The organism is Nocardia cyriacigeorgica, from assembly GCF_029868385.1.
GTDB classification, from domain to species: Bacteria; Actinomycetota; Actinomycetes; order Mycobacteriales; family Mycobacteriaceae; genus Nocardia; species Nocardia cyriacigeorgica_F.
Map to the genome: position 1 here is coordinate 56,612 of NZ_JARWNX010000048.1, position 47,031 is coordinate 103,642.

Annotated in this window: 45 protein-coding genes (1 of these 45 running past the window's edge); 18 read left to right on the top strand and 27 right to left on the bottom strand. The window is 67.8% G+C overall.

Going from position 1 to position 47,031, the window contains the following annotated elements; genetic code table 11:
* From QH168_RS14995 to QH168_RS15010, 4 genes are all read right to left on the bottom strand, one after another.
* On the bottom strand, window positions 1–386 hold the 5' portion of the coding sequence (locus QH168_RS14995; RefSeq protein WP_280235261.1) for an alpha/beta hydrolase. The gene continues 385 nt to the left of window position 1, outside the view; 386 of the gene's 771 nt are visible here — the first part of the coding sequence; the start codon lies at window positions 384–386; its stop codon lies off the left edge, out of view.
* 152 nt (window positions 387–538) lie between these two features.
* Window positions 539–3,040, bottom strand: a complete 2,502-nt coding sequence (gene pheT, locus QH168_RS15000; protein WP_280235262.1) for a phenylalanine--tRNA ligase subunit beta — start codon at window positions 3,038–3,040, stop codon at window positions 539–541.
* 30 nt (window positions 3,041–3,070) lie between these two features.
* On the bottom strand, window positions 3,071–4,132 hold the full coding sequence (gene pheS / locus QH168_RS15005) for a phenylalanine--tRNA ligase subunit alpha (protein WP_280235263.1): 1,062 nt from the start codon (window positions 4,130–4,132) through the stop codon (window positions 3,071–3,073).
* Window positions 4,133–4,436: 304 nt separating this feature from the next.
* Window positions 4,437–5,867: an MFS transporter gene (locus QH168_RS15010; protein WP_280235264.1), complete on the bottom strand. Its 1,431-nt coding sequence runs from the start codon at window positions 5,865–5,867 to the stop codon at window positions 4,437–4,439.
* Between the two features lie 135 nt (window positions 5,868–6,002).
* On the opposite strand from QH168_RS15010, the gene QH168_RS15015 reads away from it, so the two are divergent.
* The gene (locus tag QH168_RS15015; RefSeq protein ID WP_280235265.1) at window positions 6,003–6,542 is read left to right on the top strand and encodes a TetR/AcrR family transcriptional regulator; all 540 of its coding nucleotides are present in this window, start codon (window positions 6,003–6,005) and stop codon (window positions 6,540–6,542) included.
* Between the two features lie 108 nt (window positions 6,543–6,650).
* Here QH168_RS15015 and QH168_RS15020 read toward each other — a convergent pair whose 3' ends face one another.
* The 4 genes from QH168_RS15020 to infC form a co-directional block, all read right to left on the bottom strand.
* Window positions 6,651–7,448, bottom strand: coding sequence for a TrmH family RNA methyltransferase (locus QH168_RS15020; protein ID WP_280235266.1), 798 nt, complete (start codon window positions 7,446–7,448; stop codon window positions 6,651–6,653).
* A 40-nt stretch (window positions 7,449–7,488) separates the two neighbouring features.
* Entirely contained in the window at window positions 7,489–7,869 is a 381-nt protein-coding gene (gene rplT, locus QH168_RS15025) for a 50S ribosomal protein L20 (RefSeq protein ID WP_011208447.1), read from the bottom strand.
* A gap of 99 nt (window positions 7,870–7,968) precedes the next feature.
* Complete coding sequence (rpmI, locus tag QH168_RS15030; protein WP_163825742.1) at window positions 7,969–8,163, bottom strand: 50S ribosomal protein L35; 195 nt, start codon at window positions 8,161–8,163, stop codon at window positions 7,969–7,971.
* Window positions 8,164–8,225: 62 nt separating this feature from the next.
* Window positions 8,226–8,900, bottom strand: coding sequence for a translation initiation factor IF-3 (gene infC / locus QH168_RS15035; protein WP_280235300.1), 675 nt, complete (start codon window positions 8,898–8,900; stop codon window positions 8,226–8,228).
* A 374-nt stretch (window positions 8,901–9,274) separates the two neighbouring features.
* Between infC and QH168_RS15040 the strand changes: the two genes are divergently transcribed.
* The 3 genes from QH168_RS15040 to QH168_RS15050 are packed head-to-tail and all read left to right on the top strand — an operon-like array spanning window position 9,275 to window position 10,926.
* Window positions 9,275–9,787, top strand: a complete 513-nt coding sequence (locus QH168_RS15040) for a DinB family protein (RefSeq protein WP_280235267.1) — start codon at window positions 9,275–9,277, stop codon at window positions 9,785–9,787.
* A gap of 33 nt (window positions 9,788–9,820) precedes the next feature.
* On the top strand, window positions 9,821–10,162 hold the full coding sequence (locus tag QH168_RS15045; protein WP_280235268.1) for a DUF1844 domain-containing protein: 342 nt from the start codon (window positions 9,821–9,823) through the stop codon (window positions 10,160–10,162).
* Between the two features lie 56 nt (window positions 10,163–10,218).
* Entirely contained in the window at window positions 10,219–10,926 is a 708-nt protein-coding gene (locus QH168_RS15050) for an alpha/beta fold hydrolase (RefSeq protein WP_280235269.1), read from the top strand.
* A 254-nt stretch (window positions 10,927–11,180) separates the two neighbouring features.
* Here QH168_RS15050 and uvrA read toward each other — a convergent pair whose 3' ends face one another.
* On the bottom strand, window positions 11,181–14,114 hold the full coding sequence (uvrA, locus tag QH168_RS15055; protein WP_280235270.1) for an excinuclease ABC subunit UvrA: 2,934 nt from the start codon (window positions 14,112–14,114) through the stop codon (window positions 11,181–11,183).
* Window positions 14,115–14,312: 198 nt separating this feature from the next.
* Between uvrA and QH168_RS15060 the strand changes: the two genes are divergently transcribed.
* A complete protein-coding gene (locus QH168_RS15060; protein ID WP_280235271.1) occupies window positions 14,313–14,945 on the top strand; it encodes a response regulator transcription factor in 633 nt (210 codons plus the stop codon).
* Window positions 14,946–14,952: 7 nt separating this feature from the next.
* Here the strand turns inward: QH168_RS15060 and QH168_RS15065 are convergent, their stop codons facing one another.
* Window positions 14,953–15,708: a sigma 54 modulation/S30EA ribosomal C-terminal domain-containing protein gene (locus QH168_RS15065; RefSeq protein WP_280235272.1), complete on the bottom strand. Its 756-nt coding sequence runs from the start codon at window positions 15,706–15,708 to the stop codon at window positions 14,953–14,955.
* A gap of 164 nt (window positions 15,709–15,872) precedes the next feature.
* Between QH168_RS15065 and QH168_RS15070 the strand changes: the two genes are divergently transcribed.
* Window positions 15,873–17,693, top strand: coding sequence for a sensor histidine kinase (locus tag QH168_RS15070; protein ID WP_280235273.1), 1,821 nt, complete (start codon window positions 15,873–15,875; stop codon window positions 17,691–17,693).
* A gap of 144 nt (window positions 17,694–17,837) precedes the next feature.
* On the opposite strand, the gene QH168_RS15075 is transcribed toward QH168_RS15070, so the two are convergent.
* Entirely contained in the window at window positions 17,838–19,004 is a 1,167-nt protein-coding gene (locus tag QH168_RS15075; protein ID WP_280235274.1) for a beta-ketoacyl synthase N-terminal-like domain-containing protein, read from the bottom strand.
* Window positions 19,005–19,185: 181 nt separating this feature from the next.
* On the opposite strand from QH168_RS15075, the gene QH168_RS15080 reads away from it, so the two are divergent.
* Both QH168_RS15080 and QH168_RS15085 read left to right on the top strand, forming a co-directional pair.
* A complete protein-coding gene (locus QH168_RS15080) occupies window positions 19,186–20,517 on the top strand; it encodes a diguanylate cyclase domain-containing protein (protein ID WP_280235275.1) in 1,332 nt (443 codons plus the stop codon).
* A 227-nt stretch (window positions 20,518–20,744) separates the two neighbouring features.
* Complete coding sequence (locus QH168_RS15085; protein ID WP_432421100.1) at window positions 20,745–23,006, top strand: HelD family protein; 2,262 nt, start codon at window positions 20,745–20,747, stop codon at window positions 23,004–23,006.
* A 74-nt stretch (window positions 23,007–23,080) separates the two neighbouring features.
* Here the strand turns inward: QH168_RS15085 and QH168_RS15090 are convergent, their stop codons facing one another.
* The 3 genes from QH168_RS15090 to QH168_RS15100 all read right to left on the bottom strand — a co-directional run bounded on the left by QH168_RS15090 (window position 23,081) and on the right by QH168_RS15100 (window position 25,380).
* Window positions 23,081–23,533 (bottom strand): universal stress protein, encoded by a 453-nt coding sequence (locus tag QH168_RS15090; protein ID WP_280235276.1) that lies wholly within the window; start codon window positions 23,531–23,533, stop codon window positions 23,081–23,083.
* A 461-nt stretch (window positions 23,534–23,994) separates the two neighbouring features.
* Window positions 23,995–24,408, bottom strand: a complete 414-nt coding sequence (locus QH168_RS15095) for a DoxX family protein (protein ID WP_280235277.1) — start codon at window positions 24,406–24,408, stop codon at window positions 23,995–23,997.
* A gap of 78 nt (window positions 24,409–24,486) precedes the next feature.
* On the bottom strand, window positions 24,487–25,380 hold the full coding sequence (locus QH168_RS15100) for a helix-turn-helix domain-containing protein (protein ID WP_280235278.1): 894 nt from the start codon (window positions 25,378–25,380) through the stop codon (window positions 24,487–24,489).
* Between the two features lie 52 nt (window positions 25,381–25,432).
* Between QH168_RS15100 and QH168_RS15105 the strand changes: the two genes are divergently transcribed.
* Entirely contained in the window at window positions 25,433–25,903 is a 471-nt protein-coding gene (locus tag QH168_RS15105; protein ID WP_280235279.1) for a VOC family protein, read from the top strand.
* 59 nt (window positions 25,904–25,962) lie between these two features.
* Here the strand turns inward: QH168_RS15105 and uvrB are convergent, their stop codons facing one another.
* Window positions 25,963–28,137, bottom strand: coding sequence for an excinuclease ABC subunit UvrB (uvrB, locus tag QH168_RS15110; protein WP_280235302.1), 2,175 nt, complete (start codon window positions 28,135–28,137; stop codon window positions 25,963–25,965).
* Between the two features lie 100 nt (window positions 28,138–28,237).
* Here uvrB and QH168_RS15115 point away from each other — a divergent pair, with 100 nt between their 5' ends.
* A complete protein-coding gene (locus QH168_RS15115) occupies window positions 28,238–28,762 on the top strand; it encodes a DUF402 domain-containing protein (RefSeq protein WP_280235280.1) in 525 nt (174 codons plus the stop codon).
* Between the two features lie 6 nt (window positions 28,763–28,768).
* Here QH168_RS15115 and coaE read toward each other — a convergent pair whose 3' ends face one another.
* Window positions 28,769–29,983: a dephospho-CoA kinase gene (coaE, locus tag QH168_RS15120; protein WP_280235281.1), complete on the bottom strand. Its 1,215-nt coding sequence runs from the start codon at window positions 29,981–29,983 to the stop codon at window positions 28,769–28,771.
* 401 nt (window positions 29,984–30,384) lie between these two features.
* Between coaE and QH168_RS15125 the strand changes: the two genes are divergently transcribed.
* Window positions 30,385–30,597 (top strand): hypothetical protein, encoded by a 213-nt coding sequence (locus QH168_RS15125; RefSeq protein WP_280235282.1) that lies wholly within the window; start codon window positions 30,385–30,387, stop codon window positions 30,595–30,597.
* Between the two features lie 354 nt (window positions 30,598–30,951).
* Here the strand turns inward: QH168_RS15125 and rpsA are convergent, their stop codons facing one another.
* The gene (gene rpsA, locus QH168_RS15130; protein WP_280235283.1) at window positions 30,952–32,418 is read right to left on the bottom strand and encodes a 30S ribosomal protein S1; all 1,467 of its coding nucleotides are present in this window, start codon (window positions 32,416–32,418) and stop codon (window positions 30,952–30,954) included.
* Between the two features lie 167 nt (window positions 32,419–32,585).
* On the opposite strand from rpsA, the gene QH168_RS15135 reads away from it, so the two are divergent.
* The gene (locus QH168_RS15135; RefSeq protein WP_280235284.1) at window positions 32,586–33,434 is read left to right on the top strand and encodes a class I SAM-dependent methyltransferase; all 849 of its coding nucleotides are present in this window, start codon (window positions 32,586–32,588) and stop codon (window positions 33,432–33,434) included.
* A 55-nt stretch (window positions 33,435–33,489) separates the two neighbouring features.
* Here the strand turns inward: QH168_RS15135 and QH168_RS15140 are convergent, their stop codons facing one another.
* Window positions 33,490–34,509, bottom strand: a complete 1,020-nt coding sequence (locus QH168_RS15140; RefSeq protein ID WP_280235285.1) for a hypothetical protein — start codon at window positions 34,507–34,509, stop codon at window positions 33,490–33,492.
* Between the two features lie 131 nt (window positions 34,510–34,640).
* Here QH168_RS15140 and QH168_RS15145 point away from each other — a divergent pair, with 131 nt between their 5' ends.
* From QH168_RS15145 to QH168_RS15155, 3 genes are all read left to right on the top strand, one after another.
* Window positions 34,641–35,798 carry a sensor histidine kinase gene (locus QH168_RS15145; protein WP_280235286.1) on the top strand — a complete coding sequence of 386 codons (1,158 nt, stop codon included), beginning with the start codon at window positions 34,641–34,643 and terminating at the stop codon, window positions 35,796–35,798.
* Window positions 35,795–36,445, top strand: coding sequence for a response regulator transcription factor (locus QH168_RS15150; RefSeq protein WP_280235287.1), 651 nt, complete (start codon window positions 35,795–35,797; stop codon window positions 36,443–36,445). The genes QH168_RS15145 and QH168_RS15150 overlap by 4 nt, the downstream gene beginning before the upstream one ends.
* Before the next feature lie 99 nt (window positions 36,446–36,544).
* Window positions 36,545–37,435: a LysR family transcriptional regulator gene (locus tag QH168_RS15155; protein ID WP_280235303.1), complete on the top strand. Its 891-nt coding sequence runs from the start codon at window positions 36,545–36,547 to the stop codon at window positions 37,433–37,435.
* Between the two features lie 79 nt (window positions 37,436–37,514).
* Here QH168_RS15155 and QH168_RS15160 read toward each other — a convergent pair whose 3' ends face one another.
* From QH168_RS15160 to QH168_RS15170, 3 genes are all read right to left on the bottom strand, one after another.
* Window positions 37,515–37,697: a hypothetical protein gene (locus QH168_RS15160; protein ID WP_280235288.1), complete on the bottom strand. Its 183-nt coding sequence runs from the start codon at window positions 37,695–37,697 to the stop codon at window positions 37,515–37,517.
* Between the two features lie 11 nt (window positions 37,698–37,708).
* Window positions 37,709–38,593, bottom strand: a complete 885-nt coding sequence (locus QH168_RS15165; RefSeq protein WP_280235289.1) for an SPFH domain-containing protein — start codon at window positions 38,591–38,593, stop codon at window positions 37,709–37,711.
* Window positions 38,594–38,658: 65 nt separating this feature from the next.
* The gene (locus tag QH168_RS15170; RefSeq protein ID WP_280235290.1) at window positions 38,659–40,062 is read right to left on the bottom strand and encodes an FAD-binding oxidoreductase; all 1,404 of its coding nucleotides are present in this window, start codon (window positions 40,060–40,062) and stop codon (window positions 38,659–38,661) included.
* 71 nt (window positions 40,063–40,133) lie between these two features.
* On the opposite strand from QH168_RS15170, the gene QH168_RS15175 reads away from it, so the two are divergent.
* Window positions 40,134–41,045 carry a LysR family transcriptional regulator gene (locus tag QH168_RS15175; RefSeq protein ID WP_280235291.1) on the top strand — a complete coding sequence of 304 codons (912 nt, stop codon included), beginning with the start codon at window positions 40,134–40,136 and terminating at the stop codon, window positions 41,043–41,045.
* A 40-nt stretch (window positions 41,046–41,085) separates the two neighbouring features.
* Here the strand turns inward: QH168_RS15175 and QH168_RS15180 are convergent, their stop codons facing one another.
* The 4 genes from QH168_RS15180 to QH168_RS15195 all read right to left on the bottom strand — a co-directional run bounded on the left by QH168_RS15180 (window position 41,086) and on the right by QH168_RS15195 (window position 44,955).
* A complete protein-coding gene (locus QH168_RS15180; RefSeq protein WP_280235304.1) occupies window positions 41,086–41,838 on the bottom strand; it encodes an amino acid ABC transporter ATP-binding protein in 753 nt (250 codons plus the stop codon).
* A gap of 44 nt (window positions 41,839–41,882) precedes the next feature.
* Complete coding sequence (locus tag QH168_RS15185; protein ID WP_280235292.1) at window positions 41,883–42,815, bottom strand: amino acid ABC transporter permease; 933 nt, start codon at window positions 42,813–42,815, stop codon at window positions 41,883–41,885.
* Window position 42,816: 1 nt separating this feature from the next.
* A complete protein-coding gene (locus QH168_RS15190) occupies window positions 42,817–43,662 on the bottom strand; it encodes an ABC transporter substrate-binding protein (protein ID WP_280235305.1) in 846 nt (281 codons plus the stop codon).
* Window positions 43,663–43,863: 201 nt separating this feature from the next.
* Entirely contained in the window at window positions 43,864–44,955 is a 1,092-nt protein-coding gene (locus QH168_RS15195; protein ID WP_280235293.1) for an isocitrate/isopropylmalate dehydrogenase family protein, read from the bottom strand.
* A gap of 20 nt (window positions 44,956–44,975) precedes the next feature.
* Between QH168_RS15195 and QH168_RS15200 the strand changes: the two genes are divergently transcribed.
* The gene (locus QH168_RS15200) at window positions 44,976–45,554 is read left to right on the top strand and encodes a 2'-5' RNA ligase family protein (RefSeq protein ID WP_280235294.1); all 579 of its coding nucleotides are present in this window, start codon (window positions 44,976–44,978) and stop codon (window positions 45,552–45,554) included.
* A 48-nt stretch (window positions 45,555–45,602) separates the two neighbouring features.
* Window positions 45,603–45,974 (top strand): thioredoxin, encoded by a 372-nt coding sequence (gene trxA, locus QH168_RS15205; RefSeq protein WP_280235295.1) that lies wholly within the window; start codon window positions 45,603–45,605, stop codon window positions 45,972–45,974.
* Window positions 45,975–46,032: 58 nt separating this feature from the next.
* Here trxA and QH168_RS15210 read toward each other — a convergent pair whose 3' ends face one another.
* Window positions 46,033–46,467, bottom strand: a complete 435-nt coding sequence (locus tag QH168_RS15210; RefSeq protein WP_280235296.1) for an alpha-isopropylmalate synthase regulatory domain-containing protein — start codon at window positions 46,465–46,467, stop codon at window positions 46,033–46,035.
* A 91-nt stretch (window positions 46,468–46,558) separates the two neighbouring features.
* Window positions 46,559–46,690, bottom strand: coding sequence for a hypothetical protein (locus tag QH168_RS15215; protein WP_280235297.1), 132 nt, complete (start codon window positions 46,688–46,690; stop codon window positions 46,559–46,561).
* Between the last annotated feature and the right edge of the window lie 341 nt (window positions 46,691–47,031).

Below are 47,031 nucleotides of genomic sequence, written 5' to 3' on the forward strand. Positions count from 1 at the left end.
AGCACCCGTTCGGGGTCGACGCCCGGCTGGTCGAGCAATATCGTGCGCGCGGCACGCACATCGAGCGCGGTGCCGCGTTCGCTCGGGCGTCCGGTGCTGCGGCCGTATCCGCGGTAGTCGAAGGCCAGCACATCGAATCCCGCCTCGGCCAGCAGCGCGAAGATCGGCACCCGATCTCCGATATTGCCGCCGTTACCGTGCGCGAACAGCACGTGCCCGATCGAGCGCGGCGCCCGCACCCACCAGCCGTGCAGGGTCTCACCGTCGGCGGTCGGGATGGACAACTCCGCGTAGTCGAGCCCGAGCCGCGCGGGTGTCTGCTCGATGCGTCGCGATTGCGGCTGGAAAGCGAGCACGTTGAACACGGCTGTCGCAGGGTGTCGCATGCACTAATTCCTACCGCATCCGGCACCGAACCCGACTCGGCGCCATCAAAGGCATGCCGCGTGGTCCGCGATCAGCGATCCTCGGCAGACCGCAAGCCTGCCGAGGATCGGGACTTCCCGCCTTCGGCACGACGGGCTGTCCGATTGCTGATCTATCCGCGCAGCACCGCGCCGACCGCTTCGGTGGCCGCGGCGACGGCCGCGTCACGGGCGGCGCTGGCCTCGTCCTCGGTGAGCGTCCGGTCGGGTGCGCGGAACCGCAGGGCGTAGGTGAGCGATTTGCGACCCGCACCGGCCTGCGCGCCCTCGTACACGTCGAACAGCGCGATGTCCTCGAGCAGCTCACCGCCGCCCGCACGCAGCGCCGACTCCACTCGCGCCGCGGCAACAGACTTCTCGACGCTGATCGAAACGTCCTGCAATACCGCGGGGAACGGCGAGACCTGCGGCACCGGCCGGTCCTCACGCAACGGCAGCGCGTCCAGGCTCAGCTCGACCGCGCAGGTGCGCGGCGGCAGCCCGGACCGTTCCAGCACCGCCGGATGCAGTTCACCGGCATGGCCGACCACCACACCCTCGACCACCAGTTCGGCGCAGCGACCCGGATGCCACGGCAGATAGGCGGCCGCTCGGCGTTCGATGGTCACACCGGCCGCGGCGGCGACGGCATCGGCCACGGCGAACGCGTCGGCGGCCTCGACCGCGCGACCCGCACCCCACGGCCCGCGCGGTTCACGGCGGCCGCTCAGCACGGCGGCGACGTGGACCGGCTGTTCGGGCAGCGAGGCCAGCAGTTCGGCCACCTCGTCGTCGGTGGGGCGCCGGTCGACGGGCAGCGGGTCGACCGCGCGGGTGTCCGGCCCCGGCAGCACGACCTGCGCGATGCCGTAGATGGCCAGATCCTTCGCGCCACGCGAGATATTGCGCGCGGCCACCTCCAGCAGCCCCGGCAGCAGCGTGGTCGCCAGCTCGGGCCGCTCGACATCGAGCGGGTTGAGGACCCTGGTGGTGGTGCGGCGCGGATCGTCGACGTCCAGACCCCAGGTATCGAAGACGCCGGCGGGCAGAAACACCGGCGGCGGCACCTCGGCACAACCCGCGTAGGCCAGGGCTCGGCTCACCGCGCGGCGACGCCGCTGGGTAGGGGTGAGGCCGCGTCCGGCGGGTGCGGCGGGCAGGATCGACGGGATCTGCTCGAGCCCCTCCAGCCGCAGCACCTCCTCCACCAGGTCGGCGGGCTGGGTGAGGTCGGGCCGCCAGCTCGGCGGGGTGACCACGAGCTGTCCGTGACCGGTCTCGGGGACGTCGACCTCGACGGTGCAGCCGATCTGCGCCAGCCTGCGCGCGGAGGTGCCGGTCGGGTAGGTCACACCGGCCACCCGGTCGGCCAGGTCGATGTCCATGTGGATCGGCTCGGTCGGCGGCAGCGGCACCCGCACGTCGGTGAGCGCGGATTCGATGGTGCCACCGGCGATTTCGGCGAGCAGCGTGGCGGCACGGTCGAGAGCGGCGACGTTGATCTCCGGATCGACGACCCGCTCGTACCGTTTACTCGCCTCCGACACCAGTTTGTGCCTGCGCGCGGTCCGGTAGACCAGCAGCGGATTCCAGGTGGCGGCCTCGAGCACGATATCGGTGCTCTCGGCGGAGACCTCGGTGCTTGCCCCACCCATCACACCGGCCAGCGAGATGACGCCGGAATCGTCGGCGATCACCACATCCTCGGCGTCGAGGACGCGTTCGGTGTCATCGAGGGTGCGCAGCGTCTCCCCCGCGTTCGCCGGACGCACCACCAGGCCGCCGCTCAGCGCGGCGGCGTCGAAGGCGTGCAGCGGCTGACCGAGTTCGAGCATCACATAGTTGGTGACGTCGACCGCGGGCGAGATCGGCCGCACACCCGACAGCAGCAGTCTGCGCTGCAACCACCACGGGCTCACGGCATTCGGATCGATACCGGTCACCCGGCGCACCGCGAAACGGGTGCACTGCGAGGCGGGCTCGAGCCGCACCGGCCAGGCATCGGCCTCGTCGTCGGGCAGGGTGCGCACCGCGGGATCGGCGTATTCCAGGTCGAAGCCGCAGGCCAGTTCACGCGCCAGACCGCGCACCGAGAAGCAGTAGCCGCGGTCGGGGGTGATATTGAGTTCGATGACGGTGTCGTCGAGGCCGAGCAGTTCGTTGGCGTCGGCGCCGGGCTCGGCGGTGCCCGGCTCGAGCACCAGGATGCCGGAATGATCTTTGCCGATCCCGAGTTCGGCGACCGAACAGATCATGCCGTGGGAGACGTGACCGTAGGTCTTGCGTGCGGCGATCGCGAAACCACCGGGCAGCACACCACCGGGCAGGACGACGACCACCAGGTCGCCGACCGCGAAGTTGCGTGCACCGCAGACGATTTCCTGCGGTTCGGGATTGCCGACGTCGACCTTGCAGAAGCGGATCGGCTTCTTGAATTCGGTCAGCTCGGTGATCTCCAGTACGCGGCCGACCACCAGCGGCTTGTCGATGTCACCGCCGACCCGCTCCAGCGTGTCGACCTCCTCGACCTCGAGCCCGACCCGGACGAATCCGGCATCGAGTTCCTCGGGCGTCACCGACCACTCAGGGGCGGTGCGCGCGATGATATCGGTCAGCCAGGACTGCGCTACTCGCACTTGACGTTTCGCTCTCTCGATCGAAGGTGGTCAGGACCGGATACCGAAGGGCAGCGTGAACCGCACATCGCCCTCGACGATGTCGCGCATATCCGGAATGCCGTTGCGGAACTGGAGGGTTCGCTCCAGGCCCATGCCGAACGCGAAACCGCTGTACACCTCGGGGTCGATACCGCTGGCAATGAGCACCTTGGGGTTGACCATGCCGCAGCCGCCCCATTCGACCCAGCCGGCGCCGCCCTTCTTGTCCGGGAACCACACGTCGACCTCGGCGGAGGGTTCGGTGAAGGGGAAGTAGTTGGGGCGCATACGGGTTCGCGTCTGCGGCCCGAACAGTGCGCGCGCGAACGCGTCGAGTGTGCCGCGCAGATGCGCCATGGTCAGGCCCTTGTCCACTGCCAGGCCCTCGACCTGGGAGAACACCGGGGTGTGGGTGGCGTCGAGTTCATCGGTGCGGAAGGTGCGGCCCGGACAGACGACGTAGATCGGCAGTTCGCGTTCCAGCATCGAGCGCACCTGCACCGGCGAGGTGTGGGTGCGCAGCACCTGACGCGAACCCTCGGGCGCGATATGGAAGGTGTCCTGCATGGTGCGCGCCGGATGGTCGGGCAGGAAGTTGAGCGCGTCGAAGTTGAAGTGCTCGGTCTCCACCTCGGGGCCCTCGGCGACCTCCCAGCCCATCGCGACGAACACATCGGCGACCTGCTCGGAGATGACGGTGATCGGATGCCGTGCGCCGACCGGCCGGCGACCGGCGGGCAGGGTCACATCGATGCTCTCGGCCACCAGCACCGCGGCATCGCGTTCGGCCAGCAGCGCCGCCCGCCGCGACTCGAAGGCCTCCGACACGCGGGTACGCGCCACATTGACCCGCTTACCGGCGTCGGCCTTCTCGGCCTTCGGCAACGTCCCGAGGCCACGCTGGGCCAGCGCGATCGGCGATTTACCGCCGATGTGCTCGGTCTTGGCGACCGCGAGCGCATCCAGATCGGCGGCGGCCGCGAACGCCTTCTCGGCCGCCGCCGCGGCCGCGGCCAATGCCTCCTCGGTCAGCGAGGCGTTCTGCTCGACTGCGCTCTTGTCGTCGCCCACGATCGTTCGTCTCTCCCCTGGGGATCGGTTCTCCGGGTGCGGACCATTCCTTACCCACATTGCTGCTGGTCGAATCGTATGCGATGCGCCTCGGCCGATTCATCCGGATTACCCTGTTCCCGCCGCGTGTCCTGTGCTAGCGCAGCTCGACCGCTGGTCGACGTGCCCGATGCGCGCGTACGGGAAACCGGGCCGACGCTCCGTGGTCTCGACATCGGGCTCATCTCGACATCCACGAACGAGACGCGGACATCCGCTGGCCCGGTGGCCGTCGTCGACCACCGGGCCAGCGCGCACCTGCGGATCAGGCGGCACCCACCGGCACGATCCGCCGCGGCAGGCACAGCGAGACCAGCGCACCGACCGCAACGACGGCGGCGCCGACCCAGACGGCGGGGACCACACCGTCGACGAAGGTCTGCGGACTCGTGTACGAGCCGTGGGCGGCGAATACCGAGGCGAGCACCGCGATCCCCATGGCCACGCCCACCTCGCGCACGGTGTTGTTGGTGCCGGAGGCCATGGCATGGTCGGCCGGGGCGGTACTGGCCATCACGACCGTCGCCGACGGCGCGAAGGTGAGTCCCATACCGATGCCCGCGAGGACGAACGGCAGTACGTAGGAGCTGTAGCCGACATCGACGGTGGTGATCGCCGCCATCCAGGCCAGCGCCGCGGCGAGCAATGCCTGACCGGTCGCCAGCAGGGTCCGGGCGCCCACGCGATCGACGACCAGACCCGCGAGCGGGGCCACCACCATCGGCACCAGCGTCCACGGCATCGTCCGCACACCCGCTTCGAAGGGGCTGTAGCCCTGCACCACCTGGAAGAACTGGGCCAGCAGGAAGATCGCGCCGAATACGCCGACCGCGAAGGTGAAGGCGAGGACGTTGACCGCGCTGAACGCACGGGAACCGAACAGCCGCAGTGGCAGCATCGGTGCCGGTGTGCGCAGTTCCCAGGCGACGAACGCGGCGAGCAGCGCACCGCCGCCGATCAGCGCGATCAGCACACCGCCCGAGGTCCAGCCGTCCTCACCACCGTGGATGACACCCCACACCACCGCGAGCACACCTCCGGCGCAGGCCAGCAGTCCGAGCGGATCGAGGCGTCGGCCGTCACCGTAGGACTCGGCGAGGACCCGTGCCGCGAACGGCAGCGCGACCAGACCGATGGGGACATTGATCCAGAAGATCCACTGCCAACTCAACCCGTCCACGACCGCGCCGCCGATCAGCGGGCCCAACGCGACACCGAGGCCGGATATACCGCCCCAGATGCCGATGGCGGCGCTGCGCATCCGTTCGGGTACCGCCGCCGAGAGCAGCGTCAGCGACAACGGCATCACCGCAGCCGCACCGAATCCCTGCACGGCCCGCGCGGCGATCAACATCCACGGTTCGCTCGCCAGCGCACAGGCGGCCGACGCCACCGTGAACACCACGATGCCCACCAGGAAGATCCGCCGCCGCCCGAGCCGGTCGCCGATGGCCGACGCCGTGAGCAGCAAGGAGGCGAACGCGAGGGTGTAGGCGTTGACGAACCATTGCAGATCGGCCAGCGACGCGCCCAGTTCGGTACGGATCACCGGAAGAGCGCTGGTGACCACCAGATTGTCCAGGGTCACCATGAACATCGGGATGCCGACCGCGGCGAGGACCGCGGCCAGTGGCACCGCCTTCGGCCGCACCGGATCGGGCGCCGCGTGCACCGTCGGTTCGAGAATCTCGGTCATAATCCAACCCTTTGTTGTAATTGACTGATAACAACTGTCGATAGAGTATGCATCGGCTGATAACATGTCAATGGACGGTGCGGGATATCTCGGCAAACGGAACGGAGCGCAATGGCGAGCTCGGCAAGAACGCGGATGACGGCCTCCGAGCGCGGAGAGCAGGTGCTACGGGCGGCAGTCACCGCATTCGCCGAATCCGGTTACGCGGCGACGAAAACCGATGAGATCGCCCGGCTGGCCGGGGTATCGCAGCCCTATGTGATCCGATTGTTCGGCAGCAAGCAGCAGCTGTTCCTCGCTGCGCTGAACCAGGTGTGCGACCGCATCGAAGCTGTGTTCCGCTCCGCCGCGGCCACCGATTCCGACGATCCGCTACGGGCCCTCGGTCAGGAGTACGAGGTCTTCCTCGCCGAACGGGAGCTGCTGCTGGTGCTGTTGCACGGTTTCGCGGCGGGTTCGGATCCGGTGATCGGCGATCGGGTCCGCGACCGCTACGGGCGCATCTACGACCTCGTCGGCGAACTCACCGGCGCCTCGGTGACCGACGTCCGTCGTTTCCTGTCCACCGGCATGCTGTTGACGGTGATGGCGGCGATGAAGGTGGTCGGACCCGACGCGGTCCCGGCCCCGTGGGCGGCGGCGGTCGTCGCGGATCTGGACGACCACGGCATGTGACGCCTCGCGCCGAGGCGGCCGCGGGTCGGTGCGCCGGTTCGCGTGGACCGGCCGCACCCGCGCCGATCGACGTCTCGCACTGGGGCACCGTCCTGATGACGCCGTATGTCAAGCGCGGTAACGCACGCGAGAGTTGGCGTAGAGACAGATCGAGGCGGCTGTCGCGAGGTTGAGGCTTTCGGCGCGGCCGCGGATGGGGATGCGCACACGGTGGTGGGCACGGGCGGCGACGGCCCGGCCGAGGCCGTGGGCCTCATTGCCGAAGAGCCAGGCGACGGGTCGGGTGAACAGCTCGTCGGCATCGTCGAGGTCCACCTCGCCGTCAGCCGCCGTGGCCAGCACGGTGATGCCCGCGGCGGCGATCTCGTCCAGGGTGGCGGCGATATCGCGGCCACGAGCGATCGGCACATGGAACAGGCTGCCCGCGGCGGCGCGTACACATTTGCCGTTGTGCGGGTCGACCGAATCCCCGGCCAGGACCACCCCGTCGCCGCCGACCGCGTCGACGACGCGGATGAGGGTTCCGGCATTGCCCGGGTCGGCCATTTCGACCGGAACGGCGAGGATGCGTGGGGCTGCGGCCAGGATCGCGGCCGGTGCGATATCGAGCAGATCGCAGACCGCGACCAGACCGGGCGGGGTGACCGTCTCCCCCAACGCCTGCGCCGCCCGATCGCTCACCAGGGTGGTGCGCACCCCCTGCGCGGCGGCTCCGGCCACGAGTTCGTGCTCACGGGTCGCACCCGCAGCCGAATAGAACAGCTCGCGCACACGTCCGGTGTCCAGAGCCGCGGCCACCGAATTGGCGCCTTCGGCCAGGAACTGCCCGGTTTTGCGGCGCTGCGCCGCGCGATGCAGCTTGATAGCGGAAACGACCCGCGGATTGCGCTCGTTGAGCGCGTCCACGGGTCGTTCCGAAAGATGTCCGCGAGTCACGGCACCCGGCTCAGGCGGCCGGTGCGTTGACGTCCTGCGGCAGCGCGGCCTTGGCGATCGCGACGAGACCGGCAAAGGCTTCGGCGTCGGAGACGGCGAGCTCGGCGAGGTTCTTGCGGTCGACCTCGACACCGGCGGCCTTCAGGCCCTGGATGAAGCGGTTGTAGGTGATGTCGTTGAGGCGCGCCGCGGCGTTGATGCGGGCGATCCACAGCTTACGGAAATCGCCCTTGCGCGCCCGGCGGTCCCGGTAGGCGTAGGTGAGCGAGTGCAGCTGCTGTTCCTTGGCCTTGCGGTACAGCCGCGAGCGCTGGCCGCGGTAGCCCTTGGAGGCCTCGAGGATGGAACGGCGCTTCTTCTGAGCGTTGACGGCCCTTTTGACGCGTGCCACTGGTCAGTCCTGTTCGATCGGGGGGCGCGCGCGGCGCCCGAGTGGGTCAGGTTGTCGGCGTCCGTATGCGGAGCGCGAGCGTGCCTGCTGCGGCGGGTATCAGATACCGAGCAGCTTCTTCACGCGACGGACGTCGGCGGGCGCGACGACCTCGGTGCCGTCCAGACGACGAGTGCGGCGGGTGGGCTTGTGCTCGAGCAAGTGACGACGGTTCGCCTGCTGACGCAGCAGCTTGCCCTTGCCGGACACCTTGAATCGCTTCGAGGCGCCGCTGTGGCTCTTCATCTTCGGCATGGATTCCTCAATCTGTCTCGTGCCCGCGGTCGCGCGATGGACCGCCGACGTTCTGATCGGTGTTACTGCGGGGCCTGCTCGGCCTGCTCCGCTTGTGCCGGTGCGCTCGGCTGTGCCGGTGCACTCGGCTGTGGCCGTGCGGGGGCGGCCGAGTCCTGCTGCGCCTTGGCGCGCGTCTTCGCGCCCTTGTGCGGCGCGAGGACCATGGTCATGTTCCGGCCGTCCTGCTTGGCCGAGGTCTCGACGAAACCCAACTCCGCGACGTCGGAGGCCAGTCGCTGCAACAACCGGAAACCGAGTTCGGGCCTGGACTGTTCGCGACCCCGGAACATGATCGTCACCTTGACCTTGGACCCGGCCTCGAGGAAGCGAACCACGTTGCGCTTCTTGGTCTCGTAGTCGTGGTCGTCGATCTTGGGCCGGAGCTTCTGCTCCTTGATGACGGTCTGGACCTGGTTCTTACGGGACTCGCGCGCTTTCTGCGCGGTCTCGTATTTGAACTTGCCGTAGTCCATGATCTTGCAGACCGGCGGTCTGGCATCCGGGGCCACCTCGACCAGGTCGAGGTCGGCTTCGAGAGCGACGCGTAGTGCATCTTCAACACGCACGATCCCAACCTGTTCTCCGCCGGGTCCGATGAGTCGGACTTCGGGAACACGGATGCGATCGTTGATGCGGGTCTCAGTGCTGATGGGGCCTCCTAGGTCAAGCGGTGTCGTCGGACGACCGCGTGCAATAACTGCAACCCCTTGTTCAACACAAAGGCCCCGTCGCGGTATTTCACCGCTCCAGGGCCCGAGGTCGACCGATCACCGCAGGTCGTGAGACCTGCGACCGCGCAGTCGATCGACTCGATGCGCGAACCCACCTCGAAAGGCGGGCGACCGGACCGTTGTACCGGACGAAACTCGTCGGCAACGGTGGGAGTCGGGCTCCACTTATCTGCCCCGGCATGTTGTTCGTGCACCACTTCCAGCACATGAACCACCCAGGGCGGTCGTCGCAGAACAGCGTAGCAGCTACGCCGCCCCGAACCGAATCGGGTCGACGAGCCCGCCCACGAGCACGAAAACCGATTGCTCGCGTGCGGGCGCAATGCCATCGTCCACCGGTGCCCGATTCTCATCGCGACCTACTGACCTGGCAATTCGAGCTGACCTGGGCTCTTGCCGACTATCACCTCGATGCCCTGATCGAGGACGACTTCCTCGCCGAACCCGGCCCGCTGTGCTGGACGGTGCGACCGGACGCCGACGGTATCTGGCGACCCGATTTCGCCGATGTCGAGCCCGATCCGGTCCCCGTGCCGACCATCGCGTGGCTGACCTGGCATATCGACTGGTGGTGGAGTACCGCGACGGATCAGCTGACCGGCCGCGACCCGCGCTCGCGCGAGAACGTGCACTGGCCGGGGACGGGCGCGGCCGCCGTGGACCGGATCCGGCAGCTGCGCGGCGAATGGCTGACCGCGTTTGCCGACGCCGACCCTGCCGCACCGGTCGCGTACCCGTGGCCCGCGGAGGCCGGGCTGACGGTCGCCCACCTGGCGGCGTGGGTGAATGCCGAGCTGATGAAGAACATCACCGAGATCGGCCAGCTACGACTGATCCTGGCGGCGGGGTGAGGGCACCGCCGCGCGGGTTCTAGCCTGAGGGGCATGACTGAACAGCCCGACAGCTCTGTGCGTGAACTGGCCGATATCCCCGCGGTGGAGGTGATCAGCCGGGCCGCGGTGATGTTGATGAGTTCGGCGGCGGAGAAGCTGGGGCTGGCCGATGAGGACCCGGAGACCAGCACCAGGCGTGATCTGGACGAGGCGCGGCGGGTCATCACCGCGCTGGCGGGCCTGGTGACGGCCTCGGTGGAGTATCTCGGCCCGCATGCCGGACCGATCCGCGAGGGCTTGCAGTCGTTGCAGAAGGCGTTCCGGGAATCGTCGGCGCATCCGGACGAGCCGGGCAAGGGTCCAGGCGAGAAATACACCGGACCCGTGTACTGAGTCGTCACCCGGTCGCCAGCACCGGAAATCCCGCGGAGACGTGCCATGCTCTCGGGATGGCACGGATACTTCTGGTTCCCGGATTCTGGTTGGGTGCGTGGGCGTGGGACGAGGTCGCCGACGAGCTGCGCCGACATGGCGACGATGTGCTGGCGATGACGCTGCCCGGGCTCGACCCGGACGACGACGACCGCCTCGACGCGACCTTGGAGCGGCAGGCGCAGGCCATCGTCGATACGGTCGCGCCCGACGAGAGCATGGTGCTCGTCGCCCATTCCGGTGGCGGCGCGGCCGCCTACCTCGCCACCGACCTGGCGCCCGAGCGGTTCGCCCGCGTCATCTATGTCGACAGCGCCCCGCTGCCCAATGGTTTCGTGCTCAACTCCGAACTCGATCTCACCGCCCGCGAGTACCCGTTGCCCGCATGGTCGGAGCTGGAGGGCGAGGGCAACAGCCTGGCCGGGCTCGACCAGGCCGCGCTGGACAACTTCCGCGCCCGCGCGGTATCCGAACCGACCGCGGTGGCCGCTGCCCCGCTGCGGCTCAGCGAGGAGCCCGCGGGGCGGCGCATCCCGACGACGGTGATCTGCAACACCTTCACCGCCGAGGTGGTCAGGAAGCTGCGCGACGAGGGCGAGATCCCGATGTTCGCCGAGTTGTCGCGCCTGGACGCCGACTACGTCGATCTGCCGACCGGCCACTGGCCCATGTGGTCCAAACCGCTCGAACTCGCCGAGCTGATCCACACGATCGCCGAGGGCTGACAGCCTTCCGCGATCGCCGGGGCTCAACGGCGACGCAAGTAACCCCATGGCAGTGCCCGCACGCCCCGCGGTCCCGGCGTGACGGCCGATATCCGCGCCGAACACGTCGAGACGAGATCGGACCAGCCGTTGATCACCGTGGTGGTGTCGGGATAGCCGGGACCGACGAAGAACGGGACGGCTCCGCAGCGAGACCGTAAGAGATGACGGTCCTCGCTGCGGAGCCGGTGTCAACGCCCGCTGCTGCCAGCCGGTCAGCCGACGGCGGCGGCCTTCTTGGCGACCCGTTTGGTCGCGCGTTTCGGTTTCGCCTTCGCCGGGGCGGAGGAGGCGGGCTTGTCGAGCGCCTCGCGCAGGAAGTGACCGGTATAGCTGTCGGCCACCGCGGCGACCTCCTCCGGGGTGCCCTGGGCGACGACGGTACCGCCGCCGGAACCGCCTTCCGGGCCCATATCGATCACCCAGTCCGAGGTCTTGATGACATCGAGGTTGTGTTCGATGACGATCACCGTGTTGCCCTTGTCGACCAGTCCGTTGATGACGACGAGCAGTTTGCGGATGTCCTCGAAATGCAGGCCGGTGGTCGGTTCGTCGAGGATGTAGACCGTCCGCCCGGTGGATCGTTTCTGGAGTTCGGCGGCCAGCTTCACCCGCTGGGCCTCACCACCGGACAGGGTGGGCGCGCTCTGCCCGAGCCGCACATACCCCAAGCCGACGTCGACGAGGGTCTTGAGATAACGGTGGATCGAGGTGACCGGCTCGAAGAATTCGGCGGCCTCCTCGATCGGCATATCGAGCACCTCGGCGATGGTCTTGCCCTTGTAGTGCACCTCGAGGGTTTCCCGGTTGTAGCGCGCGCCATGGCACACCTCGCACGGGACGTACACGTCGGGCAGGAAGTTCATCTCGATCTTGAGGGTGCCGTCGCCGGAGCAGGCCTCGCAGCGGCCGCCCTTGACGTTGAACGAGAACCGGCCCGGCTGGTAGCCGCGCACCTTCGCCTCGGTGGTCGCGGCGAACAGGGTGCGGATCTTGTCGAACACACCGGTGTAGGTGGCCGGATTGGAGCGCGGGGTGCGCCCGATCGGTGACTGGTCCACCTGCACCAGTTTGTCCAGATGGTCGAGCCCGTTGACCCTGGTGTGCCTGCCGGGCACCTGCCGCGCACCGTTGAGCCGGTTGGCCAGCACCGTCGCCAGGATGTCGTTGACCAGGGTGGATTTACCCGATCCCGAAACGCCGGTGACGGCGGTGAGCACACCGAGCGGGAACGCGACGTCGATGCCCTTCAGATTGTGCTCGGTCGCGCCGACCACGGTGACCTGACGCTTCTTGCTGACCGGACGCCGCACCATCGGCACCTCGATCTGCTCACGACCCGACAGGTACGCACCGGTCAGCGAGTTCGGGTCGGTGAGCAGCTCCTGATACGGACCGCTGTGCACCACCCGGCCGCCGTGTTCACCGGCCAGCGGGCCGATATCGACCACCCAGTCCGAGGCGCGGATGGTGTCCTCGTCGTGTTCGACCACGATCAGGGTGTTGCCGAGCTTCTTGAGCCTGGTCAGGGTCTCGATGAGCCTGCGGTTGTCGCGCTGATGCAGACCGATGGACGGTTCGTCGAGCACGTACAGCACGCCCACCAGCCCGGACCCGATCTGGGTCGCCAGCCGGATACGTTGCGCCTCACCACCGGACAGGGTGGCCGCGGCCCGCGACAGCGTCAGATATTCCAGGCCGACATCGAGCAGGAAGCCGAGCCGCGCCTGCACCTCCTTGAGCACCTGACCGGCGATGGCGGCCTCGCGGTCGCCGAGGGTGAGGCTGTTGAGGAAGGCCGAGCAATCGCCGATGGACAGATCACACACCTCCGCGATGGATCGGCGTTCACCGGCGGCGGCGATGGTGACCGCGAGGATTTCCGGCCGCAGCCGGGCGCCGTTGCAGACCGGGCACGGCACATCGCGCATGTACCCGTCGTAATGCTCCTTCATCTGCTCGGACTCGGTGTTCTCCATCCGCCGCTGCAAGAACGGCATCACGCCCTCGAAATCGGCGTAATAGGAGCGTTTGCGCCCGTACCGGTTGGTGTAGGACACGTGCACCTGATCGGAGCTGCCCTCCAGCACCGCCTTACGCGCCTTCACCGGCAGCTGCCGCCACGGTGTGTCCATGGAGAAACCGATGGCCTCGGCCAGACCCGACAGCAGCCGGGTGAAGTACTCGGCGGTCTGCCCGCGCGACCACGGCGCGATGGCGCCCTCGGCCAGACTCAGATCCGGGTCCGGCACCACGAGTTCGGGATCGACCTCCTTGCGGATGCCGAGACCGACACAGTCCGGGCACGCGCCGTAGGGCGAGTTGAACGAGAACGAGCGGGGCTCGAGATCCTCGATATCGAGCGGATGACCGTTCGGGCAGGCGAGCCGTTCGGAGAAGCGGCGTTCCCGGTCGTGGGCGTGTTCGTCGCGGTCGACGAAATCCAGCACGACGATGCCGTCGGCCAGGCGCAACGCCGTCTCGATGGAATCGGTGAGCCGCTGTTTGGAACCGGGTTTGACGGCCAAGCGGTCGACGACCACTTCGACGTCGTGCTTCTCCTGCTTCTTCAGCTTCGGCGGATCGGTGAGCGGATACACCACGCCGTCGACCCGTACGCGGGCGTAGCCCTGGGTGTTGAGCTGGTCGAACAGGTCGACGAATTCGCCCTTGCGGGTGCGCACCACCGGGGCGAGCACCTGGAACTTGATCCCCGGCTCCATGGCGAGCACCTGGTCGACGATCTGCTGCGGGGTCTGCTTGGCGATGAGTTCACCGCAGACCGGGCAGTGCGGGGTTCCCGCGCGGGCGTAGAGCAGACGCAGATAGTCGTAGACCTCGGTGATGGTGCCGACGGTGGAGCGGGGATTGCGGTTGGTCGATTTCTGGTCGATCGACACCGCGGGCGAGAGGCCCTCGATGAAGTCGACGTCGGGCTTGTCCATCTGCCCGAGGAACTGACGCGCGTACGCCGACAGCGACTCCACATAGCGCCGCTGACCTTCGGCGAAGATGGTGTCGAACGCCAGGCTGGACTTGCCCGAACCGGACAGTCCGGTGAACACGATCAGGCTGTCGCGGGGCAGATCGAGATCGACCCCTTTGAGGTTGTGCTCCCGAGCTCCGCGCACGGTGAGGCGTTCCGCCACCAGGTCGGTCCCTTCTCTTCGATATCCCGCGTTTCCGGGTTCCGGCATGCCGATATGTCCCCGGCGGCCATGCTAGGCCGGACCACCGACAAGTTTTCCCGGGCGCGGGCCGCCACCCGCCAGATGACTTTCGGCCATCCCCCACGGCCGTTGAGCGAGCTACCTTGACCAGGGTAGACAAACGAACAGGAGTCGGCTGTGCTCGAGGTGTTCCTGGTCGACGATCACGAGATCGTCCGCCGCGGTCTGATCGACCTGCTCGAGAGCGATCCGGACCTCACCGTCGTCGGCCAGGCCGGTGACGTCGCGAGCGCCATGACCGGTATCCGGGCACTGCGCCCGCGAGTCGCGGTGCTGGACGTGCGGTTACCCGACGGGAACGGCATCGAGCTGTGCCGCGATCTGCTCGCCGAGTTCGACGAGCTGCGCTGTCTGATCCTCACCTCCTACACCGACGATCAGGCCATGCTCGATGCGATCCTCGCCGGTGCGAGCGGTTATGTGGTGAAGAACATCAAAGGGATGGAGCTGGCCGACGCCGTGAAGGATGTCGGTGCGGGCCGTTCGCTGCTCGACACCAAGGCCGCGGCCGTCCTGCGGGCCCGGCTGCGCCGCAGCACCGAGGCCGACGGCCCGCTGGCCGGTCTCACCGAACAGGAACACAAGTTGCTGACGCTGCTCGGCGAGGGCCTGACCAACCGCCAGATCGCCGCGCGCATGTTCCTCGCCGAGAAGACGGTGAAGAACTATGTCTCCCGCCTGCTCGCCAAGCTCGGGGTGGAGCGGCGCACCCAGGCCGCGGTGCTGGCCACCAAGCTCGGCGAGCGGTGAACGCGGGCTAGCGGACCGGACGCACCACGGCGAGATCGCCGTCGTAGCGGCGATAGAGCAGATGGCCGCGTCCGGTGGTGGCATCGGTGAAGAACAGGAACGGCAGCCCGCGCCAGCACAACCGGGTGGCGGCGTCGCCCTCGTCGAGGATCGGCGCGGGCGCCGGATCGACGGTCAGCGCCATCGGCGACGGTGCGGAATCGGTGGGCTCGGTGGTGCGCTGGCGGATCATGTGCACGCCGTCCGGGTCGATCCAGTGCACCACCGCCTCCTCACCGGTCTCGGCGTCGGTGAACAGGTGCACGTCGTAGTCCATCGCGTCGAGCACCTCGATCGCCTGTGCGGGGGTGCCCACCAGCAGACGGTGATCCTTGCGCCGGGTGATCGGCCGCTGTTCGGTGACCCGCGCCAGCGGCGGCCGGGCCGGATCGGGCCAGATCCGCGGCGTCGGGTCGGCGGCGAGGCGGGCGATCTGGCGGTCGAGTCGTTCGGCGGCGAAGGTCACCGCGAAACCGCGTGGGCCGGGGACCTGCACGCGGGTCCGGGTGTCGCGCGAGTGGATATTGGCCTGCACGACCGTGGGTTGATCGGCGTCGTCGGGTGCGGTGACGCGCACGTGCGCGGCCGCGTCGAGATGGTGGCGGCGCAGTACCCGCCCGATGGCCCGCACCGCACGGGTCACGTCGGCGGGTGGTACCGCGCCATGGGTGGTGACCGCGAGGTCGGGCTCGGTCGCGGTGGCCCACAGCTCCAGCGAATTCATAGGAAACCCCTGCTTTCTATTCTCGCCGTGCGGATATGCCACCATCACGCAGAGATCACGAACAGGGCCGAAAGTCCCCGATCCACCCATAGCATTGGCTGAACGCCGCGTCACACCAACCCATTCGGGGCACGGTCGTCGCGCGGATACGACAGGAAAACCAGATGGCCGATATGACCGGAGCCCACCGCCGCGGGCCCGCGGCCGAGCGCGCCGAGCCACCGGAGACACGGCGCGTGTCATCGGTCGCACGCGGTTCGGCGAGCGAACGCAGCAGCCCACCCGCCGTCCGCGGTGCGCTCTACCAGCAGCGACTGCGGGAACTGCTGACCGAGGTCAGCGATCGGGTGCAGGTGTCGTCCGATTCGCGCGGCCGGATGGACGGGCTGATCGAGGCCATGCTCACGGTGACCTCGGGCCTCGATCTCGACGACACCCTGCGCGCCATCGTCCGCACCGCGACCGGCCTGATCGACGCCGGGTACGGCGCGCTCGGGGTGCGCGGCCACGGCGGACAGGTGTTCCAGTTCGTCGCCGAGGGCATCGACGAGCAGACCAGGGCGCGGATCGGCCGCCTACCCGCCGGTCATGGCGTGCTCGGGGCGGTCTTCGCGCAGGCCACGCCGCTGCGGCTCGACGATCTCACCGCGCATCCGGAGTCGGTGAGCTTCCCGGCGCACCATCCACCCATGCGCACCTTCCTCGGCGTTCCGGTGCGGATCCGTGACGAGGTCTTCGGCAGCCTCTACCTGTGCGAGAAGGCCGGGGGCCAGCCGTTCACCGTCGAGGACGAGGTGCTGGTGCAGGCGCTGGCCGCCGCGGCGGGCATTGCCGTCGACAACGCACGGCTCTACGAATCGGCGCGGACCAGGCAGGAATGGATCGAGGCGACTCGCGAGGTGGCGACCGAATTCCTCGCCGTCGGCACGCCGGGACGGGCGTTGGAGCGGGTGGTCGATCATGCGCGCGCCCTCACCGGATCGCAGCTGTGTTTCCTCGCCGCGGCCGGTCCAGGCGATGTCACCGAGCTGCTGATCACGCACTGGTCCGGCCCGGACGCGCGCCGCGCAGGGCATCCGCTCCCGCTGGCGGGCACCGCCGTCGGCGAGGCGTTCGGCAGGCGGACCCCACTGCGGTTCGATGACGCCGGACAGGTCGATCTCGGTATCACGCTGCCCTCCCCCGGCCCCGCGCTGATCCTGCCGTTGTGCACATCGGACGCGACCCACGGCACCCTGGTCACCGTGCGACGCGCGGGCGCCGCACCGTATTCGGACGAGCTGGTCGAACTCACCGCCGCGTTCACCGATCAGGCGGCGTTGGCGATGCAGCTGGCCGATGCGCAGCGGCGGATGCGTGAGGTCGATATTCTCGCCGACCGTGATCGGATCGCTCGCGATCTGCACGATCACGTCATCCAGCGGTTGTTCGCAATCGGGCTCACCTTGCAGGGCGCGGTACCGCGTGCCACCGTCCCGGAGGTGCGCGACCGGCTCGCCCGAGTGATCAACGATCTCCAGGAGGTCGTGCAGGAGATCCGCACCTCCATCTTCGATCTGCACGGCGGCGCCGACAGCGCGCGTTTGCAGCAGCGCATCGAGCACGCCATCCGGCAGCAGACCGCCGACACCACCATCCGCGCCACGGTGCAGTTCTCCGGGCCGCTGTCGGTGCTGGAACCGGAGCTGGCCGATCACGCCGAGGCCGTGGTGCGCGAAGCGGTGAGCAATGCCGTGCGCCATTCCGGCGGCGATACCGTCACCGTCGATATCGGGGTCTCCGACGATCTGACGATCGTGGTCACCGACAACGGCTGGGGCGTACCCCATCACGTCATCCGCAGCGGTCTACGCAACCTCGAGCAGCGCGCGGAGCAGGCCGAGGGCCGTTTCACGATCACCGCCGCCGTTGCCGCGCACGCACGCATCGATGCCGAGGACACGCTGCCCGGAACCCGGCTCTCGTGGACCGCACCGCTCCCCTAGCGCTGGCAATCAACCAGGGACTATCGCCAGGGATGAGCGGTATGGCACGGACGGCGCGGTGGAGATCGGTGCCGTAGCAGTCCGCCGACCGGGACGGGCCTGCCGTCGTCGGCGCGCCACCACGGGGCCGACAGCCAGGGCGTGTCAGTCCGGCGGCGCCAGCACCACCATCGCGTTGTGGCCACCCATCCCCAGCGACAACTTCACCGTGATCCCGCCCGCACTCGGTACCGCCCCGTCCAGCAGTCGTGGATGCGGTGGGGCGACGATCGGGGCGGCGGGCACGAGGCCACGCTCGAAACCGAGTGCTGCGGTCGCGATTTCCACGGCGGCGGCCGCGCCCTGGCAGTGCCCGGTCAGTGGTTTGAGCGCGTAGATCTCGGGTCGATCGTCGAAGACCTCGGCCAGTAGCGCGCGTTCGGCGGTATCGCATTGACGGGTTCCCGTGCCGTGCGCGTTGAAATACCGCACGTCGGCGGCGGATACACCCGCCGCGGCGAGTGCTCTGCGGGCACATTCGACGATCTGTCGATGGCCGGGGTCCACCGACACCACGTGATGGGCATCGTTGGTCATCGCACCGCCGAGCACGGTGGCGTACGGGCGCGCGACCGCACGACTGAGCACGAACCCGACCGACGCCTCCCCCATGCTGAAGCCGCGGCTGCCCTCCTGGAAGGGCCGACACGCCTGCAAGGGTTCGGCATCGGTGACGGCGGCGCCGAGCCGGACGAAATGCTCGACCATATCCGGTGTCGCCGACAGATCCGTCGCGACACACACCACATCGTCGGCGATACCGGCGGCGAGCCACATCTGCGCGGTCAACACCGCGACGTTGCCCGAACTGCACGCCGCCGACACATTCATCGCCGGGCCGTGCAACCCGAACTCCTGCATCACCATCGAGATCGGGGTGGACGGCAGCAGCCGCAGATACTCGCGGGAGCGGCGATGGCCGCCGTCGACGGTGTAGAAGTCGCGCCAGTTGGTCACATCGCCGAGCACGATCGCGTGCACCAGCCCGACGGTGCGCCCCGGCCGCCACCCGCGGGCGCTCGCATCGGCGATGGCCTCGCGCGCCGCCTCGTGCACGGCACGCCCGTACCGGCTGCTACTCACCCGCGGATCGCCACCGGGCGGCACCAGCGACACCCAGGCCGCTTCCTCGCGTCCGACCCCGTATCCGGGCTGTATGCCCGCCGCGGACTTGCCGCTCAGCACTCCGCGCCACAGCGCTTCGCGCCCCCATCCGTACCCGGTGACGGCGCCGACACCGGCTATGGACATATGATGATCAGGTTCCGGCATGGCATCGCTCCTCGGCCCGATCTTCTGGAACCGGTTCTGTCATGATCACCGGATCGAGCCGGGCGACGTACCCGAAACGAGACCGCGGCGATCGCGTCGATCATGTGAACGGCGCACATGTCGCGTCCAGAATAATCCCGTGCTCCAATGACCAGCTGACGGTGGACGATCGGGGGTTCGAGTGGGAGAGGACAGGCTCAGCGCCGCCGAGCAGCTGGCGCAGCGGTACCGGTCTCTGGTCGAACACACGCCGGACGGCATCTGCGTGCACGAACGCGGCACCATCGTCTACGTGAATCCGGCGACGGTGCGCATGCTCGCGGCCTCCGGTCCGGAGGATCTCGTCGGACGTCCCCTCGTGCAGTTCGTGCACCCGGATTCCGTTCCGGGGATGCTCGATCGCATCGCCCGGCTCACCAGGGCGGGGGCGGCATCCCAACCCGCCGAGATGACCCTGACCCGGTTGGACGGCGCTCATGTGCAGGTGGAGACCGTCTCGGTGCTCACCGTCTGGCACGACCAGGCCGCCTATCAGGTCGTCATCCACGATCTCACCGCCCAGCGCGCCGCCGAGGCCGCCCAGCACCGGGCCGAACAGCATTTCACCACCGTGGTGTCCCAGCTGGAGGAGGGCGTGACGGTGATCGACCGGGACGGCCGGATCGAATCGGTCAATCCGGCGGCGCGGCGGATCTTCGGCATCGAGGACACCGGCGATCTGGCCGGGGCCACCATCGCGGACCTGCCGTTGACGCTGCTGGACGCCAATGCCCAGCCGATGCCGACCGCGCGTCATCCGGTGGCCCGCACCCTGGCCACCGGTGAAACCATCACCGGCTACGTCTTCGGCGTCGACCGGCCCGACGGGCAGCGGCGGTGGCTGTCGGGCTCGAGCCGGCTGCTCAATCCCGGCGATCCGGATTCCGCCGCGGTGTCCTCGTTCGCCGATATCACCGAGTTCCGGGCCAGTCGCCGCCACCTCGAATATCAGGCCACCCACGATTCGCTGACCGGGCTGGCCAACCGATCGCTGATCCTGTCCCAGCTGGCCGGTGCGCTCGCGACCAGCGAGGATCTCCCGGTATCGGTGGTCATGTTCATCGATCTGGACGGGTTCAAGGCGATCAACGACACCCTCGGTCACGCCATCGGCGACACCGTCCTGCAAATCGTGGCCCAGCGACTCCAGCGGGCGCTGCGCGCCGAGGACATCGTCGGGCGGCTCGGCGGCGACGAATTCCTCGTGCTGCTGTCCGGCCGCACCCGGCAGGCCGATCTGGACGCCCTGGTGCTGCGGTTGCAGACCACCATGGCCGAACCGATCGTCGCGCGCGGACATCGCATCGAGGTCAATGCCTCGATCGGGGTCACCGCGCTGCGTCCCGGCGACCGCCGCACCCCGGAGGCGGTGTTGCACGACGCGGATGTGGCGATGTATCGCGCCAAGCCCGCCGGTCATCGTGAGGGCACGATCGGCGCGGCCCGCAGACCGAACAACACGCACGCATCCTGAGCGCGGCCGGGCTCCGGGTCTGCCCGGCGGCGCGGGCGCCGAACGCGCAGTAGACTGGACAGTTCCGTTTTCGGATCGTCCGCGTATCCCATGAAGCCGCCTTCTGCCCCACTGGTGCCTGGTCACCGGGTGACAAGGAGTTCGTTTTGCCCGACCGCCTCACTCAGGACCACCGCTCCCCCATCCCGGATGCCGACCACGCACCGGAATCGAGCACCGATACCGAGATCGATCGGGAACAATCCCATCTGAGTGTCCTCTACGACCGCCTCGACGGTATGCGCAAGTACGCCTCCGACCGGCTGCGTACCGTCTTGCTGGAGACCGGCGGCACCCCGCAGGCACGCAGTGAACGCGAGTCGTTCACCCAGCTCTATACCGAGGACCTGGCCAAATACGATGCCGCCGAACACGGTCTGTGCTTCGGCCGGATCGACCTCGACGGCGACGGCACCGACGACGAGACCGAATCCGAACGCCGCTACATCGGCAGGCTCGGCATCCTCGACGAGGACAACGATTACGAACCCCTGCTGCTGGACTGGCGCGCACCCTTGGCGCGCCCGTTCTATCTGGCCACCACTGCCGCTCCCGACGGTGTGCTGCGGCGTCGACACATCCGCTCGCGCAACCGCAGGGTCACCGCCGTCAACGACGAATACCTCGATCTGGACCTCGCCCGGCGGGCCGGGGTCACCGACGACGACGGCGGCGTCGGCAGTGAGAGCGCCCTGCTGTCGGCGTTGAACGCCGCGCGCACCGGCCATATGAACGACATCGTCGAGACGATCCAGAGCGAGCAGGACGCGATCATCCGCGCCGAGCACAAGAGCGTGCTCGTCGTCCAGGGCGGGCCGGGCACCGGTAAGACCGCTGTCGCCCTGCATCGCGCCGCCTATCTGCTCTACACCTACCGCCAGCAGCTGGCCAAGGCCGGTGTGCTGATCATCGGCCCGAACGCGACCTTCCTCGACTACATCGGCCAGGTGCTGCCCTCACTCGGCGAGACCGGTGTGCTGCTGTCCACCATCGGCGATCTGTATCCGGGCGTGAAGGCCACCCGTACCGATTCGCTGCGCGCCGGTGAGATCAAGGGTTCACTGAGGGTGCTCGAGGTGCTCAAGCAGGCGGTGCGCGATCGTCAGGAGGTGCCGAAGGAGCCGATCACGCTCACCTTCGACGGCTATCCGCTCACGCTGAACCGCAAGATCGTCACCCGCGCCAGGGGCCGGGCCCGCTCCTCGCGGCGTCCACACAATCTCGCGCGGCCGATCTTCGCGTCCTCGGTGATCGACGCGCTCACCGATCAGTTGGCCACCACGATGGGCGCCGATCCGGTCGGCGGTGGCCGCAGCCTGCTCAGCAGTACCGATCTGGCCGAGATCGCCGACGAGATGCGCTCCGATGCCGAGATCCAGCGGGCCATCGGCGCCCTGTGGCCGATCCTGACGCCGCAGCAGGTGCTGTCCGATCTGCTGGCCGATCCGGCGCGCCTGGACCGGGTCGCGGGCGCGTTGGACCCGGCCGACCGTGCCGAGCTGCTGCGCCAGGACACCGGCGAGTTCAGTGCCGCCGACGCCCCGCTGCTCGATGAACTGGCCGAACTGCTCGGCATCGATGACGCCGAGGAACGCGAACGCGCCCGCCGCCGCTGGCGGGCCCAGCTGGCCGAGGCCCAGGACGCCCTCGACATCCTCACCGGTTCCGCGCCACAGGATCTGGAGGACGAACTCGATCCCGAGATCCTGATGGCCTATGACCTCATCGATGCGAGCCAGCTGGCCGAACGTCAGCAGGTGCGCACCCGCCAGACCACCGCCGAACGGGCGGCCGGTGACCGTACCTGGACCTACGGGCATGTCATCGTCGACGAGGCGCAGGAGCTGTCGGAGATGGCGTGGCGCATGGTGATGCGGCGGATTCCGAATCGCTGGATCACCGTCGTCGGCGATGTGGCGCAGACCGGTGATCCGGCGGGTGCCTCGACCTGGCAGGCGATGCTGGAACCGTATGTGGCCACACGCTGGAAGCTGACCGAGCTCACCGTCAACTACCGCACGCCCGCCGAGATCATGACGGTGGCGGCCGAGGTGCTCGCGGCCATCGATCCGGCGGCCGAGGTGCCGCGTTCGGTCCGCGAATCCGGGCATCGACCGCGCGCGCTGCGCTACGGGGCGGACGCGCTCGGTGCGGAGCTGGCGGCCATGGTGGCCGACGAGCGGGGGCCGGGCACCGTGGCCGTGATCGTGCCGCATGCGTCGGCGGCCGAGTTCGCCGATCTCGCGGCCGAATCGGTGCGCGTGCTCACGGTGCACGAGGTGAAGGGTCTGGAATTCGATGCGGTGTATCTGGTGGAACCGCGGCGGATCATCGCCGAATCACCGCGCGGGCTCAACGATCTGTATGTGGCGCTCACTCGTGCCACACAACGACTCACCGTGGTGCACAGCGAGGATCTGCCCGAGGTGATGAGTTCCCTGCAAGAGTGAGGATTCGTACCGCGTGGTCGCCGCCGGACAGCGGCGACCACGCGTGCTACGACCTCTGGTGCCTCGGTTCGGCGTCAGCGAACGGTGTGCACGATGAGCACGTCGGAACGCGATTTACGCGCGACATCCGACGGCACCGAACCGAGCAGCCGCCCGGTCAGGGTGTTGAGTCCACGATTACCGACGACGAGCAGATCGGCCTGGGTCTCCTTGACCAGATCGAGCAGCGATTCGACCGGCTCACCCACGATGGCGCGCTCGACGATCTCCTTGGCGCCCGCGGCGGTGGCGCGATCGCGGGCGGTGCGCAGGATCTCGTTGGTCGGCGCGGAGCCGCGCACCTGGTAGGCCTCGTCCTTGAGCACATCGGCGGCCGCGGCGACCTCACGGTCATCGGTCGGGTAGTAGGCGCAGGCCACGACCAGGGTCGAGCCAGCGGCCCCGGCCAGGGCGGCGGCCTTGTCGACGGCGACATACGACGAGTCCGAGCCATCGGTACCGACGACAATGGTCCGGTAGGCGGTCATCTCTCCTCCAACTGTGCGGGTCGGACGCCTGCGTCAGGGTTTCGTCCCGGCGTGTCGGGGCTTCGGCGCGGCGACTGGGTCGACCATAGCGGCAATACGCCCGGAATTATCAGAATTCGCAACACATCACATTCGGAGTGTTCGCGATACCCGCGGCCGTCCGGCCTGGGCGAATACGCCATGCCATGGCCTACCTGGGCGGACCCAAACCATCGGCCGCCGGTCTGTGATCTACCACAACATCGGTGAACGGTATTGCCGCCCTGGGACATTCATCACAACATCGCTACCCCCGAACCGCTTCCGGCCCGTCCGCGATCGCGGACGGGCCGGAAGGCACTGGGTAGGACTCAGGGCCACTGCCGGTAGTCGGCCCAGAAAATACCCAGAATCGCTCCGATGATGTCCATGCGTTCCCTTTCACTACGGATGCGGACGGCAATATTAGCGCGTGCGGCACATCACATGCTGAAAAGCGGTCCGGTGATGGTCAATCCCAGATCCTCGGTGTGGGCGAAGAACGCGAACAACATCAGCGAGGCGCCGGCCAGCGACAGATCCTTGTTGAACTGGATCATCTCCATCTGTTTGGTCTGCGGATCGGTCTCGACCCAGAACTGGTGCATCAGAAGGGCGGTGGGAACCAGCATGATGAACAGCAGCAGCGCACCGAGATCGGCCCACACCCCGAGCAGTACGCTCACCCCACCGAGCACCATCAGCGCCCCCGAAGCCAGCACACCCGCCTTGGGTGCGGGCACGCCACGGCTCTGCGCGTAACCGGTCATCGCCTCGGTCTGCGTGAAGTGGCCGAGCGCCGAACCGAAGAAGAGCACAACGAACAACACCCGGCCGATCAACACCACGACATCCATGTCCAGCTCCTTATTCGCCGGTGGGTAGATAGTGCGATATTCAACCACTCGCCGGTGCCCACCATCGGCGGAAACGGACTATCGGAACTGTTCCGGTATCCGATCGACGGTCGGGAGCACTTTCGCGGTGATCTCGTTGCGCGAGCGTATCGACTGTTTGCCGTATTCCAGCGGCGCCATTCCGACTTCGGCGGTGAATTCTCGGGTGAAATGCGCCTGGTCGTAATAGCCGAGTTCGTCCGATAATGCCGCCAGATCCTCTATTCGGCCGCGAGCGAGCAGATCGGCCGCATCCTGTAATCGATAGCGGCGCAGAACCCATTTCGGACCGGCGCCCACATACCGCCGGAACAGCCGTTGCAGAGTGCGGATGGACACGGCGTATCGGGCGGTGACCTGATCGACCCGGGTGAGCCGCTGATCCGATGCCATGGCGTCGATGATCCGTAGCACCAGTGCGTAGTTGGGGTCGTCGGCCACCGTCGCGCGGCCGAGGAAGTCCTCCACCACCGCACGGCGCGCGATATCCGAGGATTCCGCGAGCACGGCCTCGGTCAGGTATTCGGCCGCCGGAATCACCTCGGCCAGCGCGACCGCACGATCCCGGAACTCGCCGACATCGAGCCCGGTGAACGCACCGAAACCACCCGCACGGAACCGGACCCCGAAAGTCTCTCCGGCTCCGGACAATTCACGGACGAACTTGGTGGTGCAGACTCCGGTGACGAAACCACCGGTCCGGGTGGCGGAGCGCTCGAACGTGACATTGACGCAGGGGAACGGCAGGACCTCGGCGAAGTAGGGCGGGCGCCCACGCAGATCCCAGCGCACCGACCAGTACCAGTCGACGACACCGGCACTGCGCGGCCCGGCCGGGAGTCGGTGCAGCGACCGATGCCTGGCCTGCTCGTCCGGATGCAGAATCCCCTTGCGGCCGGTGAGGGCGACCGCCGGATCACCACTCTCTGGCATTGTGTCGCCTTCTTACAAGATCGCCGCGGCGATACCGGCCAGGATCGTAGACATGACCGAGACCGTGAATCCGATCCCCGACGGCTACCACTCCATCACCTGTTTCCTCGCCGTCCCGGACGGCAACAAAGCCATTGATTTCTACACCGCTGTGTTCGGCGCCGAAGTGATCACCCGCAACGATCTGCCCGATGGGCAGCCCGCGCACGCCGAGCTGAAGATCGGCGACTCCACCCTGCAAATGGGGATGCCGATCCCGGACAACAATGTCCTCGCCCCGAACGGCGAATGGGTGCACACCTCCATCGTGCACTACTGCCCCGACGTCGATGCCGTCATCGCCCGCGCGATCGAACACGGCGCCCGCAGCGCCGAGGAGCCGCAGACCTTCGTCACCGGCGACCGCTACGGCGTGGTCATCGACCCGTTCGGGCATCGCTGGGCGGTGATGACCAAGGTGGAGAACGTCTCCAAAGAGGAGGCGGAGCGCCGGGTGAACGAATGGATGGCCACCCAGAGCTGAGCTGCTGGGCAGGTTCGGCCCGCGTCGGGTACCCGATGCGGGCCGAACACCGACGCGGCTCAGCTCAGCCCCGCCGCATCCATACCACGCAATTCCTTCTTCAAGTCCGCGATCTCGTCACGCAGGCGGCCCGCCAGCTCGAATTGCAGTTCGCGGGCGGCGTTCATCATCTGATCGGCCAGTTCTTTCACCAGATCGGCCAATTCGGCCCTCGGCATCGACTTGATATCGCGGCCCTCGATGACGCCCGCGCTCACCGCCCGACCGGGTTCACCCTGGGCGCGGCGACCGCGGCTGGCGTTGCGGCCCGAACCGCCGACGGCCACTTCGTCGTCGGCTTCCTGATACACCTGGTCGAGGATGTCGGCGATCTTCTTGCGCAGCGGCTGCGGATCGATGCCCATCTCCTCGTTGTAGGCGATCTGCTTGGCGCGGCGACGTTCGGTCTCATCGATGGCGTGGCGCATGGAGTCGGTGATCTTGTCCGCGTACATGTGCACCTCACCGGACACATTGCGGGCCGCGCGACCGATGGTCTGGATCAGACTGGTGCTGCTGCGCAGGAAACCTTCCTTGTCCGCGTCGAGGATGGCGACCAGCGACACCTCGGGCAGGTCGAGGCCCTCACGCAGCAGGTTGATACCGACCAGCACATCGTATTCACCGAGACGCAGCTGCCGTAGCAGCTCCACCCGGCGCAGGGTATCGATTTCCGAATGCAGGTACCGCACCCGCACACCGAGCCCGAGCAGATAGTCGGTGAGATCCTCGGCCATCTTCTTGGTGAGCGTGGTGACCAGCACCCGCTCGTCACGATCGGTGCGCTCGCGGATCTCGTGCACCAGATCGTCGATCTGGCCCTTGGTGGGTTTGACGATCACCTGCGGATCCACCAGACCGGTCGGGCGGATGACCTGCTCGACCACCTCACCACCGGCCTGGCCCAGTTCGTAATTACCTGGGGTGGCCGACAGGTACACCGTCTGCCCGATCCGGTCGGCGAATTCCTCCCAGGTGAGCGGACGGTTGTCGATGGCCGACGGCAGCCGGAACCCGTATTCGACGAGATTGCGCTTACGCGACATATCGCCTTCGTACATGCCGCCGATCTGCGGCACCGTGACATGTGATTCGTCGATGACGAGCAGGAAATCCTCGGGGAAGTAGTCGAGCAGCGTCGCGGGCGCCGACCCGGCCGGGCGTCCGTCGATATGACGCGAATAGTTCTCGATACCGGAGCAGAACCCGACCTGACGGATCATCTCCAGGTCGTATTGGGTGCGCATGCGCAGCCGCTGCGCCTCCAGCAGTTTGCCCTGACGCTCGAATTCGGCCAGGCGCGTTTCCAGTTCCGCCTCGATATCGTGGACGGCGCGCTCCATCCGGTCCGGACCCGCCACATAATGGGTGGCCGGGAAGATGCGCACCATATCCACCTGGCGCACCACATCACCGGTCAGCGGATGCAGGTAGTACAGCGCCTCGACCTCGTCGCCGAAGAATTCGATGCGGACCGCGAGTTCCTCATAGGACGGAATGATCTCCACGGTATCGCCACGCACCCGGAAGGAGCCGCGGGTGAAGGCCATATCGTTGCGGGTGTACTGCACGTCGACCAGCAGCCGCAGCAGTGCGTCACGGTCGACCTCGGTGCCCACCTCCAGCTGCACCGACCGGTCGAGATAGGACTGCGGGGTGCCGAGGCCGTAGATGCACGACACCGAGGCGACCACCACCACATCGCGGCGGGAGAGCAGGCTCGACGTGGCCGAATGGCGTAACCGCTCGACATCGTCGTTGATCGAGCTGTCCTTCTCGATATAGGTGTCGGTCTGCGCGATATAGGCCTCGGGTTGGTAGTAGTCGTAGTACGAGACGAAGTACTCGACCGCGTTGTTCGGCAGCATCTCGCGCAGTTCGTTGGCCAGCTGCGCCGCGAGGGTCTTGTTCGGCGCCATCACCAGGGTCGGCCGTTGCAGCCGTTCGATCAACCATGCGGTGGTGGCGGATTTACCGGTGCCGGTGGCGCCGAGCAGCACCACATCGCGCTCGCCGGAGGTGATGCGGCGTTGCAGTTCGTCGATGGCGGCGGGCTGATCGCCCGCGGGCTGATGCGGGCTGACGACCTCGAACCGTCCGCCGACCCGTTCGATCTCGCCGACCGGACGGAACTCCGAATGCGCCAGCGGCGTCCGGCCCTGTTCATCGGCCGGGATCTCGGTTGCGAATGCCATGCTCACCAGGGTAGGCGCAGCCACCGACAGGTTCGCCGCCTCGGCGAGGGTGACATCGTCCACCTGGACAACAGCCCCGTCGACGGTAGATTCTCGGGACATGACCCAGGCACCATCAGTGGACGTGCACCGGCCCAAGGTGGAGTACTTCAACATCGCCGAGCTCACCAATACCGACCCCAAGGGTTTCGTCCGACCGGTCGAGAGTTACCGCGTCGAACCGTGGGGCCTGTACATGGCGCGGACCGCCGACCATCCGTCGTTCCACTACATGGAGTCGTGGCTGCTGCCGGAGCTGTCGATCCGCGCGACGGTGTTCCACTACACCGCGGCACATCTGCGCAACCAGGACTACTACATCGATATCGGTGAGTTCGCCGAGGTCGAGCCCAAGAAATGGCGTTCGGTGGACCACTATCTGGATCTGCTGGTGCGCACCGGCCGCGATACCCGACTGCTCGACGTCGACGAGCTGCTGGCCGCGTATTCGGCGGGCCTGGTCGACGCGGTCACCGCCGAGAAGGCGATCGCCACCGCCGCCACCGCAATCGACGGTATCGCCGCCAACGATCACGATTTCCTGCGCTGGACCGCCTCCCTTGGGATGCCGCTCACCTGGCTGTAGTCCGGCTCAGGCCTCCGGATCCGTCGCCGCACGCCACCGCATGACCCGCGGGTACGCCTCATCGAACCACGGCTCCTTCACCGCCAGATAGGCCGTCATCGCGGCGTCACCGGTCGAGCCGGCGGCCTTCGCCTCGCCGTCGCGCTTCACCCGCGCGTACTCCTCGCGAGCGGCGGGTTCGGCGCGCAACCAATCCCGGAACGCCAGCGCGAACTGCTGACCGGGCGAACCCGCGACCCGGATGTGCACATTGGCCGGGCGGCCCGGATCGGCGCTGCCGTGCAGCCGTTTGGCCCACAGACCGGTGTCGGTGCCCTCGGGGTCGGCCTCGGTCGGTTTCGGGTTGTCCCCGACGACGCCCGGCTTGACCGGGAATCCCGCGGTGGCCAGCGCATCGCGCAGCCCGTCGGCGGCGGCGATATCGGCCACGGTGATCTGGATATCGATGACGTCCTTCGCGAGCAGCCCTGGCACCGAGGTGGACCCGATGTGATCGATGCGCGAGGCCGCCGCACCCACGGCCACCCACAGTCGAGCGATCAGCCGCTGCGCCTGAGCCCCCCACTCCGCATCCGGCGCCACCAGCCGCAGACCGTAGCCTGCCGTCGCACCGCTGCGCAGATTGCGTTCGAAGGGCACCAGGCGCTCGTCCCAGAGTCGGTGCACCGCCGATTCGACGGCCTCGGCGGGGCCGTTGTTGTCCAGCAGCACATCGGCCACCGCTCGGCGCTGCTCATCGGTGGCCTGGGCCGATATGCGGGCGCGCGCATCCGCTTCCGGCACACCGCGGAACCGCACCAGCCGCTGGATGCGGGTCTCGGCGTCGACATCGACCACGAGCACCAGATTCATCAGCGGCGCGAGACCGTTCTCCACCAGCAGCGGAATGTCCTGGACGACAATCGCATCCGGTGCGGCGGCGGCCAGCAGCTCTGCGGTGCGGCGGCCGACCAGCGGATGGGTGATCGCGTTCAACCGGGCCCGCGCCTCATCGTCACCGAAGGCCTTGGCGGCCAGGGCGGGACGATCCAAACTGCCGTCGGCGGCGAGGATATCGGCCCCGAATGCCTCGACCAGCGCGGCCAGGCCCTCGGTACCGGGGGCGACCACCTCACGCGCGATCGCATCCGCATCGATCACCACCGCACCGCGTTCGGCGAGGATCCGCGCCACGGTCGACTTGCCAGCGCCCATACCTCCGGTGAGGCCGATTCGTAACATCGGACCAGTCTCGCATCCGGTCATACGACGACACCGGCGACCCATCCGCGGGCACCGCGGCCACGAACCATGGAAGGCGGGTCGATGACGCCCCGCGGGAATCGGGCTCCGGGGGATCATCCGGCGGCCCTCGGGAATCGGTATCCACTGCCGATGCACAATTCCCGACCCTGTCGGATACCCATTCCCGCAGCCATTTCCACCATCCGGCGCGGCTATTGCCCGTTCCGTGATGCAGCCGAGACCGTCTCGCAACATTTCCGGTCGAATACGGTTTCCAAGCGATAACTTTCCGACACGCCGAGCAATTACTTCGGCAAAATACGCTGCGGACGACTTCGGGTCGGCTAACCTTCGCCGTGGCGATCCAGGCCAGCACCAGCACAAGCAAAGGAAGAGCATTGGGCACCAGTAGAAACCAGACGGGTCGCCACCGCCTGGGAATGGCGGGGGGCGTGCACTGCGTCGACATCCCCGCCGTCGCGGCTGCGCTCGCCGAGCACCGCCGCACATGGTTCACCTCGTTGATCAGCCCGGCGCGACATAGTTTCGCCGCCATGCGCCGCCGCTCGGTCGCACCCTCGGTGCGCTGGGTCCCCGCCACCGCAGGCTGACGCCCACTTCCCCGCCAGTGGCCCGGTCCGCACGACCGGGCCATTGTCGCGCGCCGACGAGCTACCGCCCGAGCGAGCGCACCGAGTCGAGCATTCGGCGGCCGTGCGCGCGACGACGGGTCGGATCGGATTCGGGTGAACGCACCGGCCGGTTCCGTCTCGGCGGTGATCAACTGCTCGAGGCCGACAACGATATCTCAGCCGAGGATCTCGCGGTCGTGCTGAATCGATGAGGCCGAGAATGCCCGTTTCCTGCAACGCCGGTTCACGGTCGTCGCCGCATACTCCCCACCGGAAAAGGCCGAAGGCCCCGGTCCGTATCGGACCGGGGCCTTCGGTTTGCTCTACCCGTTATCAGGCGTTGCCGGAGAGCTTCTCCCGCAGAGCCGCGAGCTGGGCGTCGCTGGCCAGCGAGCCGCCAGCGGACTCGGGCTGGCTGGAGGCCGACTGCGAACCACTCTCGGAGGAGTAGTTCGACGAGCCGCCACCGTTGGCCGCCTCGGCCGCGGCGTCGGCGGCCATCTTCTCCATCTGCGCGGTGTGCATCTTGTGGCGACGCTCCGCTTCGGCGTAGCGGCCTTCCCACTCCTCGCGCTGCTTGTCGAAGCCCTCGAGCCATTCGTTGGTCTCGGGATCGAAGCCCTCGGGGAAGATGTAGTTGCCCTGCTCGTCGTAACTGTCGGCCATGCCGTACTTCGACGGATCGAACTCGGCGTGGTAATCCTCGTTGGCCTGCTTCAGCGACAGCGAGATCCGGCGACGCTCCAGGTCGATATCGATGACCTTGACCATCGCATCGTCGCCGACGGCAACGACCTGATCCGGCACCTCGACGTGGCGCTCGGCCAGCTCGGAGATGTGCACCAGGCCCTCGATGCCCTCTTCGACGCGCACGAACGCACCGAACGGAACCAGCTTGGTGACCTTGCCCGGCACGATCTGGCCGATCGCGTGGGTGCGGGCGAACTGACGCCACGGGTCTTCCTGGGTGGCCTTGAGCGAGAGGGAGACGCGCTCGCGGTCCAGATCGACGTCGAGAACCTCGACGGTGACCTCGGTGCCGACCTCGACGACCTCGGACGGGTGGTCGATGTGCTTCCAGGACAGCTCGGACACGTGCACCAGGCCGTCGACGCCACCCAGGTCCACGAAGGCACCGAAGTTGACGATCGAGGAGACCACACCCTTGCGGACCTGGCCCTTCTGCAACTGGTGCAGGAATTCGCTGCGGACCTCGGACTGGGTCTGCTCCAGCCAGGCGCGGCGGGACAGGACCACGTTGTTGCGGTTCTTGTCCAGCTCGATGATCTTGGCCTCGATCTCCTTGCCGACGTAGGGCTGGAGGTCGCGGACACGACGCATCTCGACCAGCGAGGCCGGGAGGAAGCCGCGCAGGCCGATGTCGAGGATCAGGCCGCCCTTGACGACCTCGATGACGGTGCCCTTGACGGCCTCGTCCTTCTCCTTGAGCTCCTCGATCGTGCCCCACGCGCGCTCGTACTGAGCCCGCTTCTTCGACAGGATCAGGCGGCCTTCCTTGTCCTCCTTGGTGAGAACCAGGGCCTCGACCTCATCACCCACGGAAACGACCTCATTGGGATCGACATCGTGTTTGATGGAGAGTTCGCGGGAGGGGATGACGCCTTCGGTCTTGTAACCGATGTCGAGCAGAACCTCATCGCGATCGACCTTGACGATGGTTCCTTCGACGATGTCGCCATCGTTGAAGTACTTGATCGTGGCGTCGATGGCGGCGAGGAAGTCCTCGGCGGAGCCGATGTCGTTGACGGCTACCTGCGGCGAGGTGACGGTGGTGGGCATATGTCGGTGTGCTCCGGACGGATTGTGGTCGGTTGCGGACATTGGATCTTTCGGTACTCTGCGACACACCGAAATTGGGCGCGGTGTGATCACTCGCGCGTTCAGCGTACGCGACCTGCATCGAGCCGGGCAAACCGGTCCCGTCGCCACGCCGATACTCTTACGGCGTGTCGGACGATCGCCATGCGCAAGCAAACGAACTGCTCGGAACCGTCGGGCCTGCACGTGCCCGAATCGATTCCACGGACAGTGAACGCGCCAGCCGACGCTGGTGGGATGCCGACGCCGGTCAATACCACGATACCCACGCCGAATTCCTCGGTGTCGACTCCCCCGACGGCGAATTCGTCTGGTGCCCCGAGGGAATGCACGAGGGCGATTGGCATCTGCTCGGCGATATCGCCGGTCGGCGCATCCTCGAGATCGGCTGCGGCTCGGCACCGTGCTCGCGGTGGCTGGCCAGCAACGGCGCGCATCCGGTGGGCCTTGATCTGTCGGCGGGCATGCTCGCGCACGGGCTGGCCGCGATGGCGCGCGGCGGACCGCGGGTGCCGTTGGTCCAGGCCAATGCCGAGGCGCTGCCCTTCGCCGACGCGTCTTTCGACGCCGCCTGTTCGGCCTTCGGCGCCATCCCGTTCGTCGCCGATTCGGCGCAGGTGATGCGTGAGATCGAACGGGTGCTGCGCCCCGGCGGCCGCTGGGTGTTCTCGGTGAATCATCCGATGCGGTGGATCTTTCGCGACGATCCCGGACCGGACGGGCTCGAGGTCGTCACCTCGTATTTCGATCGCACTCCCTATATAGAGGTCGACGCTGACGGCGAGCCCACCTATGTCGAGCACCATCGCACCGTCGGCGACCGAGTCCGCGAGATCGTCGCGGCGGGCCTGCTCGTCGACGACATCATCGAACCGGACTGGCCGGAGTGGCTGGAGCGGGAGTGGGGGCAGTGGAGTCCGCTGCGTGGCGCGCTGTTCCCCGGCACCGCGATCTTCGTAGCGCGCAAACCGGGCTGAACGAGCCGAACCGCATGCCCATCGCGGTGAGCATGCGGTCGGTGTCGGCGGCGCGTCACATCCGTTCGGCGACCCGTCGCCGCTGGCGATAAGACAGTGCCGCGAGTAGCAGCGCGCCGCCCCACAGCGGCCACAGTGTCTCGGGAATATGCGTGATCCACTTGCCGTCGACCCCGATCACCGCCGCGAGCCTGAGGTACATCAGCCCGGCCGTGGTGACCAGCATGGCCACCAGCACCGCGGGAACCACCGCCACCATCGGCGGGATGCGCTTGCCCGCCAGGCCGATCATCCACCGGGGATAACGCTCACCCCAGGGGCGGATGAGGCCGATGGTGGCGAGCGCGCCGAGGGCGCCGAAACTCGCGAGTCCCGCACCGGCCAGCCACAGACCGGCCTCCTTACCTTCCTCGAACGCCTGCGGATCGAGGCCGAACCCGAATCCGAGCGCCCACATCCAGCGGGTGGCGCAGTAGATCAGCGGAGCGACCACAGCCACGACGACGGCGGGTTTGCCGTACCGGGTCAGCCCGGTTCCGGCGGCCGGCGCGTGCTCGGCGCCCTGCCTGCGATAGCACATCGCCAACAGCGCCCACCCGACCCCGGCGAGAAGCAGGATCAGCAGGTTCATCTTCGGCCAGTCGTACAGCTGGGCCCAGCCCACCCCGGCGGGCCAGCCGAACAGTGTCTTCCCGACCAGGAAGATCGGGGTGTAGCCGACCACCATCAGCGGGCGATAGTCCTGGATGCCGAAGACCAGTCCCGCCGCCAGCACCCACGCCGCGGTCAGCAGCGCGTATCGGGTCCCGCCACGGCCGACACCGCGCGCCATCAGAAAGGCAACCACGGCGCCGAACGCTGCGAGGGCGGCGATGATCGGTCCGGCGATGTCCGGTGTCGCCCAACCGGTGAGGTTGGTGGCCAGCACCTCGCGACCGCCGCCCGACATCATCGGATCGCTCGGGCCGAACGGGAACGCGTTCCCGCCGACACTCCAGTAGATCCCGGCCGCGCCGTAGAGCAGCGAGACGGCGGAGAGGGTGTAGCCGATGCGGGCTTGCCAGTTCTTTCGCATACCACCAGCTTTGCCACGGCCGGTCGATCGCAGAATGTGCCGACCGGCCCCTCCTCATCCGCCCTCACCGGCAGGAATAGGCCGATCGGCACATCGCTGGCGGTCGGTCCCCGCATAGGCTCATGTTCATCATGAACATCCGGCAGCTACTCCTCGCGGCGACCGGCATCCTGGTCCCGCTCGCGGGTATGGTGCTGGTGCCCGCGTCCGCCCTCGACACCATCGCGCCGGTCGTGGCCTGCATGACCCTCGGTCTCGTCCTGGCCACCTGGCCGCGCTCACGGACTCTGCTGCCGTTGGCCGCCGGCGCGACCGGATCGTGTTCCCTGGTGATCACCGTGGTATCGCTGGTCGCCGGGCGCGCGGCAGGCGAGCCAACACCGGAACAGATGCCGTGGATACTGCTCGAGCCGCTCCTTCTCATGGTCTTCGTGTATCTGCCGGTGCGGTGGTCACCACCGCGCGCTGCCTTCGGCGCTTGCGCCCCCGCGCTGGCCATCGCCTTGTCGGTACAGCGGTACATGCCGGGGGGCGAGACGGTGTGGTCGTTGTTCGCGAGCAGCCTGCTGTGGCTGCTGCCCGGTATCGCGGCCGGAGGCGTCGGCTTCTACCAGCGCTATCGCGAGGACGAGCGGCGCCGCGCGATCGCCGAGGCCCGGCACGAACAGCGTGTGGACCTGGCCGCCGACCTGCACGATTTCGTCGCCCACGATGTCAGCGAGATCGTGGCGCAGGCTCAGGCCGCGCGTATGGTCCTCGCGGCCGGTGACCCGAGGCTCGACGCCGCACTGACCCGGATCGAGAAGGCCGGGCTGCGTGCCCTCGCGTCCATGGACCACACCGTCCACATGCTGCGTGACTCCGGTGAGGCCGCACGCACGCCGGTGGGTGGCCTTGCCGATCTGCCCGAGCTGGCCGAACGCTTCGGTGGCGCACACCTCGACGTCCGGCTCGAGCTGGGCGAAGTCGCCGATATCCCCCGCGAACCCGCCGCGGTGGCCTACCGGGTGGTGGTCGAGGCGCTGACCAATGTCCGCAGACACGCCGCGAGCGCGTCCACGGTGGACATCCACGTCGCGATCCACGACGACGGCCTGCGCGTCGTCGTGACCGACGACGGCGCAGGTGACGGCGAATCACGCAGACCCAACCGCAAACACAGTGGTCTCGGACTGCCCGGACTCACCCAACGGGTGCAATCGCTGCGCGGCACCCTCACCGCTGGACCCCGACCGCCACGGGGCTGGAGTCTCACCGCCCACATCCCCCTCGAAGGCAGGCATCCATGAGCACCCGTGTCCTGATCGCCGATGACCAGGAGGGCATCCGTGACGCCTTCCGGATGGTCGTCGACGCCCAACCGGATATGACGGTGGTCGCCGAGGCCGCCGATGGGGCATCGGCGCTGGCACAGGCCCGGCATCTGCGCCCCGACGTGGTACTCGCCGATATCAGGATGCCCGGACTCGACGGCCTCGAACTCACCCGTCGACTCGCCGGACCGGACGTGCCCGACCCGATGCGCGTCATCGTGGTGACCACCTTCGACCTCGACGAATACGTGCACACCGCGCTCCGCGACGGCGCCTGCGGCTATCTGCTCAAACGCTCGGGCCCCACCCTGCTCATCGAGGCGATCCGCGCCGCCATGGCCGGTGACACGCTCATCAGCCCGCAGATCACCGTCCGGCTACTGCGGCGGATGATCCCGCCGGTGCCCGAACAGCGCCCCACCACCGAGCCGCTCAGCGAACGTGAGCTCGAGGTGGTGGGTCTGGTCGCGCAGGGCCGCACCAATGCCGAGATCGCCACCGAGCTGTTCATCAGCGCCGGAACGGTGAAGAACCATCTGGCCAATGTGCAGCGCAAGCTCGCCGTGGCGAACCGGGTCGGTATCGCTGCTTGGGCCTGGGCGTCCGGGCACGTGTGCCCGTAACGGGACAACGCTGCTGCTCGATGCCTGTCAGTGCCTCGCTCGGATCACTCGAGCCCGGACCGGGGCAGCTGTTCATGACCGTGGAGGCGCCCCGTGGAGATGCGGGATATCGAAATCTTTCTCACCCTCGCCGAGGAGCTGCATTTCGGCAGGACCGCGCAGCGGCTGCATATCGGCCAATCGCGGGTCAGCCATGCCATCAAGAAGCAGGAACGCCGTATCGGCGCACCGCTGTTCACGCGCAACAGCCGCAATGTCGCGCTCACGCCCATCGGTGAGCAGTTGCGCGATGATCTGCGCCGTGGCAGTCAGCTGATCGAAACGGCGGTGGCGCGGGCCCAGGCCGCTGCCAATGGCATGGGCGATAGGTTGACCGTCGGCATCATGGGCGCCCTCGGCCATGTCATCGACCCGGTGCTGCGCGGGTTCACCGACGCCTATCCGGGAGTGGATCTGATGATGCGCGAGGCGCATTTCTCCGACCCGTTCGGGCCGTTGCGCGCCGGTGCGGTCGATATCCAGCTGCTGTGGCTGCCGGTCGAGGAGCCCGATATCACCGTCGGACCGACCGTACTGATCGAACCGATGCGCCTGGCGGTGGCGACCGGTAGCGAATTGGCCGGGCGCGCAACCATTGCGGTGGAGGAGCTCGGCGAGCAGACCCTGTGCGATATCGGCACCGCGGCGCCCGACTACTGGGCGGATGAGCTGATTCCGCCGCGCACACCGTCGGGTCGCCCGATTCGGCGCGGTCCACGCGTGTACACCTTCCAGGAGATGCTCGCGACCATCGCCGCGGGCCGCGCTGTCGCCCTCGCACAGGAACACTGCGTGGACTACTACGCCCGGCCCGGAATCACCTATGTGCCGATGCCGGACGGTCCGCGCTGCCGGTGGACATTCGTCTGGCGCACCGCCGCCGAAACCGGGACGATCCGGGCCTTCGCCGCCGTCACCCGTGGTGCCGCGGCACCGGGGGCCCTCGACTGAGCAGCGATCCGGCCGGGCTCGATCTGCCCGGCCGGATCGGGCACGCGACACCGGGCGCGGCCATGGCCGCGCCCGGTGCTCACTCGCCGTCGCCTGGTTCGGATCTGCCTGATCGCGGTTTCCGTCCGGCATTGTCGAGGGCCAGCCGCAGGGCGTATTCGATCTGTGCGTTGACGCTGCGCAGATCGTCGGACGCCCAGCGGGCCACCGCGTCGTAGATCGCCGGATCGAGCCGGAGCAGGATCTTCTTGCGTTCGGCCATCGACTCGCCGATCAGGAGTACAGCGATCCGGCGTTGACCACGGGTTGGGTCGGTCGATCACCGCACAGGACCACGAGCAGATTCGACACCATGCTCGCCTTGCGTTCCTCGTCGAGTTCCACCATGCCCTGGGCGGTGAGCCGTTCCAGCGCGAGACCGACCATGCCGACCGCGCCCTCCACGATGTGCGTGCGAGCCGCGACCACCTGCGCCGCCTGCTGGCGCACCAGCATGGCCTGGGCGATCTCGGGTGCGTAGGCGAGGTGGGTGATGCGGGCCTCGAGCACCTCGATACCGGCGAGTCCGGTGCGTTCACGCAGTTCGACAGTGAGTTCCTCGGCGACCTCGCTGCCATCGCGCAGGCTGGTGCGGTCGGCGTCGTGAGCGTCGTAGGGGTGCGTGGTGGCCAGATGCCGCACCGCGGCCTCGGACTGGGTCTCCACATACTCCTCGTAATCGTCGACGGCGAATGCGGCCTTGTAGCTGTCGACCACCCGGTAGACGACCACGGCCGCGATCTCGACCGGGTTGCCGTCGGCATCATTGACCTTGAGTTTCTGGGTCTCGAAGTTACGCACCCGCAGCGAGATGCTGCGCCGGTCGGTCAGCGGCAGTACCGAGTAGAAGCCGGGCTCACTCACCGAGCCGACGTAGCGGCCGAAGAACTGCACCACTTTCGCCTCGTTCGGGTTGACCACGATCAACCCCGTGATTCCGAGCAGCAGCGCGACCAGGATCACCGATCCGGCCACCCCGGCGCCGATCGCGACCCCATTGCCGTCCCGGACTCCGATGACGAAGGCGAGCGCGGTGCCACCACCGATGGCAATGGTCAGCACCAGCCAAGTCAGTAGCACCACGAACCCATTGGTGTGGACAGCGGCACGAAGCTTCATGACATCCTCCCGAAATCAAAGTGATATCACTATAATAGCATCATGCCGCCGAGGCCACCCGTCGGTCAGTGCGCGGGACGGATATTGCGGTTGAAGCGGAACATGTTGTGCGGGTCGTACTTCGACTTCAGCGCGGCCAATCGGTCATAGGTCTCGGTTCGGTACCCAGCCATGGTCTGGGTTTCATCTGCCGCGTCCCCGGCGCCGTAGAGGAACGCGAGACTGTGGCCGATGGTCCACGGCGCGAGCGCGGCGCGGACCGCGGCAGCGGGCTCGGCCTGGTCGGCCCCGGGTTCCGGCGCGACGATGGCCCGCACCACATAGGCGGCCTCGCAGTGGTCGAGGGCGAGATCGTCACGCCGGGGCCTGCTCAGCGCACCGCCCAGGTGCCGGATATCGATCACCGCGCCGAGCCCGGAGTCGGGACCGGCCACCGCGAGCAGCGCCTCGATCGCCGCAGGGGTGAGGTCAGCGAGCAACGCATTGGTGGCGGCGTAGGCGTGCGGATCGGCCGGATCGGCGTGGATGGTGTGCGATTCGGTGTAGGGCATGGCGCGCAGGTCGTCCTGCATCGGTGTTCCGATCGCGCGCAGCGGCGCGACCAGGCGCTCGCCCTCCTCGGCGCTGCCGTGGACGGCCACCCGGATCGATGCGACGAAGCGCCCCCGCAGCGGTGGCGGGACCTGCGCGATGTCCGGGAAGGCGAGCATCGCGACCGTGGAGGTCACCGCATCGGGCACGGTCGCGGTCCACTCGCGCCACACGTCGAGCGCGTGCGGGACCTGCGCGGTGTCGAACATGAGCTGACCGCCGTACACGGTGGTGACCGGGACCAATTCCAGTTCGAGCGCCGTCACCACGCCGAAGTTGCCGCCGCTGCCGAGCACCGCGCCGAACAGTTCGTCGCCGGGACGCACCGTGCGCATACGCCCGTCGGCCGTGACGAGTTCGATCGCGCGCACGTGGTCGGCGGCGTAACCGAAGGTGCGGCCGAGCAGCCCGAGCCCGCCACCGAGGACGTAGCCGATCACACCCACCGAGGGTGCGGACCCGTTCAGCGGTGCCAGCCCGTGCCGTGCCGCCGCCTCGATCAGCGCCGTGGCCCGTACCCCGGCGTGCACGCGCGCGATCGCGGCGTCGGCATCGATGTCGATGCCGGTCATCGGCCGAGTGCTGATCAATACGCCACCGTCGGCGGCGACCGACAGCCCGTGTCCGGTGGCCTGCACCGCGACCGGCAGGCGGTGCCGGGCGGCGAACTCGACGGCCGCGCGCACGTCCTCGGCATGCCGGGCGACGACCACCACGGCCGGGCGATGCTGGTAGGCGGTTTGAAAACCGGCGAGTTCGGCGGCGTATCCGTCCTCGGCGGGGCGATATACCGGCGCCGTGAAGTTCGACAGCTCCGCCTCGGCGGCGGTGCTCAGTTCGATGGCGAGATCTGCATTTTCGGCTGCGATGTTTCCCATGTCTTCGACAATGCCGCCAGCGCAACGATAAGGGAAACAGCTGGTTTGTCTCGCTGCCATAATCGACAGTTATGGAACTCCGGCAGCTGCGCTACTTCGTCACGGTCGTCGACGAAGGTGGCTTCACCCGTGCCGCGCAACGTCTGCATCTGACGCAGCCGGGGCTCAGCGCACAGATCCGTCAGCTGGAACGCGAACTCGGACAGCCGCTACTCGAGCGTGGCGCGCGCCGGGTCACACCGACCGCGGTCGGGGCCGCCGTACTGGCGGACGCGCGCGCCGCGCTGGCCGCCACCGAACGGATCGGGCACACCGTCGACGAGTTCACCGGGCTGCTGCGCGGGCAGGTCCGGATGGGCCTCATCTCCGGCGCGGCCACGGAGGAGTTCGATGTTCCCGCCGCGCTCGCCGCGTTTCACGATGATCATCCACAGGTCGGCATCGTGCTCACCGAGGACACCTCGGACAATATGCTGGCGGCCGTGACCCGCGGCGAGCTGGATATCGCCCTGATCGGGTTGACCGGCGCGGATCTGGATCCGGGTATCGCCGTCGACGTCATCCTGGACACCGGTGTGGTCGCCGCCGTCGCGGCCGACGACAGCACCGAGGGCGCGGTCATGCCGCTGCGCGATCTCGAGCACCGGCCGTTGATCTGTCTACCGCCCGGCACCGGCCTGCACGGCGTGTTCCGGCGTGCCTGCGCGGTAGCGGGTTTCACCCCGAACATCGCTTTCGAGGCCGCGGCGCCGCCGCTGTTGCTGCGGCTGGCGGCCCATGGTCTCGGCGTCGCGGTGGTTCCCGAACTCACCACGGCGGAGGCCGCCGCGTTCGGGGTCCGGGCGCTGCCGATCGTGCAACCGGAACTGCGGGGACAGCTGGCCATCGCCTGGCGCGCCGATCGCCCGATCACACCGGCGGCGAAAGTACTGCTCGGCCAGCTTCGCATCGCCTCGGCGCGGTCGACGTCCGACGCCCGTTGACGCCACGCCACCGGATCACCGGGCGCTGCGCACCGGGTGGTTACAGCAACCGTGACAGGAAGGCCTTGGTGCGTTCGTGTTTCGGCTGCGCCAGCACCTCACGCGGCGGTCCGGCTTCGACGACCACTCCCCCGTCCATGAACACCAGCTGGTCGGCGACCTCGCGGGCGAAGCCCATCTCGTGGGTGACCACCACCATCGTCATCCCGGAATCGGCTAGTTCGCGCATGACGGTGAGAACTTCGCCGACCAGTTCCGGGTCCAGTGCGGAGGTCGGCTCGTCGAACAGCATCAGTTTCGGGTCCATCGCCAGCGCGCGGGCGATGGCCACCCGTTGCTGCTGACCGCCCGAGAGCTGGGCCGGATAGGCATTGGCCTTGTCGGCCAGCCCGACCCGGTCGAGGAGTTCCTCGGCCCTGGTCACCGCCTCGGCCTTGCGCACCTTCTTGACCTGGGTCGGCGCCTCGATGATGTTGGCCAGCGCGGTGCGATGCGGGAACAGGTTGAAATGCTGGAAGACCATGCCGATCTCGCGGCGCTGCCGCGCGGCTTCCCGTGGATGCAGCTCGTAGAGCTTATCGCCCTTCTCGCGGTAGCCGACCAGTTCACCGTCGACATACAACCGTCCGGCATTGACCTGTTCGAGGTGATTGATACAGCGCAGGAACGTGGATTTACCCGACCCCGACGGGCCGACCAGGCACAGCACCTGACCGCGGTCCACCTCGAGGGAGATGCCCTTGAGCACCTGGAGCGCGCCGAAGGATTTGCACACCCGGTCGGCGCGGATCATCGGCGTGGTCGCCGAATCGGTCGCGCCGCCGTGCACCGCTTCGCTCATTTCGCCTTCACCACATTCTGCGCATCGGCCAGTTCCTGCAACTGTTTGGCGGTCAGCTGCCGTGACACCCCGCGCGAGAAGTAGCGCTCCAGGTAGTACTGGCCGACCATGAGCACACTGGTGATCGCCAGGTACCAGGTCGCGATCACCAGCAGCAGCGGGATCGGCAGGAAGTTCACGCCGTAGATATCGCGGGCCCGGCCGAACAGATCGGTGCTGAGCGGGATCGCGGTGACCAGCGAGGTGGTCTTGAGCATGCCGATCAGCTCGTTACCGGTCGGCGGGATGATCACTCGCATGGCCTGCGGTAATACCGTGCGGCGCATGGTCTGCGACCAGGACATACCGAGCGCGACCGAGGCCTCGCGCTGTCCTTCACCGACCGAATTGATACCGGCGCGCACGATTTCGGCCATATAGGCGGCCTCGTTGAGACCGAGGCCGATCACCGCGAAGGTGAACGCGGCCTGCAAACCCTGTACGTCCAGTTCCACCAGCTGCGGACCGAACGGAACGCCGAGGGAGATCTGCTTGTACAGCGAGGGGATCAGACCCCAGAACACCAACTGGACGAATACCGGTGTGCCACGGAAGACCCACAGATACACCCATGCCGTGGACCGCAGCACCGGATTGGGTGAGAGCCGCATCACCGCGAGCAGCGCGCCGAGCACCACCGCGATCGCCATGGACAGCACGGTCAGCTCCAGCGTGACGACCGCGCCTTCGGCGATGCGGCTGTCGCGCAGATACTGCCAGTAGACGTCCCAGCGGTAGGCCGGGTTGGTCGCGGCGCCGTAGACGAACAACCCGACCAGCACCAGGATGGCGGTCGCGGCGAGCCAGCGCCCCGGCCTGCGCAGCGGGACGGCCTTGATCGGCTCCGGCTCCGCCGTGGTCGGCGCCGGTTCGGTCGATGATTCGCTCATGTCATCCCTTCGGCGCGCCGTTGATGACGGACCTGGTGATCGCGCCCTCCTGCACACCCCAGTTCTCGGTGATCTGGCGGTACTTGCCGTTATCGATCAGATGTTGCAGCGCCTGCTGCATGACCGGAGCCAAGGGCGAACCCTTGGCCACCGCCCAGCCGTAGGGTGCGGCGTCGAAGACCGGGCCCGCCGGTTCGATCTTGCCTTCGGTGAGTTTGATGGCGTATGCGGTGACCGGCGAATCCGCCGACATGGCATCCACCTGGCCGAGCACGAGCGCGTTGGTCGCGGCGCTCTGCTCGTCGAAACTCTGGATGATGATCGGATCCTTACCGGCGTCCTCGCAGGCCTGGCTCTTGGCGGGCAGCTCTTCGAGATGTTCGAACGTGGTGGCCTGCACCGCGACGCGCTTACCGCAGGCATCGTTGGGATCGACGGGACGGTCGGTGCGCTGGGCCCACTGCACGCCCGCATTGAAGTAGGTGACGAAATCGACCTGCTTCTCCCGCTCGACGGAATCGGTGATCGAGGACATGCCCACGTGATAGGTGCCCGCCTGCACGGCCGGGATGATCTTCTCGAAGGCCGATTCGATGTATTCGGCGCGCAGACCGAGCACGGTGGTCACCGCGTCCATCAGGTCGACGTCGAATCCGGCGATATTGCCCTCGCTGTCGCGGTACTCGTTGGGCTGATAGGGCACGTTGACCCCGATCTTCAGCACTCCCGACCGTCGGATCTCCGCGGGCACCTGCGCGGCGAGTTCGGGGACCTCGGTCACCGGAACCTTCGCGACATCGGGCAGATCCTCGGTGTTGTGGGTGCAGCCGGTCACCGCGAGCACCATCGCGAGCACGCCGACGACGAGCACCGCCCAGCGTCCGCGCGCGCCGGATTCGGGTCGATCAGCCACCGCAGCCTCCACCTTCCGGTCCGGAGAACCCGACCTCACCTTCTCGCACTGTAGGCGAGCCGAGCACTCGCGTACCGGACAGTAGCGGAGAATTTCCCTGGCGCGGTCGAGTACACACCGATCCACTCCGTCCGCTCATCGGCGGTGCACCCTGGCGCTGACCTGCTCGGTGAACTCGCTGGTCGAGGCCAGCCCGCCGAGGTCGGCGGTCGCGATCCCCGCTTCCAGGGTGGTCGCGACCGCGCGCTCGATCCGTTCGGCGGCCTGGACGAGCAGCGCCGCCGAACGCCGGATTCCCAACCAGTGCAACAGCATTGCCGACGACAGTTGCAGAGCCGCCGGGTTCGCGCGGTTGCGTCCGGCGAGGGTGGGCGCCGCGCCGTGCACCGCCTGCGCCATCGCGCGTTCGGCCGAACAGTTCAGCGATGCCGCGAGTCCGAGCGATCCGCTCAGTTCGGCGGCGAGATCGGAGAGGATATCGCCGAAGAGGTTCTCGGTGACCAGGACATCGAAGTCGCCGGGTGCCCGGACCAAGTGCGCGGCGGTGGCGTCGACGTGCTCGTCATCGACCCGCACACCGGGGTACTGCCGTGCCACGTCGTAGCAGACATCGCGGAACAGACCCATGGTCATCGGCAGCACATTCGCCTTGTGCACGATCGTCACCCGTTTGCGCCGGGCGCTCGCCAACCGCAGCGCCTCGTGCGCGATCAGCTCGCAGGCCCGTCGAGTGATCACACCCACCGACATGGCGATATCTTCGGTCGGCCGGAACTCGCCCGATCCGGCGAACATATTGCGGTCGGCGTAGAAGCCTTCGCTGTTCTCCCGCACGATCACCAGGTCGATATCGGAGGCAGCGGCGCGCACCCCGGGAAACGCGCGGGCGGGCCGGATATTGGCGTACAAACCGAAATGCTTGCGGATCGCCCCACCCGGAGCCACCCGATGCTCGGCCGGATACGAGGCGTTGTCGTGTGGGCCGAGGATCCATCCGTCCAGCTCGGCCAGCGCGTCGAGGGTCTGTCGCGGCAGCGGGGTACCGAACTCGTCGAGCGCGCGATGTCCGATGGACAGCGGCACCCAGTCCACCGCCTCGGCTCCGGCGGCGGCCAGCGCCTCGTCCACCACCGCACGCGCCGAACCCACCACCTCGGGGCCGATGCCGTCACCGTCGATCAGGCCGAGCCGCAGCCGCCCACCATCCGTTCGTCTCGCCTCGTTCACTCCGACATCCTCCCGTCGCGGTGGAACGCATCCGCACGCGGGGCGGCGGCGACTACGTTGGGCAGATCATGGTGCAGTCGGTGGAACTGGTGCTCGACGATGCGGCCGAGGAACATATCCGCGCGCAGTGGGCGGTGCTGGCCGAGGCGGGTCTACCCGGTGTGCTCCGCCGACCGACAGCGGGCGATCCGCCCAAACGTCCGCACATCACCGTCGCCGTGGCCACACAGATCTGGCCGCGCATCGACCATGCCCTGGAGAAGCTGCCGTTCCATCCGTTCCCGGTGCGATTGGGCGGTGTGCTGGTCTTCGGGGCCCGCCGACCGATCCTGGTGCGGCTGGTGGTGCCGTCGGAGCAGCTGCTGACCTGGCAGCGGCGAGTGCACGCCGTGGTGGCACCGTGTCCGGGAATTCCGGCCACGATGCACCCGGATCGGTGGACTCCCCATGTCACACTGGCCAGACGCGTGCCACCACCGCAGCTCGGCGAAGCAGTTCTCGCAGTCGCTTCGGATCGTGATTTCACCGCGACCGTGGTGGGTATCCGGAGGTGGGACGGCGACGAACGGCGGGCCTGGCCGGTCGCCGGTGGAAGATAACACCGGTGCCCGGCGTTGGACCCGGCATACCGAGACGAGAGGACGCCCATGGCAACGCAGACGCTGACCCAACAGAACTTCGATGAGATCGTCACCGGAAACGATGTGGTACTCGTCGATTTCTGGGCCGATTGGTGCGGACCGTGCAAGAGCTTCGCGCCGACCTTCGAGAAGTCGTCGGAGCAGCACCCCGATGTGGTGCACGGCAAGGTGGACACCGAGGCCGAACAGGGTCTCGCGGCGGCCGCCAATATCCGCTCGATTCCGACGATCATGGCCTTCCGCGAGGGGGTGCTGGTGTTCGCTCAGCCCGGCGCACTGCCGCCCGCCGCGCTCGAGGACCTGGTCACCCAGGTGAAGGGCCTCGATATGGACGAGGTGCGCAAGCAGCTGGCCGAACAGCAGGCCTCCGCGGAGTAGCCACCGCGACGACGGGCCCTGCCCTCCCGATCCGGGAGGGCAGGGCCCGTCTGCCGTATCAGACGTCGAGGCGGTTGAGCCCGGCGATCATGGCGCGAACCGTGGATTCTGCGCCGTCGTCGGCGAGAGCTGCGCCCCAGCCACGGCGGCCGTTGAATTCACAGTGCACGAAGGTCGCGGTGGCGGTCCCGGTGCGGCGCTGATGGAATTGCAGGATTTCGACCGGGTATCCCGCGTCGTAGAGAGCCGAGGTCATGGCCGCGACCGGATTGCCGGTGGCGACCACGGTGCGCAGGTGTCCGGCGAATTCGAGGGTCGCGGTGAAGTTCGCATGGCGATCTCCCGCGGGTGACCAGTCGCCGAGCCGGATCGGCCCGGTGCGTTCGCCGTAGCGCTCGCTGAACTGGTCGGGGGTCAGGCCGACGCTTTCGGAGCGCAGGCTCCGCGGGGCGGCGGCGATCAGGTCATGGCTGTCGAGGGTGAGCGTGGTCATGTGCACGTAGGTCTTCCCGAGAATGCTCGAAGGTGGCAGAGGGGACCAGCAATAAACGTCAAACGGCCCGCAGCGAGGGGGCCGGTCCGAATCAGACCCCGCTGCGGCGGGTTACTACGAGCAGTAGCCGACGCGCCACCATCGCGGTGTGCGGATTCAGCACAGCGCTGTCGCGGTCGGCGACATGCAGCGCGGTGCTGTGGCGGTCGGAGGGATTCGGCACGCGTCCGAGGATAGAGAGTCGCCGCGGCGAAGGCAACCACATTCGCCCGCCGTTTCCCTGCGCGCCGGTAAGTGTTCGCCCAGGTCATCGGACATATGGGTGGTACCGGCGAGTAGGGAGAGGTCACCGGGATCACCCCGCGGCGACACGTGTTCACCGGGACGCGGACCCACGGTCGTTTCCGGGGGTGCCGGGCGCCGCCGATTCACGGCTCACGGCTCACGGCTCACGGCTCACGGCTCACGGCTCACGGCTCACGGCTCACGGCTCACGGCTCACGGCTCACGGCTCACGGCTCACGGCTCACGGCTCACGGCTCACGGCTCACGGCTCACGGCTCA

Coding starts and splice junctions, on each gene's coding strand:
- QH168_RS15190 (WP_280235305.1), bottom strand. CDS start 43,662: ATGGTGCTCGCGGTGACCGGCTGCACCCACAACACCGAGGATCTGCCC.
- QH168_RS15115 (WP_280235280.1), top strand. CDS start 28,238: ATGACCCAGGCACCATCAGTGGACGTGCACCGGCCCAAGGTGGAGTAC.
- QH168_RS15045 (WP_280235268.1), top strand. CDS start 9,821: ATGACTGAACAGCCCGACAGCTCTGTGCGTGAACTGGCCGATATCCCC.
- QH168_RS15105 (WP_280235279.1), top strand. CDS start 25,433: ATGACCGAGACCGTGAATCCGATCCCCGACGGCTACCACTCCATCACC.
- QH168_RS15210 (WP_280235296.1), bottom strand. CDS start 46,467: ATGACCACGCTCACCCTCGACAGCCATGACCTGATCGCCGCCGCCCCG.
- QH168_RS15095 (WP_280235277.1), bottom strand. CDS start 24,408: ATGGATGTCGTGGTGTTGATCGGCCGGGTGTTGTTCGTTGTGCTCTTC.
- QH168_RS15075 (WP_280235274.1), bottom strand. CDS start 19,004: ATGCCGGAACCTGATCATCATATGTCCATAGCCGGTGTCGGCGCCGTC.
- trxA (WP_280235295.1), top strand. CDS start 45,603: ATGGCAACGCAGACGCTGACCCAACAGAACTTCGATGAGATCGTCACC.
- QH168_RS15140 (WP_280235285.1), bottom strand. CDS start 34,509: ATGCGAAAGAACTGGCAAGCCCGCATCGGCTACACCCTCTCCGCCGTC.
- QH168_RS15100 (WP_280235278.1), bottom strand. CDS start 25,380: ATGCCAGAGAGTGGTGATCCGGCGGTCGCCCTCACCGGCCGCAAGGGG.
- QH168_RS15170 (WP_280235290.1), bottom strand. CDS start 40,062: ATGGGAAACATCGCAGCCGAAAATGCAGATCTCGCCATCGAACTGAGC.
- QH168_RS15010 (WP_280235264.1), bottom strand. CDS start 5,867: ATGACCGAGATTCTCGAACCGACGGTGCACGCGGCGCCCGATCCGGTG.
- QH168_RS15180 (WP_280235304.1), bottom strand. CDS start 41,838: ATGATCCGCGCCGACCGGGTGTGCAAATCCTTCGGCGCGCTCCAGGTG.
- QH168_RS15015 (WP_280235265.1), top strand. CDS start 6,003: ATGACGGCCTCCGAGCGCGGAGAGCAGGTGCTACGGGCGGCAGTCACC.
- QH168_RS15155 (WP_280235303.1), top strand. CDS start 36,545: ATGCGGGATATCGAAATCTTTCTCACCCTCGCCGAGGAGCTGCATTTC.
- QH168_RS15150 (WP_280235287.1), top strand. CDS start 35,795: ATGAGCACCCGTGTCCTGATCGCCGATGACCAGGAGGGCATCCGTGAC.
- uvrB (WP_280235302.1), bottom strand. CDS start 28,137: ATGGCATTCGCAACCGAGATCCCGGCCGATGAACAGGGCCGGACGCCG.
- QH168_RS15070 (WP_280235273.1), top strand. CDS start 15,873: ATGGCCGATATGACCGGAGCCCACCGCCGCGGGCCCGCGGCCGAGCGC.
- QH168_RS15165 (WP_280235289.1), bottom strand. CDS start 38,593: ATGAAGCTTCGTGCCGCTGTCCACACCAATGGGTTCGTGGTGCTACTG.
- QH168_RS15160 (WP_280235288.1), bottom strand. CDS start 37,697: ATGGCCGAACGCAAGAAGATCCTGCTCCGGCTCGATCCGGCGATCTAC.
- QH168_RS15050 (WP_280235269.1), top strand. CDS start 10,219: ATGGCACGGATACTTCTGGTTCCCGGATTCTGGTTGGGTGCGTGGGCG.
- rpsA (WP_280235283.1), bottom strand. CDS start 32,418: ATGCCCACCACCGTCACCTCGCCGCAGGTAGCCGTCAACGACATCGGC.
- QH168_RS15145 (WP_280235286.1), top strand. CDS start 34,641: ATGAACATCCGGCAGCTACTCCTCGCGGCGACCGGCATCCTGGTCCCG.
- rpmI (WP_163825742.1), bottom strand. CDS start 8,163: ATGCCGAAGATGAAGAGCCACAGCGGCGCCTCGAAGCGATTCAAGGTG.
- QH168_RS15090 (WP_280235276.1), bottom strand. CDS start 23,533: ATGACCGCCTACCGGACCATTGTCGTCGGTACCGATGGCTCGGACTCG.
- QH168_RS15175 (WP_280235291.1), top strand. CDS start 40,134: ATGGAACTCCGGCAGCTGCGCTACTTCGTCACGGTCGTCGACGAAGGT.
- QH168_RS15185 (WP_280235292.1), bottom strand. CDS start 42,815: ATGAGCGAATCATCGACCGAACCGGCGCCGACCACGGCGGAGCCGGAG.
- QH168_RS15065 (WP_280235272.1), bottom strand. CDS start 15,708: ATGAATTCGCTGGAGCTGTGGGCCACCGCGACCGAGCCCGACCTCGCG.
- coaE (WP_280235281.1), bottom strand. CDS start 29,983: ATGTTACGAATCGGCCTCACCGGAGGTATGGGCGCTGGCAAGTCGACC.